Annotated in this window: 55 protein-coding genes and 2 tRNA genes (2 of these 57 cut by a window edge); 36 read left to right on the top strand and 21 right to left on the bottom strand. The window is 73.2% G+C overall.

Features of this window, described 5'->3' with window-relative positions:
* The 4 genes from ACQ452_RS22550 to ACQ452_RS22535 all read right to left on the bottom strand — a co-directional run.
* On the bottom strand, positions 1–47 hold the 5' portion of the coding sequence (locus ACQ452_RS22550) for an ABC transporter ATP-binding protein (protein WP_433387106.1). The gene continues 775 nt to the left of window position 1, outside the view; 47 of the gene's 822 nt are visible here — the first part of the coding sequence; the start codon lies at positions 45–47; its stop codon lies off the left edge, out of view.
* Positions 48–107: 60 nt separating this feature from the next.
* Positions 108–947 (bottom strand): DUF4097 family beta strand repeat-containing protein, encoded by an 840-nt coding sequence (locus ACQ452_RS22545; protein WP_433387104.1) that lies wholly within the window; start codon positions 945–947, stop codon positions 108–110.
* A gap of 76 nt (positions 948–1023) precedes the next feature.
* Positions 1024–1557, bottom strand: coding sequence for a toxin-antitoxin system HicB family antitoxin (locus tag ACQ452_RS22540; protein WP_433387102.1), 534 nt, complete (start codon positions 1555–1557; stop codon positions 1024–1026).
* A gap of 108 nt (positions 1558–1665) precedes the next feature.
* The gene (locus tag ACQ452_RS22535; RefSeq protein WP_433387100.1) at positions 1666–3798 is read right to left on the bottom strand and encodes a transglycosylase domain-containing protein; all 2133 of its coding nucleotides are present in this window, start codon (positions 3796–3798) and stop codon (positions 1666–1668) included.
* Between the two features lie 122 nt (positions 3799–3920).
* Here ACQ452_RS22535 and cobC point away from each other — a divergent pair, with 122 nt between their 5' ends.
* The 3 genes from cobC to cobA are packed head-to-tail and all read left to right on the top strand — an operon-like array spanning position 3921 to position 7391.
* Positions 3921–5015 carry an Rv2231c family pyridoxal phosphate-dependent protein CobC gene (gene cobC / locus ACQ452_RS22530; protein ID WP_433387098.1) on the top strand — a complete coding sequence of 365 codons (1095 nt, stop codon included), beginning with the start codon at positions 3921–3923 and terminating at the stop codon, positions 5013–5015.
* Entirely contained in the window at positions 5015–6130 is a 1116-nt protein-coding gene (gene cobT, locus ACQ452_RS22525; protein ID WP_433394343.1) for a nicotinate-nucleotide--dimethylbenzimidazole phosphoribosyltransferase, read from the top strand. Before cobC ends, cobT begins: the two co-directional genes overlap by 1 nt.
* Before the next feature lie 37 nt (positions 6131–6167).
* Complete coding sequence (cobA, locus tag ACQ452_RS22520) at positions 6168–7391, top strand: uroporphyrinogen-III C-methyltransferase (protein WP_433387096.1); 1224 nt, start codon at positions 6168–6170, stop codon at positions 7389–7391.
* A gap of 63 nt (positions 7392–7454) precedes the next feature.
* On the opposite strand, the gene ACQ452_RS22515 is transcribed toward cobA, so the two are convergent.
* The 3 genes from ACQ452_RS22515 to ACQ452_RS22505 form a co-directional block, all read right to left on the bottom strand.
* The gene (locus tag ACQ452_RS22515; protein WP_433387094.1) at positions 7455–8009 is read right to left on the bottom strand and encodes a M23 family metallopeptidase; all 555 of its coding nucleotides are present in this window, start codon (positions 8007–8009) and stop codon (positions 7455–7457) included.
* A gap of 199 nt (positions 8010–8208) precedes the next feature.
* Positions 8209–10770, bottom strand: a complete 2562-nt coding sequence (gene otsB / locus ACQ452_RS22510) for a trehalose-phosphatase (RefSeq protein ID WP_433394341.1) — start codon at positions 10768–10770, stop codon at positions 8209–8211.
* Positions 10771–10808: 38 nt separating this feature from the next.
* Positions 10809–12209, bottom strand: coding sequence for an alpha,alpha-trehalose-phosphate synthase (UDP-forming) (locus tag ACQ452_RS22505; protein WP_433387092.1), 1401 nt, complete (start codon positions 12207–12209; stop codon positions 10809–10811).
* A gap of 326 nt (positions 12210–12535) precedes the next feature.
* On the opposite strand from ACQ452_RS22505, the gene ettA reads away from it, so the two are divergent.
* The 4 genes from ettA (at position 12536) to ACQ452_RS22485 (ending at position 16132) form a co-directional block, all read left to right on the top strand.
* Positions 12536–14212, top strand: coding sequence for an energy-dependent translational throttle protein EttA (gene ettA, locus ACQ452_RS22500; RefSeq protein ID WP_433387090.1), 1677 nt, complete (start codon positions 12536–12538; stop codon positions 14210–14212).
* Between the two features lie 20 nt (positions 14213–14232).
* The gene (locus ACQ452_RS22495) at positions 14233–14679 is read left to right on the top strand and encodes an acyl-CoA thioesterase (protein WP_433387089.1); all 447 of its coding nucleotides are present in this window, start codon (positions 14233–14235) and stop codon (positions 14677–14679) included.
* Between the two features lie 65 nt (positions 14680–14744).
* Complete coding sequence (locus tag ACQ452_RS22490; RefSeq protein WP_433394339.1) at positions 14745–15398, top strand: hypothetical protein; 654 nt, start codon at positions 14745–14747, stop codon at positions 15396–15398.
* A gap of 149 nt (positions 15399–15547) precedes the next feature.
* Positions 15548–16132 (top strand): YbjN domain-containing protein, encoded by a 585-nt coding sequence (locus ACQ452_RS22485; protein ID WP_433387088.1) that lies wholly within the window; start codon positions 15548–15550, stop codon positions 16130–16132.
* A 73-nt stretch (positions 16133–16205) separates the two neighbouring features.
* Here ACQ452_RS22485 and ACQ452_RS22480 read toward each other — a convergent pair whose 3' ends face one another.
* From ACQ452_RS22480 to ACQ452_RS22470, 3 genes are all read right to left on the bottom strand, one after another.
* Positions 16206–16595 carry a globin gene (locus tag ACQ452_RS22480; RefSeq protein WP_433387086.1) on the bottom strand — a complete coding sequence of 130 codons (390 nt, stop codon included), beginning with the start codon at positions 16593–16595 and terminating at the stop codon, positions 16206–16208.
* Positions 16596–16691: 96 nt separating this feature from the next.
* Entirely contained in the window at positions 16692–18092 is a 1401-nt protein-coding gene (locus ACQ452_RS22475) for an MFS transporter (protein ID WP_433387084.1), read from the bottom strand.
* Between the two features lie 227 nt (positions 18093–18319).
* Positions 18320–19372 carry a mechanosensitive ion channel family protein gene (locus ACQ452_RS22470; RefSeq protein WP_433387082.1) on the bottom strand — a complete coding sequence of 351 codons (1053 nt, stop codon included), beginning with the start codon at positions 19370–19372 and terminating at the stop codon, positions 18320–18322.
* A gap of 287 nt (positions 19373–19659) precedes the next feature.
* Here ACQ452_RS22470 and ACQ452_RS22465 point away from each other — a divergent pair, with 287 nt between their 5' ends.
* Complete coding sequence (locus ACQ452_RS22465) at positions 19660–20193, top strand: HNH endonuclease (protein WP_433387081.1); 534 nt, start codon at positions 19660–19662, stop codon at positions 20191–20193.
* 4 nt (positions 20194–20197) lie between these two features.
* Here the strand turns inward: ACQ452_RS22465 and ACQ452_RS22460 are convergent, their stop codons facing one another.
* The 3 genes from ACQ452_RS22460 to ACQ452_RS22450 all read right to left on the bottom strand — a co-directional run bounded on the left by ACQ452_RS22460 (position 20198) and on the right by ACQ452_RS22450 (position 22131).
* Complete coding sequence (locus tag ACQ452_RS22460) at positions 20198–21046, bottom strand: class F sortase (protein ID WP_433387079.1); 849 nt, start codon at positions 21044–21046, stop codon at positions 20198–20200.
* 12 nt (positions 21047–21058) lie between these two features.
* The gene (locus ACQ452_RS22455; RefSeq protein WP_433394337.1) at positions 21059–21535 is read right to left on the bottom strand and encodes a hypothetical protein; all 477 of its coding nucleotides are present in this window, start codon (positions 21533–21535) and stop codon (positions 21059–21061) included.
* Between the two features lie 140 nt (positions 21536–21675).
* On the bottom strand, positions 21676–22131 hold the full coding sequence (locus ACQ452_RS22450) for an Lrp/AsnC family transcriptional regulator (protein WP_433387077.1): 456 nt from the start codon (positions 22129–22131) through the stop codon (positions 21676–21678).
* Positions 22132–22310: 179 nt separating this feature from the next.
* Between ACQ452_RS22450 and ACQ452_RS22445 the strand changes: the two genes are divergently transcribed.
* The 14 genes from ACQ452_RS22445 to ACQ452_RS22380 are packed head-to-tail and all read left to right on the top strand — an operon-like array spanning position 22311 to position 35245.
* Entirely contained in the window at positions 22311–23210 is a 900-nt protein-coding gene (locus tag ACQ452_RS22445; protein WP_433387075.1) for a tryptophan 2,3-dioxygenase, read from the top strand.
* Between the two features lie 20 nt (positions 23211–23230).
* Positions 23231–24538 carry a kynureninase gene (gene kynU, locus ACQ452_RS22440; RefSeq protein ID WP_433387073.1) on the top strand — a complete coding sequence of 436 codons (1308 nt, stop codon included), beginning with the start codon at positions 23231–23233 and terminating at the stop codon, positions 24536–24538.
* Between the two features lie 41 nt (positions 24539–24579).
* On the top strand, positions 24580–25917 hold the full coding sequence (locus tag ACQ452_RS22435; RefSeq protein ID WP_433387071.1) for an FAD-dependent oxidoreductase: 1338 nt from the start codon (positions 24580–24582) through the stop codon (positions 25915–25917).
* A 23-nt stretch (positions 25918–25940) separates the two neighbouring features.
* Positions 25941–27422 carry a 2-hydroxymuconic semialdehyde dehydrogenase gene (locus tag ACQ452_RS22430; protein WP_433394335.1) on the top strand — a complete coding sequence of 494 codons (1482 nt, stop codon included), beginning with the start codon at positions 25941–25943 and terminating at the stop codon, positions 27420–27422.
* Complete coding sequence (locus tag ACQ452_RS22425) at positions 27419–28213, top strand: 2-keto-4-pentenoate hydratase (RefSeq protein WP_433387069.1); 795 nt, start codon at positions 27419–27421, stop codon at positions 28211–28213. Before ACQ452_RS22430 ends, ACQ452_RS22425 begins: the two co-directional genes overlap by 4 nt.
* Positions 28210–29151: an acetaldehyde dehydrogenase (acetylating) gene (locus tag ACQ452_RS22420; protein ID WP_433387067.1), complete on the top strand. Its 942-nt coding sequence runs from the start codon at positions 28210–28212 to the stop codon at positions 29149–29151. The genes ACQ452_RS22425 and ACQ452_RS22420 overlap by 4 nt, the downstream gene beginning before the upstream one ends.
* Complete coding sequence (gene dmpG / locus ACQ452_RS22415; protein WP_433387066.1) at positions 29148–30203, top strand: 4-hydroxy-2-oxovalerate aldolase; 1056 nt, start codon at positions 29148–29150, stop codon at positions 30201–30203. Before ACQ452_RS22420 ends, dmpG begins: the two co-directional genes overlap by 4 nt.
* Positions 30200–30973 (top strand): 2-keto-4-pentenoate hydratase, encoded by a 774-nt coding sequence (locus ACQ452_RS22410; RefSeq protein ID WP_433387064.1) that lies wholly within the window; start codon positions 30200–30202, stop codon positions 30971–30973. Before dmpG ends, ACQ452_RS22410 begins: the two co-directional genes overlap by 4 nt.
* Positions 30970–31398, top strand: coding sequence for a RidA family protein (locus ACQ452_RS22405; protein ID WP_433387062.1), 429 nt, complete (start codon positions 30970–30972; stop codon positions 31396–31398). The genes ACQ452_RS22410 and ACQ452_RS22405 overlap by 4 nt, the downstream gene beginning before the upstream one ends.
* On the top strand, positions 31395–31919 hold the full coding sequence (locus tag ACQ452_RS22400) for a 3-hydroxyanthranilate 3,4-dioxygenase (protein WP_433387061.1): 525 nt from the start codon (positions 31395–31397) through the stop codon (positions 31917–31919). Before ACQ452_RS22405 ends, ACQ452_RS22400 begins: the two co-directional genes overlap by 4 nt.
* A 20-nt stretch (positions 31920–31939) precedes the next feature.
* Positions 31940–32977 (top strand): amidohydrolase family protein, encoded by a 1038-nt coding sequence (locus ACQ452_RS22395; protein ID WP_433394333.1) that lies wholly within the window; start codon positions 31940–31942, stop codon positions 32975–32977.
* A gap of 49 nt (positions 32978–33026) precedes the next feature.
* Positions 33027–34490, top strand: a complete 1464-nt coding sequence (locus ACQ452_RS22390; protein ID WP_433387060.1) for an amidase — start codon at positions 33027–33029, stop codon at positions 34488–34490.
* 49 nt (positions 34491–34539) lie between these two features.
* Positions 34540–34851: an aa3-type cytochrome oxidase subunit CtaJ gene (gene ctaJ / locus ACQ452_RS22385; protein WP_433387059.1), complete on the top strand. Its 312-nt coding sequence runs from the start codon at positions 34540–34542 to the stop codon at positions 34849–34851.
* The gene (locus ACQ452_RS22380; RefSeq protein WP_433387058.1) at positions 34838–35245 is read left to right on the top strand and encodes a DUF5130 family protein; all 408 of its coding nucleotides are present in this window, start codon (positions 34838–34840) and stop codon (positions 35243–35245) included. The genes ctaJ and ACQ452_RS22380 overlap by 14 nt, the downstream gene beginning before the upstream one ends.
* 288 nt (positions 35246–35533) lie before the next feature.
* Here ACQ452_RS22380 and pepN read toward each other — a convergent pair whose 3' ends face one another.
* On the bottom strand, positions 35534–38083 hold the full coding sequence (gene pepN, locus ACQ452_RS22375; protein WP_433394332.1) for an aminopeptidase N: 2550 nt from the start codon (positions 38081–38083) through the stop codon (positions 35534–35536).
* 209 nt (positions 38084–38292) lie between these two features.
* Between pepN and ACQ452_RS22370 the strand changes: the two genes are divergently transcribed.
* From ACQ452_RS22370 to ACQ452_RS22355, 4 genes are all read left to right on the top strand, one after another.
* Entirely contained in the window at positions 38293–38916 is a 624-nt protein-coding gene (locus ACQ452_RS22370) for a DsbA family protein (protein WP_433387057.1), read from the top strand.
* Positions 38917–39101: 185 nt separating this feature from the next.
* A complete protein-coding gene (locus ACQ452_RS22365; protein WP_433387056.1) occupies positions 39102–39311 on the top strand; it encodes a hypothetical protein in 210 nt (69 codons plus the stop codon).
* A gap of 71 nt (positions 39312–39382) precedes the next feature.
* Positions 39383–40582: a DUF1015 family protein gene (locus tag ACQ452_RS22360; protein ID WP_433387055.1), complete on the top strand. Its 1200-nt coding sequence runs from the start codon at positions 39383–39385 to the stop codon at positions 40580–40582.
* Positions 40583–40653: 71 nt separating this feature from the next.
* Positions 40654–41121 carry a ribose-5-phosphate isomerase gene (locus ACQ452_RS22355; protein WP_433387054.1) on the top strand — a complete coding sequence of 156 codons (468 nt, stop codon included), beginning with the start codon at positions 40654–40656 and terminating at the stop codon, positions 41119–41121.
* A gap of 72 nt (positions 41122–41193) precedes the next feature.
* Here the strand turns inward: ACQ452_RS22355 and ACQ452_RS22350 are convergent, their stop codons facing one another.
* Positions 41194–41514, bottom strand: a complete 321-nt coding sequence (locus ACQ452_RS22350; RefSeq protein WP_433387053.1) for a hypothetical protein — start codon at positions 41512–41514, stop codon at positions 41194–41196.
* 220 nt (positions 41515–41734) lie between these two features.
* Between ACQ452_RS22350 and ACQ452_RS22345 the strand changes: the two genes are divergently transcribed.
* Positions 41735–42280, top strand: coding sequence for a hypothetical protein (locus ACQ452_RS22345; protein WP_433387052.1), 546 nt, complete (start codon positions 41735–41737; stop codon positions 42278–42280).
* A 146-nt stretch (positions 42281–42426) separates the two neighbouring features.
* On the opposite strand, the gene ACQ452_RS22340 is transcribed toward ACQ452_RS22345, so the two are convergent.
* A complete protein-coding gene (locus ACQ452_RS22340) occupies positions 42427–42690 on the bottom strand; it encodes a hypothetical protein (protein ID WP_433387051.1) in 264 nt (87 codons plus the stop codon).
* Positions 42691–42885: 195 nt separating this feature from the next.
* Here ACQ452_RS22340 and ACQ452_RS22335 point away from each other — a divergent pair, with 195 nt between their 5' ends.
* Positions 42886–43683: a S1 family peptidase gene (locus ACQ452_RS22335; protein WP_433387050.1), complete on the top strand. Its 798-nt coding sequence runs from the start codon at positions 42886–42888 to the stop codon at positions 43681–43683.
* Between the two features lie 110 nt (positions 43684–43793).
* Here ACQ452_RS22335 and ACQ452_RS22330 read toward each other — a convergent pair whose 3' ends face one another.
* From ACQ452_RS22330 to ACQ452_RS22320, 3 genes are all read right to left on the bottom strand, one after another.
* Entirely contained in the window at positions 43794–45020 is a 1227-nt protein-coding gene (locus tag ACQ452_RS22330; protein ID WP_433387049.1) for a S8 family peptidase, read from the bottom strand.
* A 118-nt stretch (positions 45021–45138) separates the two neighbouring features.
* The gene (locus tag ACQ452_RS22325; protein ID WP_433387048.1) at positions 45139–48078 is read right to left on the bottom strand and encodes an Hsp70 family protein; all 2940 of its coding nucleotides are present in this window, start codon (positions 48076–48078) and stop codon (positions 45139–45141) included.
* 124 nt (positions 48079–48202) lie between these two features.
* Positions 48203–48712, bottom strand: coding sequence for a hypothetical protein (locus ACQ452_RS22320; RefSeq protein ID WP_433387047.1), 510 nt, complete (start codon positions 48710–48712; stop codon positions 48203–48205).
* A gap of 498 nt (positions 48713–49210) precedes the next feature.
* Here ACQ452_RS22320 and ACQ452_RS22315 point away from each other — a divergent pair, with 498 nt between their 5' ends.
* Positions 49211–49546 carry a hypothetical protein gene (locus tag ACQ452_RS22315; RefSeq protein WP_433387046.1) on the top strand — a complete coding sequence of 112 codons (336 nt, stop codon included), beginning with the start codon at positions 49211–49213 and terminating at the stop codon, positions 49544–49546.
* Entirely contained in the window at positions 49543–49773 is a 231-nt protein-coding gene (locus ACQ452_RS22310; RefSeq protein WP_433387045.1) for a fibronectin type III domain-containing protein, read from the top strand. The genes ACQ452_RS22315 and ACQ452_RS22310 overlap by 4 nt, the downstream gene beginning before the upstream one ends.
* A gap of 104 nt (positions 49774–49877) precedes the next feature.
* Here ACQ452_RS22310 and ACQ452_RS22305 read toward each other — a convergent pair whose 3' ends face one another.
* On the bottom strand, positions 49878–50402 hold the full coding sequence (locus ACQ452_RS22305) for a hypothetical protein (protein WP_433387044.1): 525 nt from the start codon (positions 50400–50402) through the stop codon (positions 49878–49880).
* Positions 50403–50762: 360 nt separating this feature from the next.
* On the opposite strand from ACQ452_RS22305, the gene ACQ452_RS22300 reads away from it, so the two are divergent.
* Complete coding sequence (locus ACQ452_RS22300) at positions 50763–51311, top strand: isochorismatase family protein (protein ID WP_433387043.1); 549 nt, start codon at positions 50763–50765, stop codon at positions 51309–51311.
* A gap of 436 nt (positions 51312–51747) precedes the next feature.
* Here the strand turns inward: ACQ452_RS22300 and ACQ452_RS22295 are convergent.
* Positions 51748–51821 (bottom strand) — tRNA-Gly (locus ACQ452_RS22295).
* 183 nt (positions 51822–52004) lie between these two features.
* On the opposite strand from ACQ452_RS22295, the gene ACQ452_RS22290 reads away from it, so the two are divergent.
* The 5 genes from ACQ452_RS22290 to clpX form a co-directional block, all read left to right on the top strand.
* A tRNA-Pro gene (locus tag ACQ452_RS22290) sits at positions 52005–52078 on the top strand.
* A 134-nt stretch (positions 52079–52212) separates the two neighbouring features.
* Positions 52213–53559, top strand: a complete 1347-nt coding sequence (gene tig, locus ACQ452_RS22285) for a trigger factor (RefSeq protein WP_433387042.1) — start codon at positions 52213–52215, stop codon at positions 53557–53559.
* Positions 53560–53729: 170 nt separating this feature from the next.
* Complete coding sequence (locus tag ACQ452_RS22280) at positions 53730–54371, top strand: ATP-dependent Clp protease proteolytic subunit (protein ID WP_433387041.1); 642 nt, start codon at positions 53730–53732, stop codon at positions 54369–54371.
* Positions 54372–54381: 10 nt separating this feature from the next.
* Positions 54382–55044 carry an ATP-dependent Clp protease proteolytic subunit gene (locus tag ACQ452_RS22275; protein WP_433387040.1) on the top strand — a complete coding sequence of 221 codons (663 nt, stop codon included), beginning with the start codon at positions 54382–54384 and terminating at the stop codon, positions 55042–55044.
* Between the two features lie 217 nt (positions 55045–55261).
* A protein-coding gene (clpX, locus tag ACQ452_RS22270) for an ATP-dependent Clp protease ATP-binding subunit ClpX (protein ID WP_433387039.1) crosses the window boundary here: on the top strand, positions 55262–56357 show its 5' portion. The gene runs 203 nt beyond the window's last position; only the first 1096 of its 1299 coding nucleotides appear in the window; the start codon lies at positions 55262–55264; its stop codon lies beyond the right edge, outside the window.

Genomic DNA, 56357 nt, shown 5'->3' with positions numbered 1-56357 from the left:
TTCTCCAGGCCCCGTACGCGGATCGCCGGTGCTTGTTGCGTCGTCATCGAACGGCCTCTCTTGGTCGGGTGATGATCATGGGTCTCCCCGGTTCGGGCGCGGGTGGCTCAGGAGCGGTGGACGGTGATGTCGCCACAGGAGGTGCGGGCGCGCACCTCGACGGTCCTGCCGGCCTCCTCGGGCCGGGCGGCGTTCTCCATCAGGTTGCGTACGTGCCCGAATCCGGTGTTCACCTCCAGCCAGGCGGCGGTGCCGTCGGCGATGCCGATGTCCAGGTCACCCATGGCGGTCCCGAGCACGACGGAGCCATGGAGCACCTCGCCGACGCGGATGCCGCCGTTGGATGTCTTCGCGTCGACGCCGGCGCCGGCCCGCCCGATGTCGATGGCACCGTTGGCGTTGCGCACCCGCACGTCGCCGGCGACCACGTCGATCGCGGTGTCGCCGTTGGAGTTCTTGACCTCCGCGGCGCCCCCGATGTCACCGACCTCGATCTTGCCGGAGCCGGTGGAGATCTCGGCGCTGCCCGTGATCTCGTCGGCGGTGACGTGCCCGAGCCCCGTGTGCAGGCGCAGCGGGCCGGTTCGTTCGAGCCAGATGTTGCCGGTGGTCTTGAGCCGGCACTCCCCGAGGCGGCCGACACAGCGGATGCCCCCCATCAGCAGGTGGGCGGAGAGCTGGGAACCGCTGGGCAACTCGATGGACACGTCGACCGACCTGCTCTTCTTCGAGAAGTCGAAGACGCGCTTGGGGCCGGTGATCTGGAGCGTGCCGTTGGCGTAGTCGGCACGCACCTCCGCGGCGGCTCTCACGTCGGACTCGTCGGACGCGTCGGTGGGGCGGATCTCGACGACGGTGTCGGTGCGGTCGCTCGCGGTGATCCGCACCTCGGCGACGCCGAGTTCGAGCGTGACGGAGATGGATTCGGGCGTCTCGTAACTGGGCATGGTGGTCCCCGCATCATGGGTGGGTGAGCCGTCCCCGCAGGTGGGGGACGTGGTGTGGGAGGAGCGTGCGGTGCGGCTAGCGCACCCAGCCGGTGAAGCCCTGCTTGGCGCGCTTTCCGCCGCCACGGGGCTCGGGACGCTGGTCGTGCTCGGAGCGTTGCAGGCCGGCGGCGGCAGCCCGGACCAGCCAGGCGTTGACCGAGCGCCCCTCCTTGGTCGCGGCCTGTTCCACCGCGGCCTTGAGCTGCTCGGGCAGGCGTACGTTGATCCGGGCGGCGGGGCCGTCCTCGGCGATCAGCAAATCGCTGTCGACCGCGGGGGGGACGGTGGTCGCGGCTTGCTCCGCGGCGGGCTCGCGCGGCTCGGCGGGTGGTGGGGTCACCACGAAGCTCGGATCGCGTCCGCGCAGCCGTAGCTGGACCGAACCCGGAGCCAACTCCCGGGTGATCTCGTCGGCGGCGGCCGACAACGCCTCCAGCAGCGTCATCCGGATCGCCGACTCGAGGGACCCGGCCAGCCGCTCGACCAGGGCCCGGGCCTCGTCGCCGCCGGTTTCGGCGAGCGTGCCGAACTCACGTCCGAGGTTGCTCACATACGAGGTCAAGTCCATGGTGCCAATTTGGCACACGGATGGCACCAAGCGCAAGCCATCTTGGCTCAACTGCGTGCCAGACGCCCCCGGGGAAGCCGGGGGCGTCCGTCGCGTGCGGCGCCCACGTCAGCCGACGATGCGGTCCGAGGGCGGGGTGAACTGGCGGGTGGGCTGGCCCTTCAGGCCGTCGCGGAGCGTCTCGGCCACCGCCTTGATCGGGATCTGCGACTGGCCGTCGCCGACGGCGTTGAACGGGTTGTCGGGGTCGGAGATGAAGCTGGCCGCCGCCAGCTCCGGGGTGTAGCCGACGAACCAGGCCGACCGGGTGCTGTCGGTGGTGCCCGTCTTGCCCGCCACCGGGCGGCCGACGGTGCCCCGCACGCTGTCCGCGGTCGACCAGCCGCCGCAGCTCCCGCGGGCCGGGGTGTCGCCGGTCGGGCAGCGGGCCGCGTCGGTGGCGGCGCGGGCGGCGTCGGCGTTCACCACCTGCCGGCAGCGCGGCTTGGCGACCTCGCGTTCGATGCCGGAGGCGGTCTGCCAGGTGGTCGGGGTGCCGTCCCGGTTGTAGATCGCCTGCACGGGGATCGCCTCGCAGTAGCGGCCGTCGGCGGCGATCGCGGCGTACGCGTTGGCCATCTCCAGCGGGGTGGCGTCGGAGACGCCGAGGGTGAACGCACCCCACTGCTTCGCCTTGGCCGGTGACGCGTGGTCCCGGTCGACGTCGGTGCGCCAGCGCAGCCCGAGCTGCTCGGCGAGGCGGACCGCCCGGTCCGCGCCGACCTGCTCCTCCAACCACACGAAGTACGTGTTCACGGACTTGCCGAACCCGGACCACATGGTCTGGTTGCCGCTCATCGCGCCGCTGGCGTTGGAGGGCGACCAGCCGTCGTAGACCTCGGAGCGGTACCGGTGCGGGGCGTTGAACGCGGTCGACAGCGGCATGCCTGCGTCCAGGGCGGCCAGCATCGGGAACATCTTGAACGTCGAGCCGGCCTGGTATCCCGGCAGGTCGCCGCCACCGAGCAGGGGCGCCACCGTGTTCGGGTAGTTCGCCTTGACCTTCGGTCCGGCCTCGGGGTTGGAACTCAGCCCGTTCTCGCTCAGATCCAGCGAGTACGTCCGGTTGATCGCCATCGCCTTGACCCGCCCGGTGCCGGGCTCGGAGACCACGATGCCGTTGGCGAACGGGCTGCCGGTGCCCTCCTTGCTGCCGACGTTCTTCTCGGCCGCCTGCTGGATCTTGGGGTCGAGGCTGAGCACGATCCGGTAGCCGCCCCGGCGCAGCTTGTCCATCCGCTCCAGCCGGTTCTCCCCGAACGCGGGCTGCGCGCTCCACCAGTTCTTCAGGTAGTCGCAGGCGAAGCCCCAGCTGTTCCACTTCTCCGGCACGGCGGCGCAGTCGTTCGACGGGTAGGTCAGCTTCAGCCGGATCGGCTCGGTCCTCGCCTGCGTGACGGCGTCCGGCGAGAGATAGCCGAGTTGCGTCATCCGGTCCAGCACGTAGTTGCGCCGGCCGGTGGCCTCCTTCTGGTCGGAGCTGGCCGGGTCGTACTCGGACGGGGACTTGACCAGGCCGGCGAGGGTGGCCGCCTCGACGGGGCTGAGGTCCTTGGGGGCCTTGGAGAAGAAGATCTCGCTGGCCGCGTAGATGCCGTACGCGCGGTGCCCGAAGTACGCCGAGTTGAGGTAGCGCTCCAGGATCTGCCCCTTGCTCAGTTCCTTCTCCAGGTCCATCGCCATGCGCATCTCCTTGACCTTGCGCAGGCTGGTCTGCTGGGTGGCGTCCTGCACCTCCTTCGGCGTCGTCGCGCTGTCCCGCAGCGCCATCCGCACGTACTGCATGGTGAGGGTGGAGGCGCCCTGGGAGACGCCGCTGGAGCGGGCGTTGGCCACGAAGGCGCGGGCGACGCCCTTCGGGTCGACGCCCCGGTGCTGGTAGAAGCGGTTGTCCTCGGCGGCGACGATCGCCTGTTGCATGTTCGGGGAGATGTCGGCGAGCTTCGTGTACTGCCGGTACTCCTCGTAGAACATCGTGAGCACCGTCCTGCCGTCCGGCGCGTAGACGTACGACGTCTCCGCCGGCAGCGCGGTGGCGAGGATCTTGGTCTTGTGTTCCATGGCGTGGGCCGTGGCCTTGGCGCCGAGGCCGGTGGCGGCGGCGACGGGATACGCCACGGCGGCGACGACGATGCCGGCGATCAGCCCGGCGCGTAGGAGGGGAACGAGACGACCGGCGGCGGCGAGGGGTCGATTGCTCACCACACCAAGTTATGACATTTCCGATTCATGCCTGAGAAATATTCATGAACGCTCGTGTGGGTGACGCGACCCACGCACCGATGCGCTGTCCCGCGCGCCGCCTTCCCGGCAGGATCGCGGACATGCGTGGTCAGCCGACCGACACCCACCCCGAAGCCGGGCCCACCCGCCCCGAGCCCGACCTCACCCACCACGGTGACGCCGAGGTGGGCGCGGGGCTGGTCGACCTCGCCGTCAACGTACGGCGCGACACCATGCCGGACTGGCTGGCCGACCCGATCACCGCCGCGCTCGCGGACCTCGCCTCCTACCCCGATCCACGGCCGGCGCGGGCCGCCGTCGCCGCCCGGCACGGCCGTCCGCCCGCCGAGGTGCTGCTGACCGCCGGCGCGGCCGAGGGATTCGTGCTGCTCGCCCGGGCGCTGCGCGGCGTGCGCCGGCCCGTGGTGGTGCATCCGCAGTTCACCGAGCCCGAGGCGGCGTTGCGCGCCGCCGGGCACCAGGTGGAACGGGTGCTGCTCGACGCCGCCGACGACTTCCGGCTCGATGCGGGCCGGGTGCCCGCCGACGCCGACCTCGTGATGGTCGGCAACCCGACCAACCCGACGTCGGTGCTGCACCCCGCCGCCGACCTCGCGGCCCTGGCCCGGCCCGGCCGGGTGCTGGTGGTCGACGAGGCGTTCGCCGACACCACCGCCGCCCCCGGGGTGAACGGCGAACCCGAGTCGCTGGCCGCCCGGCGGGACCTGCCCGGCCTGCTGGTGGTCCGCAGCCTCACCAAGACCTGGGGCCTCGCCGGACTGCGCATCGGCTACCTGCTCGGCGAGCCCGCGCTGCTGGAGCGGCTGGCCGCCGCCCAGCCGCTCTGGGCCGTCTCCACCCCCGCCCTGGCCGCCGCGTCGGCCTGCGCCACGCCCGTCGCGGTCGCCGCCGAGCGCGCCATCGCCGCCGGCCTCGCCGCCGACCGCGAGCACCTGGTCGCCCGCCTGTCGGCCCTGCCCGGCGTACGCGTCGCCGGCCGCCCCGCCAGCGCGTTCGTGCTGGTGCACGTGCCCGGCGCCGCCGACGTGCGGCTCGCGCTGCGGCGGCGCGGCTGGGCGGTGCGCCGGGGCGACACCTTCCCCGGTCTCGGCCCGGACTGGCTGCGTATCGCCGTGCGCGACCCGGCCACCACCGACGCGTTCATCGAGATCCTCGCCGAGATGCTGGAGGCATGATGCTGGAGACCACGATCGCGACGATCGGGCCGCCGGACGAGTCGGCGATGGCCGCCGCCCGGGAGTTGCAGGGGCGGCTGACCAAGCCCCCGGGCTCGCTGGGCGCCCTGGAGGAACTCTCCGTACGCCTCGCCGGCCTCGCCGGGCGGTGCCCGCCGCCGCTGCCCGAGCCGGCCGCGGTGGCGATCTTCGCCGGCGACCACGGCGTGCACGCCCAGGGGGTGACGCCCTGGCCGCAGGAGGTCACCGCGCAGATGATCGGCAACTTCCTGGCCGGCGGCGCCGTGGTAAACGCGTTCGCCCGGCAGGCCGGCGCCTCCGTCACCGTGGTCGACGTCGGCGTCGCGACCCCGCTCCCGACCGTCGACGACCCGTCGGCCACCGCCGGGCCGGGGGCGCGAGCGGGCGGCGCCGCGCCGAGCCGCGACGTGCCCCGGCTGGTGGCCGCGAACGTCCGCCCCGGCACCCGGGACCTGGCGGTGACCGCCGCGCTCACCCGCGACGAGGTCCGCGCCGCCATGGCGACGGGCATCCGGGTGGCCGACGACCTGGTCGACGCCGGCGCCGGCATCCTGCTCACCGGGGACATGGGCATCGGCAACACCACGCCCGCCGCCGCCCTGATCGCCGCGTTCGCCGGCCTCGACCCGGCGCAGACGACGGGTCGGGGCACCGGGGTCGACGACCCGACGTACGCCCGCAAGGTCGACGTGGTGCGGGCCGCGCTGCGCCGGCACGCACCCGACCCCGCCGACCCGCTGGGCGTGCTGGCCGCCGTCGGCGGTCTGGAGCACGCCGCGCTGGCCGGGTTCATCCTCGGCGCCGCCGCCCGCCGGACGCCGGTGCTGCTGGACGGGGTGATCGCAGTCTCCGCGGCCCTCGCCGCGGCGGCCTTCGCCCCGCACGCCGTGGCCGCCATGGTGGCCGGGCACCGCTCCGCCGAGCCGGGGGCCACGGTCGCGCTGCGCCGGCTGGGCCTGGAACCCCTGATCGACCTCGGGCTGCGCCTCGGCGAGGGCACCGGCGCGCTGCTCGCGCTGCCGGTGGTCACCGGGGCGGTCCGGGTGCTGCACGAGGTCGCCACCTTCGACTCGGCGGGGGTGGCCGAGAAGTGACCGGACGGAGCGGCCCGCGCGGCGACGGGGGTGCGGCGTGAGCGGCAACCCGTACCCGCTCGGCCTGCGGCTCGCCGGCCGGCGGGTGGTCGTGGTGGGCGGGGGAGCGGTGGCCACCCGGCGCGTGCCGGCCCTGCTCGACGCCGGCGCGGACGTCTTCCTCGTCGCCCCGGAGCTGACCCCGGCGCTGCGGGCGCACGTCGACGCCGGACGGCTGCACTGGGCGCCGCGCCGGTTCGCCCCCGACGACCTGGACGGCGCCTGGCTGGTCCACGCCGCGATCGACGACCCGACCGCCGCCGCGTCGATCAGCGCCGCCGCCGCCGAGCGTCGCATCTTCTGCGTACGCGCCGACGACCGCGCCGCCGCGACCGCCTGGACCCCGGCGGTGACCCGGCACGGTCCGGTGACCGTGGCGGTGCTCGGCGGGGGCGACCCGCGCCGCTCGATGGCCGTCCGCGACGCGATCCGCGTCCTGCTCGACGCGCGCAGGGGTCCCCTGGCGGCGCCCGCGGTCGCGGCAGGGCCCCTTCCCGTCGGGCGGGTGGCGCTGGTGGGCGCCGGGCCGGGCGACCCGGAGCTGATCACCGTGAAGGGTTGGCGGCTGCTCACGGAGGCGGACGTGGTGGTCGCCGACCGGCTCGTGCCGGGGCTCCTGCTCGACGAGTTGCGCGCCGACGTCGAACTCGTGGACGCCTCCAAGATCCCCTACGGCCCGTCGCGCGCCCAGGAGGAGATCAACCGGATCCTGGTGGAGCGGGCCCTCGCCGGAGGGTTCGTGGTCCGCCTCAAGGGCGGCGACCCGTACGTCTTCGGCCGGGGCGGCGAGGAATTGCTGGCCTGCGCGGCGGCCGGCGTGCCGGTGACCGTGGTGCCCGGCGTCACCAGCGCGATCGCGGCGCCGGCCGTGGCCGGCGTGCCTGTCACCCACCGGGGGGTGGCCCACGAGTTCACAGTGGTCTCCGGCCACGTCGCGCCCGACTCCCCGGCCTCCCTGGTGCGCTGGGACGCCCTGGCCGGGCTGCGCGGCACGCTGGTCGTCCTGATGGGGCTGAAGAACCTCGCGGCGATCACCGCGACGCTGCTCGCGCACGGCCGGCCGGCGCAGACCCCGGCCGCCGTGGTGCAGGAGGCCACGACCGGGGCGCAGCGGGTGCTGCGCTCCACGCTCGGCACGGTGGCCGCCGACGTGGCGGCCGAGGGGCTCCGGCCCCCGGCCGTGGTGGTCGTGGGCGACGTGGTGACGACGCTCGACGGCTGAGCCGGCCGGCAACCACCGCGACGACGGCGGGCCGGAGCGGGGTGCCGCTCCGGCCGCCGGTGCTCAGGCGCGGGTGTTGACGCTTCTCGGCCAGGAGCCGGTGTAGGGCGTCCAGCCCTGGAGGGTGGCCGGGATGCCGACCCGGGTGTTGCAGTTGATGACCTGGAAGTGCAGGTGCGCCCCGGTGGCGTTTCCGGTGGCGCCCGACGAGCCGATGACCCGGCCCTGCGGGACCCAGTCGCCGGTGTTGTAGATCGCCTGGTTCAGATGGATGTAGTGGGTGCACTGGCCGTTCGAGTGCCGGATCATCACCTCGATGCCGTTGCCCGGGTAAACCGACCAGTTCGAGACGAGGACGGTGCCGGCCTGTGCGGCGGAGACCTCATACCAGGCCGGAAGCCCGAAGTCCCAGGCGTACTCGTTGTAGGGGCCGACGTGCGAGTACGCGCCCTCAGGCCCCTGGGTGACCTGGTAGGACTCGCCCGCCGGGTAGGGAAGCTCGTAGTAGTAGTCCGCGGCCGAGGCCGGCGTGGGGCCGACGAGCACGACCCCGGCGACTACCAGTGCGGCGCTGAACGCCGCGCCGATCCCGCGCAGGGTCTTCGTCATTCCGTTCATTGCGCCATCTCCGTCCTGAGCACCGATACCAATTCGGCAGCGTCGATATCAATGCCGCCGGTGACAGCAAAGCAGGACGCCCGACGGCGATCAACGGATCGTGGCGATGCTGGGGTCGGACCGGGTGGCGGTAGGGGTACCGCCGCCGCGGACACGACGGCGGCCGGAGACGAGTCTCCGGCCGCCGTCGTGCGTCGGCTCAGTGCTTGAGCATGTTGTCCAGCAGCAGGGCGCAGCGGATCAGGCCGAGATGGCTGTACGCCTGCGGGTGGTTGCCCAGCCCGCGCTCGGCCAGCGGGTCGTACTGCTCGGGCAGCAGGCCCGTCGGGCCGGCGGTGTCCACCATCTGCGAGAACAGCTCCTCGGCGTCGGTACGCCGCCCGGTGCGCAGGTACGCCTCGATGAGCCACGCCGTGCAGATGTGGAAGCCGCCCTCGCGCCCCGGCAGGCCGTCGTCCCAGTGGTAGCGGTAGACGACCGGGCCGCTGCGCAGGTCGGCCTCGATCCGCAGGACGGTGGAGAGGAAACGCGGGTCGTCGCCGGGGAGTAGGCCGGAGAGCCCGATCCACAGCGACGAGGCGTCCATGTCCTCGTTGCCGTACGCCACGCTGTAGGCCTCGACGGCCTCGTGCCAGCCGTACTCCAGCACGTTCGCGCCGATGCGGTCGCGCAGGTCCACCCACTCCTGGCGGTCCTCGCCGCCGTGCTGGCGCAGCACGTGCAGCGCCCGGTCGACGGTCATCCAGCACATCACCTTCGAGAAGATGTGGTGCCGCGGGGGGAGGCGGGCCTCCCAGATGCCGTGGTCGGGCTCGTGCCAGCGGCGGCGGACCGCCTCGACCATGTTGTCCAGCACCCGCCACTCGTCCTCGCGCACGGAGCCCCGGGCGTCGGCCACGGCCGCGATCAGGTCCGCGATCGGGCCGAAGACGTCGAGCTGGAGCTGGTGGTTGGCGAGGTTGCCGACGCGTACCGGCCGGGATCCCGCGTAGCCGGGCAGGGTGTCGATGACCGCCTCGGCGCCGAGTTCGTAGCCGTCCACCGTGTAGAGCGGGTGCAGCCGCTCGGGGTGCCCGCCGGTGCGCTCGATGCACCCGTCGACCCAGCGCAGCAGCGCCTCGGCCTCCTGGATTGAGCCGAGGTCGACCAGGGACCGTGCGGTCATCGCCGCGTCCCGCAGCCAGCAGTAGCGGTAGTCCCAGTTGCGGACCCCGCCCAGTTCCTCGGGCAGCGAGGTGGTCGCGGCGGCCAGGATCGAGCCGGTGGCCTCGTGGCAGAGCCCGCGCAGGGTCAGCGCGCTGCGGGCCACCAGGTCCCGGGCGGTGTTCGGCAGCCGCAGGGTGGCGACCCAGTCCTTCCACGGCTGCTCGGCCGCGGCCTGCCGCTCGTGGATCGGCAGCCGGTGGTGATCGAGGCTGTGTGTGCCGAAGCGCAGCTCCAGCACGACCTGCCCCCCGGACGCGGAGAGGTCGACGACAGCCTTGGCCGTCTCGTAGCCGCCGTCGTTGGCGACCCGCCACTCGACGCCTGGCGAGTAGAGCGCCACGGGCTCGTTGGAGCCGAGCACCAGCAGGCCGTCGCCGATCGGCCGTAGCTGCACCGCGACCTGGCCGAACTCGGGCCGGGGCGCGAACTCCAGCCGGACCTTGCCGGACCCGGTCAGCACCCGGACCAGGGTGGAGTCGCCGCTGACGACGGCCGGGCCGTCGGGCGTGGTGTCCCTGTCCGGCTTGTCCAGCCAGTCGGTGACGGTCAGGCCCGACCAGCGGGTCTCGACGGTCATCGTGCCCGAGCGGTAGCGCTGGCCGAGGGGGATGCCCCCGCGCTCCGGTGCGACGCTGAAGTGCCCGGCCGGGCTGCCCCCGACCAGGTCGGCGAAGATCGCCGCCGAGTCCGGCTTGGGGTGGCAGAGCCAGGTGACCTTGGCTTCGGGCGTCAGCAGCGCCACCGTCCGCCCGTTGGCCAGCATCGAGTGCCGCTCGATGGGCACCGCCCGCTCGCCGAAGAGCCAGTGCCGGCGGGTCTCCAGCAGCAGGCCGAGGGCGCGGGCGGCCTCGATCGGCTCGGCGACCCGGTAGCCGGCCCTGGTCTCGCCGGGGCCGATCTTGATCCCGACGTCGGGCCCCTGCAGGTTACCGAAGGCGTTCTCGTCGGTGACGTCGTCGCCGATGAAGAGCACCGCGCTGGCGGAGAGCTGGGTGCGTAGCTGGTCGACGGCCGTGCCCTTGTGGGTGGCGACCACCGACAGCTCGATGACCTCCTTGCCCTGGGTGACCGTGACGTCCTCCCAGGTGGCCGGGCCGCCGCGGACGGCCTCGATGGCCGCCGCCGCGATCTCGGGGGCCACCCCGCGGGTGTGCACCGCGACGCTGGCCGGCTTGCGCTCCAGCCGGATGCCCGGGTGGTCCGAGGCGATCTGGCGCAGCGCGTCGCGCAGCCGGGTGCGCACCGCGATCAGCTCGGGGGAGAGCCGCTCGACGAAACCGATGTCGAACTCGGAGCCGTGGCTGCCGACGAGGTGGACCTCGCTGGGTAGCCGGGAGAGTGTCGCCAGGTCGCGCAGGGCCCGCCCGGAGACCACCGCCACGGTGGTCTGTGGCAGGGCGGCCAGCGCCCGGACGGCCGCCACCGACTCCGGTAGCGGTACGGCCTTGCTGGGGTCTTCCACGATCGGCGCCAGGGTGCCGTCGTAGTCGCAGGCGATCAGAAGCTGGGGCACCCGGGCGATGCGGCCGATGGCCGCGCGCAACTCCGGGTCCATGCTGCCGGCCGCCGGGGTGACGATGTCAGTGGCGGCGTTCACTCGTCCTCCGGCTGAGGCACACCGAGTTCGGTGAGGAATGACTTCGCCCAATGCCCCACATCGTGGGTGCGTAGATGGCGCTGCATTGTCCGCATTCTGCGGCGTGCCTCCGGCTTCTCTACATGCACGGCCCTCAGTAGGGCGTCCTTGACCGCGTCAGGGTCGTGCGGGTTACACAGGAACGCCTGGCGCAGCTCTGTGGCGGCGCCGGCGAACTCGCTGAGTACGAGTGCACCGCCCTGGTCGGCGCGCGATGCGACGTACTCCTTGGCTACCAGGTTCATCCCGTCTCGCAGCGGGGTCACCATCATCACGTCGGCGGCGGCGTACATCGCGGCGAGCTCAGTGCGACTGTACGACTGATGCAGGTAATGCACCGCCGGCACGCCGACCCGGCCGAACTCGCCGTTGATCCGGCCGACCTCGCGCTCCACCTTCACGCGCAGGGCCTGGTAGTGCTCCACGCGCTCGCGGCTGGGCGTGGCGACCTGCACCATGACCGCGTCGGGGACTGTCAGCTTTCCGTCAGCCAGCAGCTCCCGGAAGGCCTTCAGCCGCAGCTCGATGCCCTTGGTGTAGTCGAGCCGGTCGACGCCGAGGATCACCGTCTTCGGGTTGCCCAGCTCCTCGCGGATCTCCTTGGCGCGGGCCTGGATCGCCGGGTCGGCGGCGAGGCGCTCCATCTCCTTCGTGTCGATGGAGATCGGGAACGCGCCGGCTTTCACCTGGCGGCCGTCGACCTGGATCATCTGCCCCTCGTAGCGCAGCCCGAGCAGGTGCCGGGCCAGCCGGACGAAGTTCTGCGCGGCGAGGCGCTGCTGGAACCCGACCAGGTCGGCGCCGAGCAGGCCGCGCAGGATCTCGGTGCGGAACGGCATCTGCATGAACAGCTCGATGGGCGGGAACGGGATGTGCAGGAAGAACCCGATCCGCAGATCCGGCCGCAGCTCACGCAGCATCGCCGGGACGAGCTGGAGCTGGTAGTCCTGTACCCAGACCGTCGCGCCCTCGGCCGCGACCTCCGCCGCGGCCTCCGCGAAGCGGGCGTTGACCAGCCGGTACGCCTCGCGCCATCGGCGCTTGTAGGCCGGGGTCTCCACCGCGTCGTGGTAGAGCGGCCAGATCGTCGCGTTGGACTGACCCTCGTAGTAGCGCTCCAGCTCCTCCGCGCTCAGCGGCACCGGGTGCAGCCGGATGCCCTCCAGGTCGAAGGGCTCGGGCGCCGCGCCGGTGCCCCCGGCCCAGCCGACCCAGGTGCCCTGGTGCTCGGCGAGGACGGGATGCAGGGCGGTCACGAGCCCGCCGGGGCTGCGACGCCACTGCCGTCCCTCAGGTGTGCTCACCTCGTCGACGGGTAGCCGGTTCGCCACTACGACAAAGGAGCTGCGGACGGTCACGTTCGGCCACCTCCGGGTGCTGACGGGTCAACCGCGAATGAGCGTACTGAGCCTAGCTGCGGCTTCTTGGGCCCCGTGCCGGAGTCACCTACCCTTCCCACGATGGTCCAACCCCCGACGTGATCTTGTCGATACCCCTGCTCGAAAACAAGGGTGTCGCGGCGTGCCGGGCGCGTCGGGGCGGGGTGATGTGGGCGCGGCGACGCGTACCTGTCAGGATTGACGATGGCGTGCGTGCGGCCGGCAGCGGCCGGCGGCGGGCGGAGAACGCGGCCCGCGCCCGCGCCACCGGCCCCAATCGCAACCCTACGGAGGTAGCCCGCACCGTGGCCCAGTACATCTACGTCCTCGAAAAGGCGCGCAAGGCGCACGGCGACAAGGTCGTGCTCGACAATGTGACGCTGAGCTTCCTGCCGGGGGCCAAGATCGGTGTGGTCGGTCCGAACGGCGCCGGTAAGTCCAGCCTCCTCAAGATCATGGCAGGGCTGGACCGGCCGAGCAACGGCGAGGCCCGGCTGATGCCCGGCTACACCGTCGGCATGCTCGCCCAGGAGCCCCCGCTCAACGACGCCAAGACCGTGCTCGGCAACGTCGAGGAGGCGGTCGCCGAGACCAAGGCCAAGCTGGAGCGGTTCAACTCCATCGCCGAGCAGATGGCGACGGACTACTCCGACGAGCTGATGGAGGAGATGGGCAGGCTCCAGGAGGAGCTCGACCACCTCGACGCGTGGGACATCGACTCCAAGCTCGAACTGGCGATGGACGCGCTGCGCTGCCCGCCGCCGGACGCCGACGTCACCCAGCTCTCCGGGGGCGAGCGGCGCCGGGTGGCGCTGTGCAAGCTGCTGCTGGAGGCCCCCGACCTGCTGCTGCTCGACGAGCCGACCAACCACCTGGACGCGGAGAGCGTCTCCTGGCTGGAGCAGCACCTGGCCAAGTACGCCGGCACCGTGATGGCCATCACCCACGACCGGTACTTCCTCGACAAGGTGGCGGGCTGGATCCTGGAGCTGGACCGCGGCCGGGCCATCGGCTACGAGGGCAACTACTCCACCTACCTGGAGAAGAAGGCCGCCCGGCTGGCCGTCGAGGGCCGCCGCGACGCCAAGATGAAGAAGCGCCTCACCGACGAGCTGGAGTGGGTGCGCTCCAACGCCAAGGCCCGCCAGACCAAGTCGAAGGCCCGCCTCGACCGGTACGACGAGATGGCCAACGAGGCGGAGAAGACCCGCAAGCTCGACTTCGAGGAGATCCAGATCCCGCCGGGCCCGCGCCTGGGCAGCACGGTGATCGAGGCGCGGCACCTGAGCAAGGGCTTCGGCGACCGGCTGTTGATCGACGACCTGTCGTTCTCGCTGCCGCGCAACGGCATCGTCGGCATCATCGGCCCGAACGGCGTCGGCAAGACCACCCTGTTCAAGACGATCGTGGGGCTGGAGGAGCCGACCAGCGGCGAGGTCCGGGTCGGCCCCACGGTCTCGCTGTCGTACGTCGACCAGAACCGGCAGGGCCTGGACGGCGACAAGACCGTCTGGGAGGTCGTCTCCGACGGGCTCGACTACCTGATGGTCGGCAAGGTCGAGATGCCGTCGCGGGCGTACATCGCCGCGTTCGGGTTCAAGGGGCCGGACCAGCAGAAGCCGACCAAGGTGCTCTCCGGCGGCGAGCGCAACCGGCTCAACCTCGCGCTGACGCTGAAGATCGGCGGCAACGTGATCCTGCTCGACGAGCCGACCAACGACCTGGACGTGGAGACCCTGTCCAGCCTCGAGAACGCGCTGCTGGAGTTCCCGGGCTGCGCCGTGGTCATCTCCCACGACCGGATGTTCCTGGACCGGGTCGCCACGCACATCCTGGCCTGGGAGGGCGACGACGAGAACCCGGCCCGCTGGTTCTGGTTCGAGGGCAACTTCGACGCGTACGAGAAGAACAAGGTCGACCGGCTCGGCGCGGAGGCCGCCCGCCCGCACCGGGTCACCTACCGCAAGCTGACCCGTGACTAGTAGCGCGGAGCGTCGCCGACATGAGTGACCGGTTTGTCTACCACTGCACGCTGCGGTGGTCCGACCTGGACGCGTACGGCCACATCAACAACTCACGCTTCCTCACGCTCTACGAGGAGGCCCGGGTGGCGTTGATGTTCGCCGGCGGCCGGGCGTGGGGAGTGGGCTCGTTCGCCGACGGCGTCGTCATCAGCCGGCACGAGATCGACTACCTGCGCCCCGTCGAGTACGCGCTCGGCCGGGCCACCGCGGAGGCCGCCCCCACGGTGCGCATCGAGCTGTGGGTGGAGGAGATCCGGGGCGCGTCGTTCACCGTCGCCTACGAGCTCTTCGACGGCGAGGTCCTGGCCAGCCGCGCCCGCTCGGTGCTGGTGCCCTTCGACCTGACCCGGCAGCGGCCCCGGCGGATCACCGCGCAGGAGCGGACGTTCCTGGGCACCTACGCGCCCGGTGGCGTGGTGGCGTGACGGCCTCCGACGGGTCGGCCGCCGTCGCGGGAGGCGGTGGCGCGACGGCGGCCGGCGGGCACGCGATCGCGGACACCGCTGACGCGGGGGCCTTTCTGGCCCGCCTCGTCCGACTGGACCCCGTCGCGCCCGTCCGGCTCCGCTCGGCCGGCGCGACGGGGCGTACGGCCCTCTGGGGGCGCCTGCCGTGGGGCGTGCTGGTCGTCCGGACGGTGGCCGGCGAGGGCCCCGGCGACGTCACGGTCTCGGCCGGCGAGCTGCTGGCCGAGTTGGCGGCGGGCGGCGGGGCCCTGCCGGTGCGGCGCGACGAGCGGTGGCGGTGGCCGTTGCCGCCCACGGCGAGCCGCCGGGTGGAGACGCTGCCGGGCGGGGAGCTGCGGCGGGTCGCGGCGGCGGCGGCGGGCGCCCTGCGCGACGCCAGCGCGCACGGTGTCGGTGGGCGTGCGGTCGGGCAGCGGGCGCTGCGGGACGCGTTGCTCGACCACGTGCCGGTGGTCGTCACCCCCGAGGACCCGCCCGGCGAGCCGGTCGAGGTGACCCAGCGGCTGGTCCAGGGGGTGGTCCGGATGGGCTTCCTGGGGGCCGCCGAGGCGTCCACCGAAACGGGTGGCGGCGGCGACGTCCAGGTGCGGTCGGCCGGCCGATGGGTCGGCCTGGTGGGACCGTACGGAGCCGCCTGGTCGCAGAAGGCCACAATTCTCGCCGTGCGGCCCGTCTGACCTCATCCGTTTGGATGACCCCTCATCATTCTTCCGTCCCGGGGCTGTCGTTGGGGGGGTGCTTCAACCCGGCTGTCCGGGTACCGTCCATCCTCGGATCCAACGCACCGTAGGCGACTGGATCCGCTGGGGAGTGAGGTGCGCGAGCGATGCCGTGGTGGTCATGGCGCCCCGGTCCCGCCGACGGCGGCGACTCGGAAATGCGGAGCGGGATCACAGTGGAGAGCACCGTGCGGGTCGGGCCACCGGCCCCCCGCCAACCGGGAGACGACTGCCCACCGGCGGAGCGAGCCGTGATCGCGGACATGCCCGCCACGGTCGAGCCGGTGACCCTGCGCCGCGTGTGCGACGCGCTCGACATGCTCGACGTGCGTTACCTGGCCGACGGCGACGGCAACCTGCTGGCCATGTGGGAACGGCACGCCGTGCTGGTCGCGCTGGAGGGTCCGGAAGACGAGATCCTGGTGATGCGGGCCCGTCCGCACGCGACCGTGCCGCCGGACTGGGCCGACCGGGCCTACCGGGTGGTCAACGAGTGGAACCACACCCGCCGCTTCTGCAAGGCCTACGTCGGCGACCCGACCGAGCGCGGCCAACTGCCGATCTACGCGGAGTTGCAGGTGCCGTTCGGCGCCGGGGCGCACGACGCGCTCCTGGTCGAGATGCTCGACTGTGGCGCGGCGGTCGCCACCAGCTTCGTGGACTGGCTGCACGACGAGGGCGCCCTGCTCTGAGGGCCGGCGCGGCTGCGGCGTCCGGGCGGCCCGTCCGGCGCCCGGCGCGGGCCGGCCCGGCGGGCCCACCCGGTCAGGCCGGTCCCGCCGGGTCCTCCATCGCGTTGACCATGAAGTAGGCGGCCCGCTCCAGGTAGTCCCACAGCGCGGTGGCGATCTCCGGTGGCAGGTCGAGCCGGTCGACGGCGCGGCGCATGTGCAGCAGCCAGGCGTCGCGCTCGGCGGCGCCGATCCGGAACGACGCGTGGCGCATCCGCAGCCGCGGATGCCCCCGCTGTGTCGAGTACGTGTTGGGCCCGCCCCAGTACTGCATGAGGAACAGGGTCAACCGGTCCGCCGCCGGGCCCAGCTCCTCCTCGGGATACATGGGGCGCAGCAGCGGGTCGGTGGCCACCCCCGCATAGAACTCGTCCACCAGCTTGCGGAAGGTCGGCTCGCCCCCGACCGCTTCGAAGAGGGTCATCGACGCACCGGGACGGTCGGATTCACCTGCGGCATTCACCGTTCCATCCTGCCAGGTGCCAGCGCGGCCGGCGGGGCGGTGCAGGCGTGGGCCGGATCACCGGCTGCCGCTGGTGTCCCGCCTCGACCGGGCGACCGCCCAGCGGCGTTCCGGCCCGTCGGCCCGCTCGTCATCGGACGCGCCGCGCGCGGCGCTGGGACGGACCGGACCGGCCGGTGCCCCGCTCTGCTGCTCGGCCGCCATGATGGCCGCCTCGATCGTCGGGCGGCTCGGCCAGTACAGGGCGGCGACCGCCATCAGCAGCACCCCGACGGCGCTCCAGACCCCGACCACGAGCGGGATGGAGTAGCGCTCGGCCAGCAGCCCCGTGACGAGGACGGCCATGCCCTGGATCACCTGGACCCCGGTCGCCATCACGCCGAAGGCGCGGGCCCGGAAGCCGTCGGGCAGGGCCCGGACGAAGAGCCCGTTGGCCACCGGCAGCATGCCGGCGACGGCGAACCCGCAGGCCGCGGCGAGCAGCGCCACCACCAGGGGCGGGGGGTCGAGCAGGGCGGGCACCAGGGCCAGTGGGGAGAGCACGGCCAACGGCCGCATCAGGCTCAGCCGGCGGTCCGGCCCGAAGGCGCGGCTGACGATCAGACCGCCGAGGATGAAGCCGACGGGGTTCGCCGCCATGATGATCGCCTGGGCGGCGCCGGCATCCAGGCCGCCGGCCCGCTCGCTCGCCCAGGCGGCGGCGAGGCCCTCCGGCACCACCGAGAAGAGCATGGCGGCGAAGACCAGCAGGGCGATGGCCCGCAGCACGGGGGTGCCGAACACGATCTGGAAGCCCTGCGCGGTCTCCCGCAGCAGGTGACTGCGGTGCGCGGCGGTCATCGCCGGCGGTCGGTCCGCCACGCCGAAGCGGACCAGGGCCGCCGACAGGGCGAAGGTCGCCGCGTTCACCAGGAGCGCGGCGGTCGGATCGAACGCGGCGATGGCGGCGCCCGCCAGGTAGCCGACGACCTGGGCGGCCTGGCCGACGCTGCTGATCATCGAGAGCCCGACCACCAGGCGGTCCCCGGTGAGGATCAGGGGGATCAGCGCCGACTTGGCGGCCTGGCTCGGTGGGTTGGCGAGCGTGGTGGCGAAGAGCAGGGCCAGGATCGCCGGCACGGGCATGCCGGGGATGGCGATGCCCACCATCAGCACCATCCGCACGAGGTCGCAGATCATCATGACCTGCCGGTAGCGGTGCCGCTCCGCGAGCGTGGCGAGCAGGGGGCCGCCGACCAGCCAGGGCAGGTAGCTCACCGCGAAGGCGGCGGCGGAGAGCGCGACGGAGCGGGTCTCCTCGTAGACCAGCAGGGTCACCGCGGCCTTGGCGACGTAGTCGCCGATCCAGGACAGCGCGCTCGCCGAGAAGACGGCGGCGTATTCGCGTTGGGCGAACACCTCGCGGAAGGTTGCGGGGCCTTCCGGGGATGGCCGCTCGTCGGGCACCGTCGCCTCCATCGTTCCCTGGCGGGCCACTCGTGATGGACGGCCCGGGAACTGTCGTCAGATGTGCGGATCAGCGAGGACGTGATCACGCTCCGGGGAGCGCGTGAACCGGATTTTGCCCGATCCTCCGACGAGTGGCTAGGGCACGGGGGTTGATCGTCGCATCTCCGACTGAACGAACGGACGATACCCGAGGGGCCGCCCGGCTCGCGACCCCCGACGGTCGTCTGCCCGGCGCCTCAGGCGGCGCCCCCCGCCCCGGTCTCGCCGGGGGCGCGGACCGGGACGCCGGGATAGAACCGGGCGGCGGCGATCTTGGCGGTGATGCCGGAGTTCTCCAGCGACTCGGCGAGCCGGCGGCGCAGCTCCCGGCCGACGGCGAACTGCCCGTCGGCGGTTGTCTTGACGACCGTGCGGATGACCGCGCCGTCGACAGTCATCTGCTCGACGCCCAGCACCTCGGGCGCCTCCACGATCTCGGGGGCCAGGTCGGGGTCCATCGCCACGGACGCGGCGGCGGTACGTAGCACGGCCGTGGCCTCCTCGGTGCCGGCGAAACCGATCGGCAGGTCGACCACCACCAGGGCCCAGCCCTGACTCTTGTTGCCCACCCGGACGATCTCGCCGTTGCGGATGTACCAGAGCACGCCCCGCCCGTCGCGCACCGTGGTGACCCGCAGCCCGACCGACTCCACCACGCCGGTCGCCTCGCCGAGGTCCACGGTGTCCCCGACGCCGTACTGGTCCTCGATCAGCATGAACAGGCCGGCGAGCAGGTCCTTGACCAGGCTCTGCGCGCCGAAGCCGAGGGCCACGCCCGCGATGCCGGCGCTGGCCAGCAACGGGGCCAGGTCGAAGCTGAACTCCTTGAGGACCATCAGCAGCGCGATGCCGAAGATGAACGCGGTGCTGAGGCTGCGCAGCACCGAACCGATCGCCTCGGCCCGCTGCCGACGCCGCTCCGGGATGAACTCGCCCGGCTCGGCGGCGGCGGTGGGGATCCGCTCGCGCAGCGGACGCAGCATGGTCGGCACGCCGGCGTCGGTGGTGGTGCGCACCAGCCGGCTGATCGTCCGGTGCACCAGCCACCGGGCGGCGATCGCCAGCAGCAGGACCAGCACGATCCGCAGCGGCTTGAGCAGGATCCAGTAGCTGCCCTCGGCGAACCACACCGAACCCGTCATGTCGTAGACGCCCTTGCAGAGGACGTCGCCCAGGCAGGTCGGCGAGGGGTCGGCGTCCGGCGCGTCGACGGCGGGCAGGGCGAACGGCGTCAGATTGGCAGCGGTCACGCTGTCTTCGTACCGCACCCGCCGGGACGGGACGCCGTCGGCCCTCCACGCCGTGACCCCGTCGGGCGGGGCGCCCGGGTCGGCGGGGGCGAACCGGCCATCCTGACATGAGCGGGGAACGCTTCCGGAGGGACCCCGACATTAGTGCGTGCAATCGCGGGGCCGATCAGGGACGATGGGCGCACGGACGTCGGTGATCCGGCCGGCGTCGGCCGTGGGGGGTCGCTGTGCCCGTTTCCGGCCGGCGGTGGCGAGCAAGGAGCCGCTGAACCGGGAGGGTGAACGCGATGCCTGACATACGACCCACGGTGGGCTCCGGTGCGCTGGTCCTCAACGCCACCTACGAGCCGCTGTGCGTCGTGTCGGTGCGCCGCGCCGCCATCCTCGTGCTCTCCGCGAAGGCGATCTGCGTCGCCGACGGCGAAGGCATCCTGCACAGCGCCCGCGACGCGCTGCCGGTGCCGTCGGTCGTCCGGCTCACCCGGTTCGTGCGGGTGCCCTACCGCACCCACGTCGGGCTGTCCCGCCGGGCGATCTTCGCCCGGGACGGCTGGCGCTGCGCCTACTGCCGGGGGCCCGCCGAGACCATCGACCACGTCTTCCCACGCAGCCGGGGCGGCCGGCACGCCTGGGAGAACGTCGTCGCCGCCTGCGCCCGGTGCAACCACACGAAGGGCGACAAGACGCCCGCGGAGCTGGGTTGGCGGCTGCACGCGCTGCCCGCGGCCCCGAAGGGCACCGCGTGGCGGGTGCTCGGTCACCGGGCGCCGGATCCCCGCTGGGCCGACTGGCTCGACCTGCGCGAGTCCGAGGCCGCCTGACCCGTCAGCCCGTACGGGCCCGCACCAGGGACGCGAAGACCACCACGTTGTCGGCGTACCCGGTCTCCCCGCCCACCCAGCGCCCGCCGCAGGTGATCACGCGCAGCCGGGGGCGGCTGAAGTCCCCGAAGACCTCGTCCGCCGGCAGTTCGTCCTTGCCGAAGCGCTCGACGGAGTCCACCTCGAAGACGGCCACCGAGCGGTCCTGCCGGGCCACCTCGATCCGGTCGCCGTCGCGCAGGTCCCGCAGCTTGTGGAAGACGGCCGGGCCGGTGGTCGTGTCGACGTGCCCGACGATCACCGACGGGCCGTACTGACCTGGGGTCGGTCCCCGGTCGTACCAGCCGGCCTCCTGCGCGCGGGCCGCGTCCGGCGCCGCGATGCTGCCGTCGGCGGCGATGCCGACGCCGTGCACGGGCGCCCGCACGTCGATCGGTTCGATGGTGATGCCGACGGGCCGGCTGGCGGGCAGCACCGGGAACTTCTTCGGCGTGGGCCGCAGCGCCGCGAGGAACCGGTCGGGCAGCACGCTCACGCCGACGACCCGCTCCACGCCGAGCATCGTGATGATCAGCGCCATCAGCGCCCCGATGACCAGGACCGGCAGGCCGGGTCCCCGGCCGGAGGCGAACCGGCGGCCCGCCGGGATCCGGCGGTACCGGGGTCGGGCGGGCAACGGCCCGGCCGCCGGGTCGGTGCTGGCGACGCTCGCCGACACCGCCTCCCCGGCCACCCGGCGCAGTCGCCGGGCGGTCGCGGCCGCCGCCCGGCGGGACGCCCGCAGCGCCCGCCGGGTGCCCGCCCGGACCCGGCCCGGATCGGATCGCCTGGTACGCCCCTGGGAGCCGGCCATGGCGACGGCGGGTCAGGAACCGGGCCCGGTCCGGCGGCGGTTGCCGAAGAACCCGAAGCCCACGGCCAGGCCCACCACCGCGACCCCGCCGACGAGCAGCAGGGTGCCGGTGCCGGAGCTGCCGGCGGTGCCGCCGCCCCCGGTCGCCGGACCCTTGCTCGGTTGGTCCATGTTCAGCACGGTGAGCGTGGTGGTCGCGGTGGGACCCTTGTCGCAGCGCAGGTCGACCGGGTAGTCCCCGGGTTCCTTGCCGCCCGGGACGGTGGCCTGGCCGGTCAGGAAGCCGTTGTCCGGCCGCAGCACCACCGGCCCGCCGAAGGCGTCGGAGCGCACGGTGGCCTGGCGGTTGTTGGCGTTGTCGCAGCCGGCCCGGATGCTGACCCGGGTGCCGGCCTGCGCGCTGTTGGGCACCACCTCGACGAATGTGTTCTCCGTCGCCCACGCGGGTGCGACGGTGGTCAGGACGAACGCCCCGATCAGGCCCAACACGGTCAGGGCGCGGGTCAGGGCACGTTGGAACGCGGTGAGCACCGGCATGATTTCCCCCCTCCGGCGACGAACGCCGGAATCCTCCCCCGGGCAACAGTGCCTGCTTTCCCACTGGCCCGGGGGCAAACCCGGGGGCGGGCTCAGCGGGAGTGCTCGGGGGGCGGCAGCGGGGTGACCGGTTGCCACCCCAGCGGGGTGGAGAGCACCATCGTGCTGGACGGCTGGCCGTACGGGGCGAGTCGGTCGATGACCGCCTCGAAGTCCCCGATCGACCCGGCGGCCACCCGGAGCATGCTGCACGCGTCGCCGGTGATGCGGTGGATCTCCAGGATCTCGGGCCAGCCCGCCACGTCGGGGTCGTGCAGGATGCACCGGGCCCCGTAGCAGGACATCCGGATCAGCGCGACAACGGTGCGCCCGGCCCGGGTCAGGTCGACGTGGGCGTGGTAGCCGGTGATCACGCCGGACTCCTCGAGCCGGCGGACCCGCTCCGCGACGGCCGGCGGCGACAGGTGCACCCGCCGGGAGAGTTCGCTGAAGGAGAGGCGCGCGTCCGCCTGTAGTTCCCGCAGCAGCGCCCAGTCCATGTCGTCCATGCGGCGACCTTACTTTCCCGAAGTCGAATCGCACTCATGCCTTTGGCGCCGCAGGTCAGGTGCGTCGAGCGCCGTTGATCCGGCATTCCGTCGGGGGGTTCGGCCGAGAGACCATGTCGTCAGCCCGGAAACGGCCGACGGTCGGCCGTCGTGGGCGACGGAGCAGAGGGAGGCCACCGGTGGAGCAGACGGACCTGCGCGTACCCGCCGAGGCGGCGGTGCGCCCGGCGACGCCGCGCCAGCGCGCGGCCCGCGCCGCCCGCAACGGCGGCGAACCGACGCTGGAGTTCACCGAGCGGGTGCCGTACGACACGTACGTGCAGGCCAGCACGCTGCACCGGTTGCAGCAGCCGCTGAGCGACGACCCCGGCGAGATGTCCTTCCTGGTGGTCAGCCAGATCATGGAGCTGTACTTCGGGCTGACCTGCCACGAACTGCGCGAGACGCAGCGGCTGCTGCGGGCCGACCGGGTGTTCGACGCGCTCGCCCCGCTGCGCCGCGCCGCGCTGCACCTGGAGGGGCTGAACGGCGCCTGGAACGGGCTGCGCTGGATGACCCCGGCCGACTTCAACCGGTTTCGCAACCTGCTCGGCGAGGGTTCCGGCTTCCAGTCCGCGATGTACCGGCACCTGGAGTTCCTGCTCGGGCTGCGCGACGAGACGCTGATCCGGCCGTTCCGGCGGCAGACCGACGTGTACGCCGAACTGCGCGCCACCCTGGCCGCGCCGAGCCTCTGGGACGACGTGCTCGCCCTGCTGGCCCGGCACGGCCACGACCTGCCGGCCGACCTGCTCGACCGGGAGTTCACCGCCGAGCACCAGCCGCACGCCGCCGTGGAGGCGGCCTGGGTGCGGATCTACGCCGAGCCCGGCCCGGAGAACCACCTGCGGATGCTGGGCGAGGCGCTGACGGAGGTGGCCGAGCAGTTCGGCGACTGGCGTCAGCACCACGTCAAGGCCGTGCAGCGCACGATGGGCGCCAAGGTCGGCAGCGGTGGCTCCGCCGGGCTGGCGTGGTTGCAGCGCAGCATGGCCCGGGTGGTCTTCCCCGAGCTGTGGTCGGCCCGGACAGCGATGTGACCCGAGAGCGAGACGATCTGATGACCACCCCCGCAGCTGAGTCGTCCGGGTACGCCGCCGGTGAGGCCGAGGCACGCCGCCTCGACGCCGCCGATCCCGGGCACCGCCACCTGTTCCACGTGCCGGCGGCCGACGGCGGGCGCTTCCGCGACGCCGCGTACCTGGCCGGCAACTCCCTCGGCCTGCAACCCCGGGCCACCCGCGACGAACTCCTCGCCGATCTGGACGCCTGGGGGCGGCTCGGCGTCGAGGGGCACCTGGAGGGGCGGCGCCCCTGGCTGCCGTACCACGAGCTGTTGACGGCGCCGGCCGCGCGACTGGTCGGCGCCGCCCCGGCGGAGGTCGTGGTGATGAACTCCCTGACGGTCAACCTGCACCTGCTGATGGTCAGCTTCTACCGGCCGGCCGGGGCGCGCACCAGGATCGTCATCGAGGACGGCGCGTTCCCCTCGGACAGCTACGCGGTACGCAGCCAGGCCCGCTTCCACGGCCTCGACCCGGACGCCACTGTGGTCCGGCTCCGACCGCGCGCCGGCGAGGACACCCTGCGCACCGAGGACGTGACCGGCTACCTGGCCGCCGAGGGCGACACGGTGGCGCTGGTGCTGCTCGGCGGGGTCAACTACCTGACCGGTGAGCTGATGGACATCCCGGCGGTCACCGCCGCCGGCCGCGCGGCGGGGGCGGTGGTCGGCTGGGACCTGGCGCACGCCGCCGGCAACGTCCCGCTGGCCCTGCACGACTGGGACGTCGACTTCGCCGCCTGGTGCTCCTACAAGTACCTGAACGCGGGGCCCGGCGCCCTGGCCGGGGTCTTCGTGCACGAGCGGCACCTCGGCGCGACGGACCTGCCCCGCTTCGAGGGCTGGTGGAGCACCGAGGCGGCCACCCGGTTCGAGATGACCCCCGAATCCCGGCCGCCGGGCACCGTCGAGGCCTGGCAGATCTCCAACCCGCCGATCTTCGCGATGGGCCCGGTGCGGACCTCGCTGGAACTCTTCGACGCCGTCGGGATGCCCGCGCTGCGGGAGCGCAGCGTCCGGCTCACCGGCTACCTGGCGGGGCTGCTCGACGAGGTGACCGCGCACCGCCCGCTGCGGGTGGTCACCCCGCGCGAGCCGCAGCGGCGCGGCTGCCAACTCTCGGTGCGCATCGCCGGGGGCAGCGCGGCCGGGCTGGCCAAGCGGCTGCGTCACGAACACGGCGTGGTCGCCGACGCCCGGGAACCCGACATCATCCGGTTCGCCCCGGTGCCGCTCTATTCCTCCTATCACGACTGCTGGCGGGTCGCCGAGGCGCTGGCCGCCACGGTGGAGGTGCACCGGTGAGCGCGCACAGCCAACCGGGTCCGCGAACGGAAGGAGACCCGGTGCCCGACGAGCGGGACGAGATCGCGGTGGTGGGGGCCGGTCTGGCCGGCTGCCTGCTGGCCTGCTTCCTGGCCCGGCGCGGCTACCCGGTGGCGCTCTACGAGCGGCGGCCCGACCCGCGTACCGGCACAGTGGAGCGGGGGCGCTCCATCAACCTGGCGCTCTCCGAGCGGGGCCTGGACGCGCTGCGCCGCATCGGCCTGGACGAGCAGGTGCTGGCCGACGGGCTGCCGATGCGCGGCCGGATGGTCCACCCCGTCGAGGGCGAGGCGCGGTTCCAGTCCTACAGCGCCGCCGGCGACCGGGCGATCAACTCGATCAGCCGGGGCGCGCTGAACAACGCCCTGCTCGACGCGGCCACCGCCCTGCCCGGGGTGCGGGTCGCCTTCGACCACCGGCTCGTCGGGCTCGACCCGGCCAGCGGCGCGATGACCTTCGAGACCCCGTCGGGCACGGTCGCGGCCACCGCGCCGGTCGTCCTCGGCACCGACGGCGCCGGCTCGGCGGTACGCGGACAGCTACTGGCGTACGGGCTGCTGACCGAGACCGTCGACTTCCTCGACTACGGCTACAAGGAACTGACGATCCCGCCGCGCGACGGGGACTTCGCCCTCGATCCGCAGGCGCTGCACATCTGGCCACGCGGGACCTCGATGATGATCGCGTTGCCGAATCCGGACCGCTCGTTCACCTGCACGCTCTTCTGGCCCACCCACGGCACCGCCAGCTTCGCCTCGCTGGGCAGCCCGGCGGCCGTCGAGCGGCACTTCGCCGAGCACTACCCGGACCTGCCGCCGCTCGCCCCGGGCCTCGTCGACGACTACCAGCACAACCCGGTGGGTGTGCTCGGCACCGTGCGCTGCACGCCGTGGCAGGCGTACGGGCGGGTCGGGCTGCTCGGCGACGCGGCGCACGCCATCGTCCCGTTCTACGGCCAGGGCGCGAACTGCGCCTTCGAGGACGTGGTCGAGTTGGACCGCTGCCTCGACGAGTGCGCCGACGACTGGAAGCGGGCGCTGCCGCTGTTGCAGCGACGCCGGCAGGCCAACGCCGAGGCCATCGCGCGGATGGCGCTCACCAACTTCGTGGAGATGCGGGACAAGGTCGCCTCGCCGCTGTTCCAGGCCGGCCGCAAGGTCGAGCACGCCTTGGAGCGGCTGCTGCCGGGCCGCTACGTCTCCCGCTACGAGCTGGTGTCCTTCTCGACCACCCCGTACGCGGAGGTGGCCCGGCGGGTGCGCCGGCAGCACCGGGTGCTCGGCGCGGTGGCCGCCGGGGCGGCGGTGTTGCTGGCCGGCGCCGTCGGCCGCGCGCTGACCCGGGGGAGGCGTCGATGAGCGCGATCTGGGATCCCCGGCTGATGGCCGGGCGGGCGCCCGACGGGCCGGGCCTGCTGCGCAACTTCGTCGGCGGCGAGTTCGTCGAGGCGGGACGGCGGTTCGTCAAGCGCAGCCCGGTCACCGGCGAGCCGGTCTTCGAGGTCGTCGAGGCCGACCGGTCGTGCGTGGACGACGCGGTCGCCGCCGCCCGGGCGGCGCTGCGCGGGCCGTGGGGCCGGATGGGGGAGCGGGACCGCGCCGACGTGCTGCGCCGGGTCGCCGACGAGCTGGAGCGCCGCTTCGACGACCTGGTGACCGCCGAGGTGGCCGACACCGGTAAGTCGATCTCGCAGGCGCGGACGCTGGACATCCCGCGCGGCGCGGCGAACTTCCGGGCCTTCGCGGAGACGGTGACGACCACCCCGACGGAGTCCTTCACCACCGTCACCCCGGGCGGCGGGCGGGCGCTGAACTACGCGGTGCGCAAACCGGTCGGCGTGGTCGCCGTGGTGGTGCCGTGGAACCTGCCGCTGCTGCTGCTGACCTGGAAGGTCGCCCCGGCCCTGGCGTGCGGCAACGCGGTGGTCGTGAAGCCCAGCGAGGAGACGCCCGCGTCGGCGACCCTGCTGGCCGAGGTGATGGCCGCCGCCGGTGTGCCCGACGGCGTGTTCAACCTGGTGCACGGCTTCGGCCCGGACTCGGCGGGGGAGCTCCTGACCCGGCACCCCGGGGTGGACGCGATCACCTTCACCGGCGAGTCGGCCACCGGGGGCACCATCATGCGGGCCGCCGCCGAGGGCGTGAAGGCGGTCTCCTTCGAGCTGGGCGGCAAGAACGCCGGGCTCGTCTTCGCCGACGCCGACCTGGACGCGGCGGTGGCCGGCTCGGTGCGTTCCAGCTTCACCAACGGCGGCCAGGTGTGCCTGTGCACGGAGCGGATCTACGTGCAGCGCCCCGTGTTCGAGGAGTTCACCGCCCGGCTCGCGCAGCGGGCCGCCGCGCTGCCGTACGGGTGGCCGGCCGACGAGGCCACGGTGAACATGCCGCTGATCTCGCACCAGCACCGCGACAAGGTGCTCGGCCACTACGAGCTGGCCCGCACCGAGGGTGCCGAGGTGCGCACCGGGGGCGGCTCGCCCCGCTTCGGCGACGCCCGCGACGGCGGCGCGTACGTGCTGCCGACGGTGCTGACCGGGCTGGGTCCGCGGGCGCGCACCAACACCGAGGAGATCTTCGGGCCGGTGGTGCACGTCGCGCCGTTCGACGACGAGGACGAGGCGTACGCGCTGGCCAACGGCACCCGGTACGGCCTGGCCGCGACGGTCTGGACCCGTGACGTCGGTCGGGCCCACCGGGCCGGCACCCGGCTCGACGCCGGCATCGTCTGGGTCAACACCTGGTTCCTGCGCGACCTGCGCACCCCGTTCGGCGGGGTGAAGGCCTCCGGCATCGGCCGCGAGGGCGGCGTGCACTCGCTCCACTTCTATTCCGAACTCACAAACGTCTGCGTGGACCTGACATGAGCGTTGATTACGAGGCGGCGGCCCGGGAACTGGTCGACGCGCGGGAGAAGGGCGGGCCCTGCCCGCCGCTGCGCGGGCGGCTGCTGCCCGAGGGGGACGTCGCGTCGGCGTACCTCGTCCAGCAGCTCCAGGTGCGCGAGTGGTTGCGGCGGGGCCACCGGCGGGTGGGCGCGAAGATCGGGCTGACCTCCCGGGCGGTGCAGGAGAGCTTCGGCGTCTACCAGCCGGACTTCGGCGTGCTGCTGGACGACATGGCGGTGCCCGACGGGGCCGAGGTCGCGATGGACCGGCTGCTGCAGCCCCGGGTCGAGGCGGAGGTCGCGTTCGTGCTCGGCGCCGACCTGCCCGACGAGCGGATCACGGGCGCGGACGTGACCCGGGCGGTCGACCACGTGCTGCCGGCGATCGAGATCGTGGACTCCCGGGTCGCCGGGTGGGACATCTCCATCGTGGACACGGTCGCGGACAACGCCTCCAGCGGGCTGTTCGTGCTCGGCACGGTGCCGCGCCGGCTCGCCGACGTGGACCTGCGGCTCTGTGGGATGGTCCTCGAACGGGCCGGTGAGCCGGTGTCGGTCGGGGCCGGCGCGGCCTGCCTCGGCAATCCGCTGCACGCGCTGCTGTGGTTGGCGCAGACCATGGCGCGCTCCGGCGACCCGCTGCGCGCGGGCGACGTGGTGCTCTCCGGTGCGCTCGGGCCGATGGTGCCGGTGACGCCGGGGGCGGCCTACGAGGCGCGGATCTCCGGGCTCGGGTCGGTCCGGACCTGCTTCGCGGAGGTGTCCGCATGACCGTCGGCGTGGCGGTGATCGGGTCGGGCAACATCGGTACCGACCTGATGATCAAGGTGTTGCGGCTGTCGGAGTCGCTGCGGATGGTGGCGATGGCCGGCATCGACCCCGACTCGGACGGCCTGGCGCGGGCCCGGCGCCTCGGCGTGGCGACCACCGCCGACGGCGTCGACGGCCTGGTGGCGATGCCGGAGTTCGCCGACGTCGAGCTGGTGTTCGACGCCACGTCGGCGGGCGCGCACCGGCACAACGACGCGGTGCTGGCCGCGCACGGTCGCCAGGTGGTCGACCTGACGCCGGCGGCCCTCGGCCCGTACGTGGTGCCGCCGGTCAACCTGGACGAGCACCTGGGCGAGCGGAACGTGAACATGGTGACCTGCGGCGGGCAGGCCACGGTGCCGATCGTCGCCGCCGTCGGCCGGGTGACCCCGGTGGCGTACGGCGAGATCGTCGCCTCGATCGCGTCGAGGTCGGCGGGGCCGGGGACGCGGGCGAACATCGACGAGTTCACCGAGACCACGGCCCGGGCCATCGAGGTGGTCGGCGGCGCCGGCCGGGGCAAGGCGATCATCGTGCTCAACCCGGCGGACCCGCCGCTGCTGATGCGCGACACCGTCTACTGCCTCTGCCCAGACGCCGACGCCGACGCCACGGCGATCGCCGACTCGGTGGCGCGGATGGTGGCGTCGGTGCGGGAGTACGTGCCCGGCTACCGCTTGAAGCAGGACGTGCAGTTCGACCGCGTCGACACGTACGTGCCGGCGTTGGGGCGGCACCTGACGGGATTGCAGGTGTCGGTGTTCCTGGAGGTCTCCGGCGCCGGGCACTACCTGCCGGCGTACGCGGGCAACCTGGACATCATGACGTCGGCCGCGCTGCGCACCGCGGAGCGGCTGGTCGCGTTGCGGCCGGCGGCCGTCGGGGAGGTGCCCGCATGACCGACCTGTACATCCAGGACGTGACGCTGCGCGACGGCATGCACGCCGTCGCCCACCGGTACACCGTCGGGCAGGTGCGCGCGATCGCCGCCGCGCTCGACGCGGCGGGGGTGGCCGCGATCGAGGTGGCGCACGGCGACGGGCTCGCCGGCTCCAGCGTCAACTACGGCCACGGCGCGGCCAGCGACGCCGAGTGGATCGCGGCGGCGGCCGAGGTGCTGACGAGTGCGAAGCTGACCACCCTGCTGCTGCCGGGCATCGGCACCATCGCCGACCTGCGGGCGGCGAAGGCGCTCGGCGTGACCAGCGTGCGGATCGCCACCCACTGCACCGAGGCCGACATCTCCGCCCAGCACATCGCGTGGGCGCGGGAGAACGGCATGGACGTGGCCGGCTTCCTGATGATGTCGCACATGTCCGACCCGGCCGGGCTCGCCGCCCAGGCCAAGCTCATGGAGTCGTACGGCGCGCACTGCGTCTACGTCACGGACTCGGGCGGCCGGCTGCTGATGTCGGACGTGGCGCAGCGGGTCGACGCGTACCGGCAGGTGCTGGAGCCGGCCACGCAGATCGGCATCCACGCCCACCACAACCTGTCCCTCGGCGTCGCCAACAGCGTCGTCGCGGTCGAGCACGGCCGGATCCTCGGCGACGGGGCGCCCGGCTCGGCGGCGGGCCGCACCGTACGGGTGGACGCGTCGCTGGCCGGGCAGGGCGCCGGCGCCGGAAACGCGCCGCTGGAGGTCTTCGTCGCGGTCGCCGAGCTGCACGGCTGGCGGCACGGCTGTGACGTCTTCGCGCTGATGGACGCCGCCGACGACATCGTCCGGCCGTTGCAGGACCGGCCGGTGCGGGTCGACCGGGAGACACTGTCGCTGGGCTACGCCGGGGTGTACTCGAGCTTCCTGCGGCACGCCGAGCGGGCGGCCGACCGTTACGGCGTGGACGTCCGGTCGATCCTGGTCGAACTCGGCCGGCGGCGCATGGTCGGCGGCCAGGAGGACATGATCGTGGACGTCGCACTGGACCTCGCAGGCAAGGAGAAATCATGATCGGGCCGGACACCGCGGGGATCGCCGAGCGGCTTCAGGTGGCGGCCGACACCGCCACCGCGATCGGGCAGCTGGCCGCCGAGACCGGTCTCGACGTCGACGCCGCGTACGCGGTGCAGACCGCGCTGCTGCAACGCCGGCTCGACCGGGGCGAGCGCCTGGTGGGGCTGAAGATGGGCCTGACCAGCAGGGCGAAGATGGCCCAGGTCGGCGTGGACGAGGTGATCTGGGGCCGGCTCACCGACGTGATGCGGGTGCCCGACGGCGGCGGCGTCGATCCGGCCGCCTTCATCCACCCGCGCGTCGAGCCGGAGGTCGCGTTCCTGCTGGACCGGCTTCCCGGGCCCGGCGAGCCGGTCGGTGCCTTCACCGACGCGGTGCGCGCTGTCGCTCCCGCCATCGAACTGATCGACTCCCGGTACGCGAACTTCACCTTCTCCCTGCCCGACGTGATCGCCGACAACACCTCGGCGGCGGCGTTCGTGATCGGGCCGTGGTGCCCGGTGCCCGACGGGCTGGAGAACCTGGGCGTGCTGCTGGAGATCGACGGGCGGGTGGCGCAGGTCGGCTCCACCGCCGCCATCCTCGGCGACCCACGGCGGGCCCTCGACGAGGGCATCCGGCTGGCCGGCCGGCACGGGGTGCGGCTGCGCGAGGGCTGGGTCTTCCTGGCCGGGGCCGCGACCGCCGCCGTGCCGCTGCGCCCCGGCGCCCACGTCCGCGCCGTGGTCGAGAAGCTCGGCACGGCCTCGCTGCGGGCGTCGGCGTGAGCGGGCAGGCGCGGGTCGTCGCGGGCAAGGCCGTCCCCCGGGGCGCCTTCCCGCACGTCAAGGTCGCCGGCGGGTTCGTCTTCGTCTCCGGCACGTCGTCCCGGCGGCCGGACAACACCTTCGCCGGGGTCGAGGTGGACGGGTTCGGCACCACGAACCTCGACATCCGGGCGCAGACCCGCGCGGTGATCGGCAACGTCCGGGACCTGCTGCGTTCGGTCGGCGCCGACCTGTCCGACCTGGTACAGGTCACCAGCTACCTGGTCAACATGAACGACTTCGGTGGCTACAACGAGGTGTGGGCCGAGTTCTTCGACGCGACCGGCCCGACCCGCACCACGGTGGCGGTGCACCAGCTTCCGCACCCGCACCTGCTCGTCGAGATCCAGGCCGTGGCACTTCTTCCGTCAGGAGGTCAGTCGTGAGTGAGATCGCGGAGCCGTTCAGCTTTCCCGGTTGGATCGCGGAGAACCAGCACCTGCTCAAGCCGCCGGTCGGCAACAAGGAGATGTTTCCGGGCGGAGACGACTTCATCGTGATGGTGGTCGGTGGGCCCAACGCGCGCACCGACTTCCACGTCGACCCGTACGAGGAGTTCTTCTACCAGGTCAAGGGCAACATGCACGTCAACCTGATGACCCCGCAGGGGCCGCGTACGGTGCACGTGCGCGAGGGGCAGATGTGGATGCTGCCGCGCGGCACCCCGCACTCGCCGCAGCGTCCGGAGCCGGGCTCGATCGGGGTGGTGGTGGAGCGGGTCCGCGAGGAGGGCACCCTGGAGAAGTTCCAGTGGTACTGCGCCGAGTGCGGGCACAAGGTGCACGAGGTGGAGTTGCAGGTCCGCGACATCGCCGCCGACCTGCCGCCGGTCTTCGCGGCGTTCTACGCCGACGAGGCCGCGCGTACCTGCGCCGACTGCGGCGCGCTGCACCCGGGCAGGGGCTGATGCCCGCCGGGCCCGGGTGGGTGCGGCCGCCGGTGGTCGACGTGCACACGCACGTCGTACCGAAGGGGTGGCCGGAGCTCGGGGCGGCGTGCGGCGGCTCCGACTGGCCCCGGCTGCGGATCGACTCCGAGCGGGCCGCGATGATCATGGTGGGGGAGACGGAGTTCCGCCCCGTCGGCGCCGAGTGCTGGGACGCGGCCACCCGGCTCGGCGACATGGCCGCCGACGGCGTCGACGTGCAGGTCGTGTCGCCCACCCCCGTCTTCTTCAGCTACGACCGCCCCGCCGACCAGGCCGTCAGGGTGGCGCGGATCTTCAACGACCTGACCCTGGAGGTGACCGCCGCCGGGGGCGACCGGCTGGTGCCGTTCTGCCAGGTGCCGTTGCAGGATCCGGCGGCGGCCTGCGCCGAGCTGGACCGCTGCCTCGCGGCCGGGCACGCCGGGGTGGAGATCGGCAACCACGTCGGCGACCGCGACCTGGACGACGCCGGGATCGTGGAGTTCCTGACGCACTGCGCCGAGGTCGGCGCCCCGGTCTTCGTGCACCCCTGGGACATGCCGGGCGGCCCCCGGCTGGACCGGTGGATGGCGCGCTGGCTCGCCGGGATGCCCGCCGAGACGCACCTGTCGGTGCTGGCGCTGATCCTCGGCGGCGTCTTCGACCGGGTGCCCGACACGCTGCGGATCTGCTTCGCGCACGGCGGCGGCAGCTTCCCGTTCTGGGCGGGCCGGGCCGACAACGCCTGGCACCGCCGGGGCGACCTGGTACGCGGTGCCTCCACCGCCCCGCCCAGCTCGTACGTCGACCGGTTCTGCGTCGACTCGGTGGTCTTCTCCGGGCCGGCGCTGCGGTTGCTCGTCGACACGATGGGCGTCGAGCGGGTGCTCCTCGGCAGCGACTACCCGTACCCCCTGGGGGAGCGGCCGGTCGGCGCGGTCGTCCGCGACGCCGACTTCCTCACCGACGCGCAGCGCGACGAGATCCTCTCCGCCAACGCCCTGCGGTTCCTCGGCAAGCCGTCGATCGACCGGGACCGGACCGGCACCTTGGCGTGATCACTCGTGTCGCCGTGGCGATCGCCGGCGGAACCGGCAGGATGAGGGGATGGCCGAGCCGCACGACCTGACCGCGCTGGAGCAGGCCGCCGCCATCGCCGGCGGCGAGCTGTCCAGCGTCGAGCTTGTCGAGCACCACCTGGCCCGGGTCGACGCGCTCGCCGACACCGTGGGCGCGTTCGTCACGGTCACCCCCGAGCTGGCCCGCGCGGCGGCCCGCGCCGCCGACGCCGTCCCCGCCGACGCGCGCGGCCCGCTGCACGGCGTACCGACCGCGATCAAGGACCTCACCCTCACCGCCGGGGTGCGCACCACCTTCGGCTCGGCGGCGTTCGCCGACTTCGTGCCGCCGGTGGACGCCGACGTGGTCCGGTTCATGGCGGCGGCCGGGCTTGTCAGCCTCGGCAAGACCACCACCTCCGAGCTGGGCTGTTCGCTCCACTCGGAGGGGCTGGTCGCGCCGCCGGCCCGCAACCCGTGGGACCTCGCGTACACCGCCGGCGGCTCCAGCGGGGGAGCGGCGGCGGCCGTCGCGGCCGGGCTGGTGCCGCTCGCCCAGGGCTCCGACGGCGGCGGCTCGCTGCGCATCCCCGCGTCACTGTGCGGCCTGGTCGGCTACAAGCCGAGTCGGGGCCTGGTCTCCGGTGGTCCGGTCGGCTCCGGCGCCTACGGCCTGCCGACCAACGGGCCGATCGGGCGCACGGTCGCCGACGTGGCGGCGCTGCTCGACGTGCTGTCGCGCCCGGCGCCCGGCGAGCCCTACCTGGCGCCCGCCCCGCCGGCCGGCGGTTGGCTCGGCGCGGCCCGGGGGGCCGACCCGGGCCGGCTGCGCGTCGGGCGGTTCACCGCCCCGATGCTCGCCGACGAGCCGGTGCACCCCGACTGTCTCGCCGCCGTGGACCGGGCGGCGGCGCTGCTCACCGCCGCCGGCCACGAGGTGGTCGACGTCCCCGCGCCCGTCGGGCCGGAGGTCTGGCCCCTGTTCGAGATCGTCTGGTACGTGCTGGCGCTGACGCCCGTGCCGCCCGGGCGGGAGAGCGCGCTGCTGCCGTTGACCCGCCACCTGCGGGCCCGGGGCGCGGAGATCTCCGCCGGCACCCTCGGCGCCACGCTCGGCGAACTCCAGGCGCAGGTACGCCGCGGCGTGCGCCGCACCGCCGGTTGCGACCTGCTGCTCTGTCCCACCCTGGCCGCCCCGCAGGCGCCGCTGGGCTGGTTCACCGAGGGCGGTGATCCGGCGGCCGATTTCGACAGGCAACGCCGGTTCTCGCCGTACTGCGCCGTCTTCAACGTCACCGGCGACCCGTCCGTGTCGCTGCCGGTGGGCGTCACCGCCGACGGGCTGCCCGTGGGGGCCCTGCTGACCGGCCGGTACGGCGAGGACGCGAGGCTGATCGCGACCGCTGCGCAACTGGAGCACGGCAGTGGCGGGTGGGATCACCACCCCGCAATCTGGCGGGCCGTGGGCTCCGCTAACGTGAATGGCAGCGGTGTCGGGCGGTCGGCGCCATGATCGTCCACCCGACCCGGATCCTTGAGGTCTCTTCTTCCGCCTGGGGGCGTTGGGATTGTCTGTAACCGAGACGTTGCTGGTCTTCGTCGGCATCCCGGCGGCTGCGGTGCTGGTGATCGCCGGCCTGGCATACGCGGGCAGCCGTGGTGACGGCGGTGGCGGCAGCAAGCGCTACCGGCCGGGCCGGTCCTTCGACTTCACTCCGGTCTGGTTCCTGCGCCGCCCGGAGCAGCTGGCCGACTCGGCCGGCACCGCCCTGGCAGCGGGCGCGCAGGCGCCGGCGCTGACCAGCCACGAGCTTGAGCGGCACGGCGCCGACGCGCCGGCCGGTGGAACCGGAGGCGCAAGTGACCGTTGGTGAGAAGCAGGCCGGGGCGCCGACCCCGCCGGAGGTGCTGGACGGGCCGTTCTCGACCCGCCAGCTACTGCGCATCGACGAGGCCCTGCGCCTGGCCGACCAGGGCACCGGGCTGGTCTTCTCGGTGTTCGTCGGCGGTCTCGACGAGCCGATCCGGGAGCACGCCGAGCGGCTGCACCGCCAGCTCGCCGACCCCGACCGGTCGGTCCTGATCGCGGTGTCGCCCAACCAGCGGCGGCTGGAGGTCGTCACCGGGCGGCACGCCCGCAAGCGCATCCCCGACACGTACGTCCGGTTGGCCGCGCTCTCCATGGTGGCGTCCTTCGGCGGCGGCGACCTGGCCGGCGGCATCATCAACGGCCTCGACCAGTTGGCCAGCCACGCCGGCAAGGGCTGATCCCCGCACCTGCGTGCGGGGTGTGCCTGCGCGCCCGGTCGCAGCGACACCGAAGCCCGGTCCGCCATGCGGACCGGGCTTCGTCGTTCCCGCGTACCCGCGGCCCTGGGCCAACCCCCGAGGGTGACCGGCACCGCCGGGCATCGCGGCGCCCACCGACCCGGGGAGATCGTGGTGGGAACCGGCCCCTCCAGGGGCCCCGCGCGCCCGGATCTCCCCGCTGTGCCGTCACGGGGCGAGGCCGGGCGGGCGACTGCCCGCCCGGCCTCCACCGCGCGTACCGGCAGGTCAGGCGCTGCGGGCGTCGCGCTCGCGGGCCCGCAGGGCGCGCAGGACGCCGTCGCGGCCCTCGGCCACCAGCCGGCGCAGCGACGTCGGGTGGCCGTCGCCGGCCAGCCACGCGTCGGTGGCCGCCACCGTGTCGTCGTCCACCAGGTACGCCGGGTACGCGAGCTGCGCGAACTCCTGCGCCGGCTCGCTGTCCCGGCTGCCCCAGACCTGGTCCACCGTGGCGAAGTACTTCTCCCGGTAGGGCGCGACCAGCTCGATCTGCGCCGGGTGGGTGAGGCCCTGCAACAGCGCCCGGTTACGCCAGTTCGGCAGGGCCTCCGGGCCGGTCAGCCTGGCCCAGACGGCGGCCTTGTTCTCCGCCGTCGGCACCAGGGCGTGCGCGTACGCGGCCTCCCGCTCGCCACTGGCCGTCCGGTCCCCGGCCAGCTCGGCCTCGATCTCGGCCACCCCGGCCGCGCCGTTAGCGACCAGCGAGTCCAGCACGGCCCAGCGCAGCTCGGTGTCGATGGCGAGCCCGGCCGGGACGTCGGCGCCGGCGAGCCAGCCGCGCAGGGCGGCCAGGTCCTCGGCGGAGCGGGCCGCCGAGGCGTACGCGCGGGCCCAGGTGAGCTGGAAGCCGCTGCCCGGCTCCGCCGCCGCGAGCGCGGTGCGCGCGGTGCGGGCCAGCTCCGCCCAGCCGCTCGGCGCCCAGGCCGGGTCGGCGTAGAAGGTCAGCGCCGTGGTGGCCTGCCGCAGGGTGGCGTTGACCAGGTTGATGTCGGTCTCGGCGGGCAGCCCCGCCAGGACCAGCGTCACATACTCCCGGGCGGGCAGCTCGGCGTCGCGGGTCATGTCCCAGGCGGCCGTCCAGCACAGCGCGCGGGCCAGCGACGACTCGAAACCGGCGATGTGCTGCACCACGGTGGCCAGCGACCGCAGGTCGAGGCGCAGCTTCGCGTAGGTGAGGTCGTCGTCGTTGAGCAGCAGCACGTCGGCGGCGGGCACGCCGCGCAGCGCGGGCACCTCGGTCCGCTCGCCGCTGACGTCGACGTCGTGGCGCTCGCGGCGCACCAGCCGGCCGTCGGTGAGGTCGTAGAGGCCCACCCCGATCCGGTGCGTCCGCAGCGTCGGGTGCCCCTCGGGCGCCGTCTGGTGCACCACCACCTGCTCGTAGGTGCCGTCCGGGCCGATCTCCAGCACCGGTCGCAGGGTGTTCACCTGCGCCGTCTCCAGCCACTGGGCGGCGAAGTCGCGCAGCTCCCGGCCGGAGGCCGCCTCCAACTCGGAGAGCAGGTCGTCGAAGGTGGCGTTGCCCCACGCGTGCTTGGCGAAGTAGGCGCGCAGGCCGGCCAGGAAGGGCTCCAGGCCGACGTACGCGACGAGCTGCTTGACCACGCTCGCGCCCTTGGCGTACGTGATGCCGTCGAAGTTGACCTCGACCGCCTCCAGGTCCGGCATCTCGCAGTAGACCGGGTGGGTGGAGGAGAGCTGGTCCTGCCGGTAGCCCCAGTTCTTGCGGATGGACAGGAACGTCGTCCAGGCCTCGGTGAAGCGGGTGGCGTGGGTGTTGCACCAGTGGCTGGCCCACTCGGCGAACGACTCGTTGAGCCACAGGTCGTTCCACCAGCGCATGGTGACCAGGTCACCGAACCACATGTGCGCCAGCTCGTGCAGGATCGTGTTGGCCCGCTGCTCGTACTCGTAGTCGGTGACCTGCGAGCGGAAGATGTAGTGCGACTCGGCGTGCGTCACGCAGCCGAAGTTCTCCATCGCGCCGGCGTTGAAGTCGGGCACCCAGAGCTGGTCGTACTTGGGCAGCGGGTACCGCACCCCGAACTGCTCGTGGAAGAAGTCGAAGCCCTGCTTGGTGACCAGGAAGAGGTCGTCCGAGTCGAGGTGCGGCGCCATCGAGGCCCGGCAGAACGCGCCCAGGTCGATGCCGTCGTGGCTGTCGCGCACCTCGTGGTACGGCCCGGCGCAGAGGGCGGTGATGTAGGTGCTCATCCGCACCGACGTGGCGAGGTGGACCGTCTTGAGCCCCTCGCCCGCCGGCTCCTCCCGGTCCACCGGCATGTTCGAGACCACCTTCCAGTGCTCCGGAACGGTGGCGTGCCAGGTGTAGACGCTCTTCAGGTCCGGCTGGTCGAAGCAGGCGTAGGCCCGCTGGGCGTCGGCCGTCTCGAACTGGCTGTAGAGGTAGGTCTCGCCGTCGACCGGGTCGACGGTGCGGTGCAGGCCCTGCCCGCTGTTCGAGTACGCGAAGTCCGCCTCGACGACGAGGGTGTTCTCGCTGTCCAGCCCCGACAGGGTCAGGCCCGTCTCGGCCGACCAGTCGCCCAGGTCGACCGGGGTGCCGTTGAGCGTCGCGGACCGGACGGACTCGGCGGCCAACTCGATGAACGTGCTGGCCCCCGGCTCCGCGCATCGGAACCGGACCTCCGTGCGGCAGTGGAAGGTGCGAGCCTCGGCCGCCCGCACCGCGGACGAGAGGTCCAGACTGATGTCGTATCCGGTCACGTCGAGCAGGCGAGCCCGCTCCGTGGCCTCGACCTGCGTCAGGTTGCGCACTCCCGGCACTTTCGTCTCCATCCGTTTCACCGCACGCCCGCGGGCGCCTCGTCGGCCGCTCGTGACGGCCGGATTCGAGTCTTCCATGCACGAACACCCTGTGGTGGGCGAGGTCACGCTCTCATTCCCCTGTCGGTCGATGCCCTTCGGGGTGAAGATCGGGCGAGGCGCCGGGAGACCGGCGCACCCCCGTCGTGAAGGGAACCGCCGTGAGCGAACGCGCCGCCGTAGACATGTGGTTCGACCCCCTCTGCCCGTGGGCGTGGATCACCTCCCGCTGGCTGCTGGAGGTCGAGCAGGTCCGGGACGTGGACATCCGCTTCCGCGTGATGAGCCTGTCGGTGCTCAACGAGGGCCGGGAGCTGCCCGAGCAGTACCAGGAGCTGATGCGCACGGGCTGGGGCCCCGTGCGGATCTGCCTCGCGGCGGAGCAGCGGTACGGCCAGGACGCCGTCCGTAGGCTCTACACCTCGCTCGGCACCCGGATCCACCTCGGGCGGGAGACGTTCGGCCCGGAGCTGTTCGTGGCCGCGCTGACCGACGCCGGGCTCGACCCGGCCCTCGCCGACGCCGCCGCGAGCACCGGGTACGACGAGGCGCTGCGGGCCAGCCACGAGGCCGGCATGCGGCCGGTCGGCACCGACGTCGGCACCCCGGTGATCCACGCGCCCGGCCCGGACGGCGGCACGGTCGCCTTCTTCGGCCCGGTCGTCACCCCGGCGCCGAGGGGCGAGGCCGCCGGCCGGCTCTGGGACGGCGTCCTGCTGGTCGCCGGCACCCCGGGCTTCTACGAGCTGAAGCGCTCCCGCGACCTCGACCCCAGCTTCGACTGAGTCCCGGCCGCTGCCTGCTTCCCCGCCCGCCGGCGGGCCCGCCCCGTGGCGCGAGAGCACACGCGGCGGGCCAACCACCCCGGCGGGCGGGGTGGCGCGTCACCGGGTCGCGCGCGCGATCGTTGGCCACGGTGTCCGCCGCAGCGGCCCGCGGGCCGCATCCGCAGCTCGTGGAGGCAGTTCACATGGCCAAGCACCGTGCGTCCGGTGACGATCCGTCGACCCGGGAGGGGGTGGGCGAGGGTCCGGTCACCGCGTACTGGTCGGTCGACGACTCCCGCTGGCCGACGCTGCGTCCCGACCTCCCCGAGCACGTGGTGGACCTGCTCGCCCCGCCGATCGTGGTGGGTGTGGCCCGCGTGCCGGTCACCTCCCGGCTCACCCCGCCCCGTTAGCTCTTTCATCTGGTGGACCTCGCGCGGGTCCCACCCGGGCGGGAATAGCCTCGCCGGTAGCGTCTTGGCACATGACGGTCGTGCATCCGATCGCCCGGGCCTGGATCACCACTGGCGGCACCGGCGCGCAGAACTACGACGAGTTCGCCGACGACGCGGAGATCACCGCGATCATCGAGGCGAACCCGCACAGTGCCCTCGGCATCGAGATGCCGCACCGGGCACCGGAGAGCCTGGGCAGGTCCTTCCTCGACGCCCTGCCGGCCGCGGCGGCCCGCCTCGCCGAGGCCAAGGCCGACGGCAGCTACACCCCGGCGGAGCAGGTCGTGGTCCTCTACCGGATCAGCGCGCCGGGGGAGGAGAACGCGTACGGGCTCTGGGCCATGGTCGACACCGACCAGATCTCGACCCGCGCCGACGAGCCCGGTCTGGTCATCCGCAACGAGGACGTCTTCATCGCCAAGGTGCGCGAGCGCGTGGCCCTCGCCGAGACGCTGGGCCACCTGCTGTCGCCCGTACTGCTGCTGCAGACCGGGCGCGGCGACGAGCTGCACGCCGCCCTCGCGGCGGCGACCGACGCGGCCGGGGCGCCGGCGGCGACCGACACCGACCAGTCGGGGCGCACCCACGCCATCTGGCTGCTCGGGCCGGGCCCGCGCCAGGACGAGCTGACCGCCCTCGCGGGCGGCGGCGAGCTGGTCGTGGCCGACGGCAACCACCGCAGCCTGGCCGCGCAGACCGGCGGGCTGCCGCGCTTCCTGTCGGTGATCACGACCCCGGCGTCGGTCGCGATCCAGCCCTACAACCGGCTGGTCAGCGAGCTGACCACCACCGCCGACGAGTTGCTCGCCCGGCTGCGCGCCGCGGGCGCGCGCATCGACCCGCTCGACGGCCCGGTCGAGGTCCCGGCGGCCGGCGGCGTCGTGCACCTGCGCCTCGCCGGCCGGGGGTACGCGGTCATCCTGCCGCACGCCGGCGACAACCCGCTGGAGAACCTGGACCACGCCCTGGTCGAGCGGCTGCTGCTGCGCGACGCGCTCGGGCTCGACCCGGGCGACAAGCGGATCACCTACGTCGGCGGCGACTACCCGGCGAGCTGGCTGACCGGCGAGGTCGACGCGGGCCGGGCGGAGCTGGCGGTGCTGGTCGCCCCGGTGACCGTGGACGACTTCGTGGCGGTCAACCTGGCGCGCGAGAAGATGCCGCGCAAGAGCACCTGGTTCACCCCGAAGGCGCGCGGCGGCCTGGTGGTCGCCGAGCTGTCCCGCTGACCGGTGCCGAATCCGCCTCGGTGGCGCCGCCCGCGCGCCGGCGCGCGGGCGGGCCTGACAGACTGCGCGGTATGCGCGTCTACCTGGGATCCGACCACGCCGGTTTCGAGCTGAAGGTGCACCTGGTCAACCACCTGACCAAGGAGGGGTACGACGTGGTCGACGTCGGCCCGCACGCCTTCGACCCGGACGACGACTACCCGGCTTTCTGCCTGCACACCGGTGACCGGGTGGTGGCTGACGGCGGCAGTCTCGGGGTGGTCATCGGCGGTTCGGGCAACGGCGAGCAGATCGCCGCGAACAAGGTGGCCGGCGTCCGGGCGGCCCTCGCCTGGAGCACCGACACCGCCCAGCTCGCCCGCGAGCACAACGACGCCAACGTCGTCGCGGTCGGCGCCCGCCAGCACACGCTGGACGAGGCGACCGCCATCGTCGAGGCGTTCCTGACCACGCCGTTCTCGGGCAACGACAGGCACGCGCGCCGCATCGCCCAGGTGGCCGACTACGAGGGCACCCGCCAGCTCCCCGCCCTTCCCTGACCGCCCGGTCGGGTCGCCCGGTCCTCCGGGCCTTCCGACCGCCGCACCGCCGGGCGGTGCGCGGGTCGGGGATCAGCGGCGGGGGAGATCCTCGCGGGGCGTCCAGTTGCGGCGCACGACCACCACACGCTTCTCGGCCTCGGCCAGGTCGTCGTCGGTGGGGCGGGCGGCGTCGCGGGCCCGCATCGCGGCGGTCACGTTCACCTGGGACGAGCCGGGGCCGACGAGGCCCCGTAGGCCGCGGTCGCCCTCCTCACCCGGCCCGCTCCGGCGGACGCGGGGTGGCACGGGAGCGTCGGGGGTCCCGGTGGCCGGCGCGTTGGGGGTCTCGGTCGCGCCCGCCTCGCCGCTCGGGTGCCGCAACCGACGCCGACGTCGCTCCACGTCTCCCATCCGCCGACCGTACCGCCCTGGCCCGGTCGGCGCCGGCTCCCCGCCCGCGGGGACGACGGTTGCGGCCGGGTTCTGCCGGGTGCCGCGCGACACACCTGAGCGCCGCCCGGTCGGGGCCGGGGGTGCGTGCCGGTGCGGGCGCGGCGACGGATTTGCCGGCTGGCTACCCTCGGAAGGGACGGCGGCCGGTGGCCGCCGTCGGGTCCAGGGGAGGGACGAGATGGTCGACCAGACGCAACCGTGGGCCGAGCGGACCGTCGAGGTGCCGCCGCAGCCCGGTGCCGCGGTGCCGCCGCAGCGCGACGCGTACCAGCGGGGGGTGGCCTCGGTCGGACGGTCCCGCACGTCACGGACCGAGCCGCTTCCCGTCGTGGAGCACGAGCCGACGGGCACGGGGTGGCCGGGCGAGCCGGCGCCGCGTCGGCCGCTCAGTTGGCACGTGGAGCAGTTGAAGCGGGGCGGGGAGTGGAGTGTCGCCGGGGCGCTCTTCGCCTTCGTCTGCTGGGGGATCTGGGCCATCTCGGGCGGGGGTGACCTCGGCGGCCCACTGCTGATCTTCGTGCTGAGCCTGCTGGTGGCCGCCGGCCTCTTCGCGTTGACCCGGCTGCTCGGCCGGCTGGTGCTGGAGCGGCAGCTGGGTCGGATCCGGCGCAGCGCCCGCGGCGCGCACCTGGTGACGGCCGTGTTCCTGACCGTCCTCGGGATCGCCTACCTCCAGCAGACCGAGTGGGTCGTGTCGGCCTGGAACTGGGTCACGGGCAACTGACCGTACGTCGCGGGCGGGCCGGCGTGGCCCGCCCGCCCGCGCGTGCGGTCGCGGTCTCCCGCGACCTTCGGTCGTTCCACCAGGTGGCCGGCTGCTTACCCGGCCGGCCACGGTTCATCCGCGCCCGGCCGGGGCTGCTTCGCGGCTCAGTGCGTTCCGCCGTGGCCCTCCGCTTCCGCCTTCGGGGAGGCCACCCGGGCGGCCGGGTCCTCGACGCCGGGCTCCCCGCCGCCGGGCGCCACCATTCCGTCGTAGTTGTAGGTGATGCCGCCCTCGCCGTGCCGCTGCGTGGTCCGGATGTAGCGGTGCATCATGCCGTCGATCTCCACCTCCACCAGGGCGTCGCCCGTGTCGAGGGTGCTGCCGTCCCGGGGTCCGCCGACGAGGTGTGCCTTCGTGTTCGTGTCCATGTCAGGGCGGTACCCGGGTGGACCCGGTGCAAAACGGGCGACGGTCGCCGGGGCGTGGCGACGAGGGGGCGCCGGCGGTATGACCGACGCGGGATGTGTCGGGCCATTGCCAGGCATCGATGAGCATCCATAGGCTCCCGCCATCGGTTGCCGGCGTGTCGCCCAGGACGCGCCGCGAAGGTTCGGGAGGCTCCCATGGTCCGTTGGCGCACACTCGTCGGCCGGTTGGCCACCGCGTTGGTGGCGGTCACCGTCGGCTCGTTCGTCCTGGCCGTTCCGGCCTCCGCCGGGCCCGCGCCCGGGATGACCCCGTACGTCGTGGGCGGGACGCTGGCCGCGCAGGGGGAGTTCCCCTTCATGGTCCGGCTCTCCATGGGCTGCGGCGGCTCGCTCTACAGCCCCAACCTGGTGCTGACGGCCGCCCACTGCGTGGGCAGGACGGGCGCGAACACCAGCATCACCGCCACCCTCGGCGCGGTGGACCTGCAGTCGTCGAGCCGGATCCAGGTGCGCTCGAACTACGTCTACCGCGCGCCCGGCTACAACGGCAACGGCAAGGACTGGGCCCTGATCCGGCTGGCCACGCCGGTCACCACGCTCCCGACGCTGAAGATCGCCACCAGCACCGCGTACGACAACGGCACCTTCACGGTCGCCGGGTGGGGCGCCACCCGCGAGGGTGGCGCGCAGCAGCGCTACCTGCGCAAGGCCACCGTGCCGTTCGTCAGCGACGCGACCTGCAACTCCTACTACGGCGGCCAGGTCATCGCGAGCGAGGAGATCTGCGCCGGCTACGCCAGCGGTGGCACCGACACCTGCCAGGGTGACTCGGGCGGCCCGATGTTCCGGCGGGACGCGAGCAACGCCTGGATCCAGGTCGGGATCGTGAGCTGGGGCAACGGCTGCGCCCGGCCCTCCTACCCCGGCGTCTACAGCCAGGTGAGCACGTTCGCCGCGGCGATCGCCTCGGGGGCGGCGAGCCTCGGCGGCTGACCCGCAACCTCCGCGGGGCCCGACCGGCTGGACCGGTCGGGCCCCGCGCACGTTGTCGCGGCCTCGGGTGGGCGGGCGGCTCCCCGGTGACGGGGAGCCGCCCCGGGGGTTCAGGGACCGCAGTAGAGCAGGCGGTTCGAGGTGCCGCTGACCACGCCCGTGAGCACGCCGACCGTGGCCCGGCCGGTCAGGTGGGCCGCCACCTGGGCCGGGGTCCAGGTGGGATTGGCCGAGAGGACGAGCGCCGCACACCCGGCGACGTGCGCGGCGGCCATCGAACCGCCGCTGATGGTGGTCACCGCCGTGTCGCCGGTGTGCCAGGTGGACCTGATGTTGGCGCCGGGGGCGTACAGGTCGAGGCAGCCGCCGTAGTTGCCGCTCGGCATCCGGGCGTCGGTGCTGGTGGTGCCGGCCACGGTGAGCGCCGCCGCCACCCGCGCCGGGGAGTAGTTGCAGGCGTTGGCGTTCGAGCTGCCCGCCGTTACGACGTAGGTCACCCCGGACGCGATCGACGCGACCACCGCGTTGTCCAGCGCCGTGCTGGCCCCACCGCCGAGCGCCAGCAGCGCCACCGCCGGCCGCACCGCGTTGGCGGTGACCCAGTCCACCCCGGCGATGACCTGGGAGACGGTGCCGCTGCCGGCGCAGTTGAGCACGCGTACCGGCCGCAGCCGGATCTCCTTCGCCACCCCGTGCAGGGTGCCGCCGACGGTGCCGGCGAGGTGGGTGCCGTGGCCGTTGCAGTCGTCGGCCGGGCCGCCGTCGACGAGGTCGACCCCGCCGCCGGCCCGGCCGCCGAAGTCGACGTGGGTGCCCCGCACGCCCGTGTCGAGGACGTACGCGTGCACGTTGTGCGCGGTGTTCGGGTAGGCGTACCGGCCGTCGAGCGGGAGCCGGCGCTGGTCGATGCGGTCCAGGCCCCACGAGGGTGGGTTGAGCTGCACGCCCGGGCCGACGAGGGTCACCACCCGGTCGGACTCCACGTACGCCACGGCCGGGTCGGCGGCGAGGCGACGGGCCGCCCGCTCCGGCAGGTGCGCGACGAAGCCGGTGAGGGCGTGCCCGTAGACGGGTCCGAGGGTGGCTCCGTACCGGTCGGCCAGCCGGTCGGCGGCGCTCGTGAGGGCCCCCCGGCGGTCGCCGCCGGGAGCGAGGGCGTCGCCCTTGAGCACCACGACGTAGCGGTCGGCCACGGCGTTCGCGGCGTCGGCGTGCAGGATCTCGCCGGTGGCGGCGGGGGCCGCCGTGGCGGGTGCGCCCGTCGCGGCGGCGATCGCGGCGGCGGCGAGTACGCCCACCGCGCGGGCCCGCCATCGTCGGGTACGGGGAAGTGTCATCTGCCGGTCCTCCTCCTGTCGGCCCCGCGCCGGCTCGGGAGGCGGACGCGGGGCAACCTGGCCGTTGCGAGGAGGCTATCGGCTATATAGATCCTTCTGAATCAATGTCGGCTTCTGGCTACTCGTCGGCGAAGCGGTAGAGCACGAAACCGTACGGGGACTCCGCCCCGCCGTCCCGCCCGGCGCCGCAGACGATGACGCTGGTGTTCCACGAGCAGGTGTCGCTGCGGACGTCCTCCAACCGGCCCAGCTCCGTCACCTCGCCGGACTTCACCGACATCCCGGCGACGCTGCGGTCGTCCTCGCCCGAGCTGGTCTGCTCGGCGAAGAACAGCAGGTTGCCCGCGTCGAGCCGGACCGCCACCCCACCCCGCTCCTGCACGACCCGACCGTCGGGGCCGAACAGCGTGCCGGCGTACTCCGGGGACTGCCGCTGGGCGAGCAGGTGCTCACCCAGTGGCACCAGCAGGGTCGCCTCCGGCGCCTTCCAGCGGTCGAAGCCCTTCTCGTCCGCCGCCACCACCTCGGCGGTCTCGGCGTCGCCGCCGGTCACCTCCAGCACGCACGCCCGCCGCTCGCCGCAGGGCACCAGGGCCTTCGGCCGACGCCGGTCGTCGCCGGCGCTGTAGAGCACCTTCGGCTGGGCGTTCGTCGCCAGGTCGTACGCGAGCACCTGGTAGGCCGTCTCGTCGCGGGCGACGTAGAGCCGGTCCCCGTGCACCGCCACGAGGTCGTCGTGGTCGGCGACCCCGGTCCATTCGCGGATCTTCCGGCCGTTTCCCATGTCGAGCAGCCGCACGGACCGGTCCGCGCCCACCTGCACGATCTGCGCGACGTCGCCGAGCCAGCGGTTGCGCGGGGCACCGCTGAGGAAGGCCGGACCCCCCAGCGCCTCGTCGGTGTCGACGCGGTGGACGCTGGTGGGGGCGTTGTCGTACCGGTCGCGCGGGCTGGGCTGCGTCCAGATCTCCCGGCCGTCGCTCAGTTGCAGTCCGACCAGCCGTTTCCCGGCGCGGTCGACGCGCACCGCGACGCCGTCGCCGAAGAGCACCTCCTCGTCGCCCAGGATCGACTGGCGCCACCGCTGCTCCCCGGACGCGCCGTCGAGCAGGACGAGGTCCCGGGGGGTGTCGTCGCCGATGGCGTCGGCGAAGACCGCGACCCCGCCGGGCAGGGCGACGATGCGCTCCCACTGCGGCGAGGACAGGGCGGTCTGCTTACGCCACCGCACCGCGCCGGTAGCGGTGTCGACCGCGACCACCTCCAGCCGGCCGTCGGACAGCGGGTACCCGAGGTAGGCGCGGCCGTCGAGGACCGCGGTGAACATGTCCGCCGGCCGTTGCGTGCCCGCCGGCACCCGGGCCACCTGTTCGACGGCCCGGAACTCCAGGCCGGGGTAGCGGTCCCGGGTCAGGTACAGCGCCGCCGCGGTCGCCACGCCGGCGAGGGCGAGGACGGCGGCGAGCGAGATCCAGAGTGCCCGACGCCGGGGAAGCGTCGGCCCGTCCCGGGGGCCGTCGGGCGTCGGGTGCACCGGCGTGCCGGAGACGGGTGCGCCCGGCCACGCCCCCGGCGCCCCGCCCTCGGCAACGCCCGGCGACCCGTACGGCCCCGAGGCCCCGGCCGGTGCGTGCGCCGCGGACTCCCCGGCCGGCGCCCAGGGGGCGGCGGGGGGCGGGGCTCCGGCTGCCGCGCCCGGCGGGGCGAACGGCGCGTGCGGTGCCGGCACGGCGGGCACGGTCGCTGCGGTCGACGGGCCACCGACCATCGTCGGCGTCAGCCCGGCGGGCAGGGCCGGCGTGACGCCCTCCGGCCCGGCGACGGCGGTCGGCGCGGGCGGCTGCGGCGCGACGGACCCGGGCTGCGGCGCGGCGGCGGGTTGCGCGGGCACGGCGAAGGTGTCGGCGGCCCGGGCGCGTCGGGGCAGGGGCAGGTCGGTCAGCGCCCCCTCCGCCACCGGCAGCTCCGGCTGCTCCAGCACGGTGGGGGCGACGCCCAGCTCAGCGTGCAGCAGCCGGGCCACCATCGGCATCCGGGTGGCGCCGCCGACCAGGAACAGGCCGGAGAGCTGCTGCGGGTCGAGGCCGGCGGCGCCGATCACCTCCCGGGTCACCGCCACGGCCCGGCCCAACAGCGGCGCGGCGACCCGCTCCAGGTCGGCCCGGGTGAGCGTGACGGCCGCCTCCACCCCCGGCACGGCCACCGGCGCGGCGGGGACCCGCGACAGCATCTCCTTCGCGCCCCGCACGTTCTCCCACAGCTCGTGCCGTTCCCGCCACTGCGTCGCGGACTCCGGGCGGTTCAGCCGCTCCCACCGTCGCGGGTGCGCCTCGGCGACCAGCTCGCCGAGGCGGCCCAGCAGGGCCGCGTCCAGGTCCAGTCCACCGAGGTCGTCGGCGCCGCCAGCGGCGACGACGGCGAAGCCGGAGTCGCCCCACGGGTCGGCGCCCTCGTTGCGCAGCACGGCGACGTCCAGCGTCCCGGCGCCGAGGTCGAAGACCGCGATCGTCCCGCCCACCGGCACCGGGCGGCGCAGCACCTGGGTGTAGTAGCGCGCGGCGGCCACGGGTTCCCGCAGCAGCCGGGTGCCCGGCGGGGTGGGGCCGGAGAGGGTGTGCTCGGCCGCCGTCGGCCAACCGGCCAGCGCCAGGGCGTCGGCCAGCACCTGACGCCGGGCCTCGTTCCAGGTCGCCGGGCAGGTGAGCACCGCCGGGGGCAGGAACCCGACCGTCTCGACGGCGGCCCGGGCCACCGCGTGCAGCGTCGCGGCCAGCAGCTCGGCCGGTGGGTACCGGCGATCACCCAGCGGCAGCGTGGGCTCGTCGATGCGCCGCTTCGGGTTCGGCTCGTACCGGCCCGGATCGGTGCGGGCCAGCCGCTGGGCGTCCCGACCGGCGTGCAGCAGCCCGTCCGTGTCGGCGTACACGCCGGAGGGGAGCACCGGCTGGCCGTCCACGAGCAGCGGGCGGGTGTGCCCGTCGGGCCGGCGCAACACGGCGACGGTGTGGGACGTGCCGAGGTCGACGCCGAGGGCGTACCCCTCGTGCTGGCCTGCCATCTGCCGTTACCTCCGCGGGACGAGGGGATGCCCGGTCCCGCATCGTACGCAGCAGCCGCACCGACGTCGGTCCCGCCCTGACGCGCCGTACCGCTCGTGCCGCGGTCGCCGCGTCGAGAGGGGATCAGCGACCGCGCGCCAGCTCCTCGACCTGGGCGAAATCGGTGACGCGATCGCACTCCTCGTCGCTCAGCCTGTTGATGAGAGCCTTGCCGGCCTGGGCCTGCCTCGTGGTGGGCAGCGCACCGGCGACGAGTTGCGGCAACACCAGTTCGTAGCCCACCCGGGCCCTGGGCGGGTACCGATGGCGCGTACGGGTCACCGCGCTCGCCACCCGCAGGGCGTGTTCGTTGCCCGGCGGGACGTCGCGGCGGTCCACCTCGCGCGCCCCGAAGCGCATCCGGTGGTGGAACTCGCACGTCTCGCAGGAGACCGGCCCCCCGGTCAGCCGCGACCCGCACGCCGGGCAGGTCAGCCGATCGAGCGCGCCGTCGACCGTCCGCCACCCGTACGCCGCCGGATCGGCCACCACCAGCCAGGCCACCTCGATCGCCTCCGCCGAGTCCGCGGCGACGTCGAGGTCGCGCAGCAGGGCGTGCCACTCCTGGCGGATCTCGGCTTCGATCTCGGCCACGACGCGACCGAGAAGAGCGCTTCGCCAGGTGGGGGAGGGACCGTCCACGCTCGCCATGGTGGCAGCAGCGCGCCCGCCGGGCGACGCATTTGCCGCCGGACGGGTGGCGCGGGCGCAGCGGCCCCGGGCGGTCGGCGTCGCCGTGGCGTGCCCCCGGCGCACCGTCCTCCCCCGAGGACGGTGCGTCCTGCACGTCGTCGAGGTGAGGCCTTGCGGTACCCGCTCCCATAGACCAGGGTGGATCCGGAAACGGGCTGCGCACTGGTGGGCTTCAACGACCTCGGCTGGGGGTGTCCGACCCGACGGCCTGATCGCGGACATGCGGACGCTGATCGCGAACGCCCGGTCGGCCAAGCACAGCATCCGGCTGCTGGTCGCGACCGTGCCGCGGCGCACCCCGCTGGACGCGCAGCCGGACCTGGGCGCCCGGATCAGCGCGTACAACGCGAAGCTGGAGGCCGCCCCTACACCGATCCGACCGGTTCCATACCGGCGTTGGTGCCCGTCTCGCCCGCCTGGATGCGCGCCACGCCCACCGCCGCGGGGATCAGGCTCGAGTGGCAGCACTCGTTCGGCGCCGGCGGCTACTGGCTCTACCAACGCGACGCGACGGCCGGGGGAGCGTTCGAGCGGCTGCCGTTGCAGATCCCGGCCGACTCCTGGTCGGTGAACTGGGTGGCGCCCGGTCACCGCTACGAGTTCTACGTCGTGGCCACCCGCGGCAACTGGCTGGCCACCGGGCCGTCACCGATCGCGTCGACCACCGTCGCGCAACTGGAGACCGCCGCAGGCCCGCCGAACATCAGGCCTCGGGGTCGGGCTACGTCGACGTGAGCTGGGACGCGGCCACCGGCCCGTACAGCGGGACCGTGCACAGCTACCGCGTCTACTACCTCGACAGCTCCGAACCGGGCAGCATCGTCGCCACCAAGACCACCACCGGGCGGTCCGTCCGGTTGTCGGGGCTGATCAGCGGCCACTCGTACGTCCTGGCCGTGTGTTCACTCAACGCGGCCGGTGAGGGGCTGCCGGCGCCCGGCCCGACCCTCACCGTCGGCTGACCGCCGCCGGCGGGAACGACGCGGTCGATCGCGGCGCCGTCCCGGGGCGTCAGCGGCGCAGGGCGGCGCCGCTGACGCCCCGGCAGGATGCTCCGCCGGGAGCCTCAGCTGTCCGCGGGCGGGTCGGCCTGCGGTGCTTCCCCCGCCGGGTCGGCCTGCGCGGCTAATCCCGCCGGGTCGGCCTGCGGTGCTTCCCCCGCCACCAGGGCGCGAACGTGCTCTCCGACGCCCCGGTAACGGGCCACCGCCCGTGGCAGGTCGTCGTCCCGGATCGCCCCGCCCACCTCATGATCGACGCCGCGCATGCCGGTCTCGGCGGCCACGATGCGGGCGAGGGCGTACGCGGCGGCGAGGGCGGCCTGCGCGCCGGCTGCGGTCGCCGCGTACCGGTAGGGGATCTCGATGGAAGCGGAATCGCCGGCGTACCACAGCTGCATGGCGGGATCGTAGAGCCACAACTCAAGGTGCGTCGGGTACCGACCCTCCTCGGCTGCCCCGATCTCCCGCCGCGCCCGCGCGACGATCCGCCGCCAGGCGGCCTCCTGCCCGTCGGTGAGCTGGCGGGGCGGCAACCCGTCGCCGTGGTCGTCGTCCTGACCCGCTATGGACAGGCCGATGTCGTAACCCATCCGTGAACAGTAGGGAGGATGACATCGAGGCGGTCGGAACACGAACGCCCAGGCTCGGCGCGGCTTGCCTGTCGCCGGGTTTCCGCGCGACTGGACCCCGGTACCTGGTGACAGGCCTCGAAGCGGCGCGGCAGCGACCGCCGGAAGCACAACGGTGGGTGACCACTCGCAGCGATCGTCACGGCCTGTCCACGGGGGTGGGCCTGTCGGCGGTGGAGGCAACGATGTCCCCGGCAGCCCGGATGGCATCGAGGCAACGAGACGCAGAGGCGCGGCCCCGTACCGGGTGGACCCGTTAGCCCGATTAACTCCGGCTTCTGATGTTGGTTGCGGCCAACTCTCCAAAGCTACGGTGTGCTCATGCCGCCGCAGCCACACCGCCCTGCGCTCCTCGTCATCGACATGCAGGACGACATGCTGTCGATCATGCACTGCCCTGACCGTACCGTCGCAACCATCGCGAGCCTCAGCTCCAGGGCGCGCGCCTCGGGCGTTCCTGTGGTCACCATCAAGCAGCACCAATGCGGTGGCGTCCTGCCCGACCTGACGCCGCAGAAAGGTGAGCCGGTAGTGACGAAGACGACCGCGGACGCCTTCCTGGGCACCGAACTCGATGCGACGCTACGTTCTGTCGGCGTGACCGAGGTTCTGGTCACGGGCTTCGCCACGGAGAACTGTGTGGAGACGACCGCGCGCCAGGCGCTCAGCCACGGCTACGACCTGGTACTCGTGGCGGACGGGCACACGACATCCATTCGCTCCGGACCGACGGACTTCGTTGCGCCAAACCAATCGATCGCCCACCACAACGAGATCTACCGGCACATCGGCTTCCCCGATCGCAGCGTTCGGGTTCTGTCAGCGATGGAGGTTGACTTCGCGGCACCGGCACCGGTCTCGCGAGATTAGCTGGGGCCGCCCGGTGGGCACCTGCCTGTCCAGTGCGGTGCGCGACCAGCTCCGGGCGGCACGGAGCGCCGCCGTCGTGGTCGGGGTGGCTTGCCGCAGCGGTCGGGCGTGTGACGCCGAAGTACCTGCGCGTGTTGAACCCGCTGCGGAAGCGCATCGAGGACGGCGACCACGCCCCCGGTGCGGCACTGCCGTCGGAGAACCGCTGCAACGGATAAGCCACGTCGGCATGCGGGCAGTACTGGTCAGGGCTACCGGCGAGTCGGCGAAGGCAACGGCGGCCGGGGAGCCGGACCGCCGCCCACCGGCACGAGAACCCGCCTCGGACGGCGCGGCCGGCGCTACTGGCACGCCAATGGCACGCAAGATCAAAAGAGGGCTGGAACGAGAACGGCCCAGGCTCGGCGGCGATGCCGCTGACCTGGGCCGGAGTTCGTGGAGCGGGCGACGGGAATCGAACCCGCACCGTCAGTTTGGAAGACTGAAGCTCTACCATTGAGCTACGCCCGCGTGCCCGCCATCGCGGGACGTCGACAGCGTACCCAACGACCTGCTCGGCTCGCGCGGCCGTACCCCACCGGCGGCCAGACGGGTCGCGGACAGTGGCTGGGTGCCCGTTTGGTCCGATTCGGCGCGTTGGCCGCCGCCCCGGCACGCCTGGTGGCCCGCGACGGCATAGACTGCTCGTCGTCACGGGGTGTGGCGCAGGTTGGTAGCGCACTCGCTTTGGGAGCGAGGGGCCGTGGGTTCAAATCCCGCCACCCCGACTGTCGTCCGCGACCGGTCGCGGGGTCGCTCTCCGCGCGGTCCCGGCCGCTGCCGGCCCGGCCGGCCGGCTCACCTACACTCGATGGGCTTGTTGCGCCCAGACTAAAACCGAGATCCGTCAAGGAGTACGCCTGTGAAGAGCACCGTCGAGACTCTGAGCCCGACGCGCGTGCGGCTCGCCATCGAGGTGCCGTTCGTCGAGCTCGAGCCGAGCCTCAGGAAGGCGTACCGGGAGATCGGGCAGCAGGTCCAGGTGCCCGGCTTCCGTAAGGGCAAGGTTCCGACGGCCGTGATCGACCAGCGGGTCGGCCGGGGCACCGTCCTCAACGAGGCGGTGCAGGAGGCCATCCCGCAGCAGATCCTCGCCGCCGTGCGTGAGCACGACCTGAAGACGCTCGGCCGCCCGGAGGTCGAGATCACCGAGTTCAACGACGGTGACTCCCTCAACTTCACCGCCGAGGTCGACGTCCGCCCGGAGATCACCCTGCCGGATCCGACCACCATCGAGGTGACCGTCGACGAGCTGCAGATCGACGACAGCGAGGTCGACGAGCAGGTGAAGGGTCTGCGCGAGCGGTTCGCCACCCTGAAGACCGTCGAGCGGGCCGCCGCGGACGGCGACTACGTCCAGATCGACCTGAACGCCACCGTCGACGGCGAGGACGTGCCGGGCGGTTCGGCCAGCAACATCTCCCACGAGGTCGGCAGCAAGCAGCTCCTCCCGGGCCTGGACGAGGCCGTCGTCGGCCTGTCCGCCGGCGAGAGCACGACCTTCACCACCCAGCTCGTCGGCGGCGACCTCGCCGGCAGCGACGCCGAGGTGGCGGTGACCGTCCGCACGGTCAAGGAGAAGGAGCTGCCGGAGCTGAACGACGAGTTCGCACAGCTGGCGAGCGAGTTCGACACCATGGAGGAGCTGCGCGGCGACCTGCGCGAGCGGGTCAGCCGGGGCAAGCGGGTCGAGCAGATCTACGCCGCCCGCGACAAGGCGCTGGAGCAGATGGTGGCCGCCGCCGAGGTGCCGGCGCCGGAGGGTGTCATCCGCGAGGAGGTCGAGAACCGCAAGCAGGCGATGGTCGACCAGCTCGAGCGGATCGGCGCCTCCATGGAGGAATACCTCGCCGCCGAGGAGAAGACCGAGGAGCAGATCGACGCCGAGCTGACCGAGGCGGCGACCGAGGGCGTCAAGATCCAGCTTCTGCTGGACACCCTCGCCGACGCCGAGGACGTGCAGGTCTCCGACGACGAGTTCGGCCACGAGATCGTGCACCGGGCCCAGCGCGCCGGGATGGCCCCGCAGCAGTACTACGACCAGCTCGTGCGTTCGGGTGCGGCCGGCGCCATCTTCGGTGACGTGCGGCGGGGCAAGGCCCTGGCCTCGGTCATGGAGCGCATCAAGATCAAGGACGCGGCGGGCAACGAGGTCACCCTCGACGCCCTGCGCGCCGCCGACGAGGCCGAGCACAACCACGAGCACTGATCGTCGGGGTGAGGCCGCCGTCCGCCGCCTGCGGTGGACGGCGGCCGATTCCCTTTCCGGGTACGCCTCGACGGTGCTGCGCTGATAGCGAACACTGCCCGGACCGACGCTCTGCCACCTGGCTGAGCGGTTAGTGTCGGGTAGGACGGTACGGAGAGCGAAGGGCTGCCATGACCGACATGCACATCCACGCGAAGCCGCTCCGGGCGATCGATGCCCGCGGTGGCGACACCATTGGCAACCTCGACGACTCGGTCTACAACCGGTTGCTCAAGGAACGCATCATCTTCCTGGGCAGCGAGGTGACCGACCAGGTCGCCAACCGCATCTGCGCGCAGCTCCTGCTGCTCGCCGCAGAGGACCCGGACCGCGACATCAACCTCTGGATCAACTCGCCGGGCGGTTCGGTCTACTCCGGCATGGCGATCTACGACACCATGCAGTTCATCGACAACGACGTCTCGACCGTGGCGATGGGCATGGCGGCGTCCATGGGTCAGCTGCTGCTCTGCGCCGGCACCAAGGGCAAGCGTTACGCCCTGCCGCACGCGCGGATCATGATGCACCAGCCCTCCGGCGGTCTGGGCGGCACCGCGTCCGACATCGCCATCCAGGCGGAGCAGATGCTCTACACCAAGCGCATGTTCCAGGAGCGGGTCGCGCACCACACCGGTCAGAGCCAGGCTCAGATCGAGGCGGATTCCGACCGCGACCGCTGGTTCACGGCCCAGGAGGCCCTGGACTACGGCTTCATCGACAAGGTGATCATCGGGGCCGCCCAGGTTCCGGATGGCGCCGGGACCCTGAGCTGAGGAGCTGACGATGACCGACCTGAGCCTGCCGCCCCAGTTCGCGGCCGTGCACAACCGCTACGTCCTGCCGTCGTTCGTCGAGCGCACGTCGTACGGGGTGAAGGAGTCCAACCCCTACAACAAGCTCTTCGAGGACCGGATCATCTTCCTCGGCGTCCAGGTCGACGACGCGTCGGCCAACGACGTGATGGCGCAGTTGCTGACGCTGGAGGGCACCGACCCGGACCGCGACATCATCATGTACATCAACTCGCCCGGTGGCTCGTTCACCGCCATGACGGCGATCTACGACACCATGCAGTACGTCCGGCCGGACATCCAGACGGTCTGCCTCGGTCAGGCGGCGAGCGCCGCCGCCGTGCTGCTGGCGGCCGGCACCGCCGGTAAGCGGATGGCGCTGCCGAACTCGCGGATCATCATCCACCAGCCGGCCACCGAGGGTGGCTACGGGCAGGGCTCGGACATCGAGATCCAGGCCCGGGAGATCCTGCGGATGCGCACGCAGCTCGAGGAGATGCTCTCCCGCCACTGCAACCGGGAGATCGAGAAGGTCCGTAAGGACATCGACCGTGACAAGATCATGACGGCCGAGGAGTCCAAGGAGTACGGGCTGGTGGACACCATCCTCACCAGCCGCAAGAAGGGCCTGTTGGCGGCCAGCGCCGCCAGCTGAACAGCCGGGTCGCGGTCGGCCGGGAGCCCACTCCCGGCCGACCGTCTGACACGCCCGATTTGGGGGTCGGAGAAACCTCCGGCAGCGGGTAACGTCGGGTCTGTGCGGCTCCACCGGTTCGCCGGCGGGCCGCACGAGCGGGGCGAAACGAGGCGGGCGCTTCCACGTCCGCAGGCGAGGGCCGGGTCTCCGGCCGACGAGTGCAGGGAGAACGTAGGTGGCACCACGGATCGGTGACGGCGGCGACCTACTGAAATGCTCCTTCTGCGGTAAGTCGCAGAAGCAGGTCAAGAAGCTCATTGCGGGCCCCGGGGTCTACATCTGCGACGAGTGCATCGATCTCTGCAACGAGATCATCGAAGAGGAGTTGGCCGAGTCCGGCGAGGTGAAGTGGGAAGAGCTTCCCAAGCCGATGGAGATCTGCCAGTTCCTCGACACCTACGTCGTCGGCCAGGACCAGGCCAAGAAGGCGCTCGCCGTCGCGGTCTACAACCACTACAAGCGGATCCAGGCCGAGGCGGCCGGCGCGCCGGGTTCCGGCAGCGACGCCGTGGAGCTGGCCAAGTCCAACATCCTGCTGCTCGGTCCGACGGGGTGCGGCAAGACCCACCTGGCGCAGACCCTGGCGCGGATGCTGAACGTGCCGTTCGCCATCGCGGACGCCACCGCGCTCACGGAGGCCGGCTACGTCGGCGAGGACGTGGAGAACATCCTCCTCAAGCTGATCCAGGCCGCCGACTACGACATCAAGCGCGCCGAGACCGGCATCATCTACATCGACGAGGTCGACAAGATCGCCCGTAAGTCGGAGAACCCGTCGATCACGCGGGACGTCTCCGGCGAGGGTGTCCAGCAGGCGCTGCTCAAGATGCTGGAGGGCACGGTGGCCAACGTGCCGCCGCAGGGCGGGCGCAAGCACCCCCACCAGGAGTTCATCCAGATCGACACCACAAACGTGCTGTTCATCTGCGGTGGCGCCTTCGCCGGGCTCGACCAGATCATCGAGGCGCGCAGGGGGCAGGGCGGCACCGGGTTCGGTGCCCGGCTGCGGTCGGTCTCGGAGCGGTCGACCGATGACATCTTCAGCCAGGTCATGCCGGAGGACATGCTGAAGTTCGGGCTGATCCCCGAGTTCGTCGGCCGGCTCCCCGTGATCACCAACGTGCGCAGCCTCGACCGCGACGCCCTGGTGCGCATCCTCACCGAGCCGCGTAACGCCCTGGTCCGGCAGTACCAGCGCCTCTTCGAGCTCGACGGCGTCGAGCTGGAGTTCGACCAGCCGGCCCTGGAGGCGATCGCCGACCAGGCCATGC

It is taken from the genome of Micromonospora sp. KLBMP9576, assembly GCF_050941805.1.
GTDB lineage: Bacteria > Actinomycetota > Actinomycetes > Mycobacteriales > Micromonosporaceae > Micromonospora.
The sequence above is the reverse complement of the archived record's forward strand: the minus strand, read 5'-3'. Positions and strand labels throughout refer to the sequence as shown.

Coding starts and splice junctions, on each gene's coding strand:
- ACQ452_RS22335 (WP_433387050.1), top strand. CDS start 42,886: ATGGTCCGTTGGCGCACACTCGTCGGCCGGTTGGCCACCGCGTTGGTG.
- ACQ452_RS22425 (WP_433387069.1), top strand. CDS start 27,419: ATGAGCGTTGATTACGAGGCGGCGGCCCGGGAACTGGTCGACGCGCGG.
- ACQ452_RS22545 (WP_433387104.1), bottom strand. CDS start 947: ATGCCCAGTTACGAGACGCCCGAATCCATCTCCGTCACGCTCGAACTC.
- ACQ452_RS22430 (WP_433394335.1), top strand. CDS start 25,941: ATGGCCGGGCGGGCGCCCGACGGGCCGGGCCTGCTGCGCAACTTCGTC.
- ACQ452_RS22390 (WP_433387060.1), top strand. CDS start 33,027: ATGGCCGAGCCGCACGACCTGACCGCGCTGGAGCAGGCCGCCGCCATC.
- cobT (WP_433394343.1), top strand. CDS start 5,015: ATGCTGGAGACCACGATCGCGACGATCGGGCCGCCGGACGAGTCGGCG.
- ACQ452_RS22345 (WP_433387052.1), top strand. CDS start 41,735: ATGGTCGACCAGACGCAACCGTGGGCCGAGCGGACCGTCGAGGTGCCG.
- kynU (WP_433387073.1), top strand. CDS start 23,231: ATGACCACCCCCGCAGCTGAGTCGTCCGGGTACGCCGCCGGTGAGGCC.
- otsB (WP_433394341.1), bottom strand. CDS start 10,770: ATGGACCCGGAGTTGCGCGCGGCCATCGGCCGCATCGCCCGGGTGCCC.
- ACQ452_RS22475 (WP_433387084.1), bottom strand. CDS start 18,092: ATGGAGGCGACGGTGCCCGACGAGCGGCCATCCCCGGAAGGCCCCGCA.
- ACQ452_RS22340 (WP_433387051.1), bottom strand. CDS start 42,690: ATGGACACGAACACGAAGGCACACCTCGTCGGCGGACCCCGGGACGGC.
- ACQ452_RS22350 (WP_433387053.1), bottom strand. CDS start 41,514: ATGGGAGACGTGGAGCGACGTCGGCGTCGGTTGCGGCACCCGAGCGGC.
- ACQ452_RS22450 (WP_433387077.1), bottom strand. CDS start 22,131: ATGGACGACATGGACTGGGCGCTGCTGCGGGAACTACAGGCGGACGCG.
- ACQ452_RS22465 (WP_433387081.1), top strand. CDS start 19,660: ATGCCTGACATACGACCCACGGTGGGCTCCGGTGCGCTGGTCCTCAAC.
- ACQ452_RS22460 (WP_433387079.1), bottom strand. CDS start 21,046: ATGGCCGGCTCCCAGGGGCGTACCAGGCGATCCGATCCGGGCCGGGTC.
- ACQ452_RS22280 (WP_433387041.1), top strand. CDS start 53,730: ATGACCGACATGCACATCCACGCGAAGCCGCTCCGGGCGATCGATGCC.
- ACQ452_RS22485 (WP_433387088.1), top strand. CDS start 15,548: ATGCCGTGGTGGTCATGGCGCCCCGGTCCCGCCGACGGCGGCGACTCG.
- ACQ452_RS22540 (WP_433387102.1), bottom strand. CDS start 1,557: ATGGACTTGACCTCGTATGTGAGCAACCTCGGACGTGAGTTCGGCACG.
- cobC (WP_433387098.1), top strand. CDS start 3,921: ATGCGTGGTCAGCCGACCGACACCCACCCCGAAGCCGGGCCCACCCGC.
- ACQ452_RS22515 (WP_433387094.1), bottom strand. CDS start 8,009: ATGAACGGAATGACGAAGACCCTGCGCGGGATCGGCGCGGCGTTCAGC.
- ACQ452_RS22420 (WP_433387067.1), top strand. CDS start 28,210: ATGACCGTCGGCGTGGCGGTGATCGGGTCGGGCAACATCGGTACCGAC.
- ACQ452_RS22365 (WP_433387056.1), top strand. CDS start 39,102: ATGGCCAAGCACCGTGCGTCCGGTGACGATCCGTCGACCCGGGAGGGG.
- ACQ452_RS22305 (WP_433387044.1), bottom strand. CDS start 50,402: ATGGGTTACGACATCGGCCTGTCCATAGCGGGTCAGGACGACGACCAC.
- dmpG (WP_433387066.1), top strand. CDS start 29,148: ATGACCGACCTGTACATCCAGGACGTGACGCTGCGCGACGGCATGCAC.
- ACQ452_RS22300 (WP_433387043.1), top strand. CDS start 50,763: ATGCCGCCGCAGCCACACCGCCCTGCGCTCCTCGTCATCGACATGCAG.
- ACQ452_RS22360 (WP_433387055.1), top strand. CDS start 39,383: ATGACGGTCGTGCATCCGATCGCCCGGGCCTGGATCACCACTGGCGGC.
- ACQ452_RS22355 (WP_433387054.1), top strand. CDS start 40,654: ATGCGCGTCTACCTGGGATCCGACCACGCCGGTTTCGAGCTGAAGGTG.
- ACQ452_RS22495 (WP_433387089.1), top strand. CDS start 14,233: ATGAGTGACCGGTTTGTCTACCACTGCACGCTGCGGTGGTCCGACCTG.
- ACQ452_RS22275 (WP_433387040.1), top strand. CDS start 54,382: ATGACCGACCTGAGCCTGCCGCCCCAGTTCGCGGCCGTGCACAACCGC.
- ACQ452_RS22325 (WP_433387048.1), bottom strand. CDS start 48,078: ATGGCAGGCCAGCACGAGGGGTACGCCCTCGGCGTCGACCTCGGCACG.
- ACQ452_RS22480 (WP_433387086.1), bottom strand. CDS start 16,595: ATGACCCTCTTCGAAGCGGTCGGGGGCGAGCCGACCTTCCGCAAGCTG.
- ACQ452_RS22410 (WP_433387064.1), top strand. CDS start 30,200: ATGATCGGGCCGGACACCGCGGGGATCGCCGAGCGGCTTCAGGTGGCG.
- ACQ452_RS22330 (WP_433387049.1), bottom strand. CDS start 45,020: ATGACACTTCCCCGTACCCGACGATGGCGGGCCCGCGCGGTGGGCGTA.